This is a genomic window from Nocardia sp. NPDC050175, assembly GCF_044459885.1.
Taxonomy (GTDB): domain Bacteria; phylum Actinomycetota; class Actinomycetes; order Mycobacteriales; family Mycobacteriaceae; genus Nocardia.
This window is the reverse complement of sequence record NZ_JBITJI010000025.1, coordinates 1-56,718: the sequence shown is the minus strand read 5'-3', so window position 1 is coordinate 56,718 and position 56,718 is coordinate 1. Positions and strand designations below refer to the sequence as shown.

Here is a 56,718-nt window from a genome sequence, read left to right as displayed (position 1 = left end):
CGGTTCAACGCGCCGGAGACGGCGGCCACCGTGTGCGCGGCGATGCGCTGTTCGATCTCGCGCACCACCTTCTGCACCACCATCCGCGCGGTGGCCTTGGTGGTTTCGGGCATCACCCGGTTCAGGCTCAGCAGGGTGCCGACCAGGTGCACGTCGGGCTCGACCGCCTCGAGCAGTTCCGGCTCCAGCAGCAGCTGGGTGAGGTTCAGCCGCTGCACCGCGTCGCGCTGCATCACCTCGACGACGGTCGAGGGAAAGTAATTGCGGATGTCGCCGAGCCAGCGCGCCACTCGAGGCGCGGACCCTTGCAGCCCGCCCGCACGCTTGCTGGAGGTTTTCTCGTCGTCGTTGTACAGCGCCGACAGCGCCCGGTCCATCGCGACGTCGTCGGCCTCGCCGAGTCCGCCGAGCCCTTCCTCGGCGGCGGTGCCGAGCACCAAACGCCAACGCCGCGCCTGTGTTTCGTCGACAGCGTTCATCGCATCCCCTGAGTGTCGGTCGAGCCATGGGTCGACCCGGATCGGAATCGTCGCGCCGTGGCGGCGGTGTCGGAGTACGTGGCAAGCGGCATGGTCATACCGACACCCCCAAGATTTCCGCAGCCGCGCGCAGGGCGATGGTGCCGCGCGCGACGTCGAAACTTCCGTCGTCCTCGCCGTTTCGGATAGCGGTGGCACCGCCGTCGCGCACCGCCTGGCCGATGGCGCGGCGCTCGCCCGACTCGAAGGCGCCGAATGTTCGGCGCAGCAGGGGGAGTGTCTCGACGAACTGGTCTTCGCGCAGCGCGCGCAGCCAATCGTCGATGAGGCGCAACAACTCTCGGTCGTGCACCAGCAGCAGCCCGCGGCCGCCGAGGAAACCGTCGACCCAGGCCGCCTTCGCTGCGGCGGTATTGCCGACCGACAGTGCGGCGGAAAGCCGACGGGCGGAATCGATCTCGTCGATGATGCCCGCGTCGCAGAGCAGCCGGACGGCGCGGCCGACGAGCGCGCCGTGCACGTCGTCGCGATCGGCGAGCTTGCCGAGCGCGCCGAGCCATTCGCCGGTGGCCCAGCCGTCGTCGCGGGTGTGGATGGCGGTGTGCGCCGCGTCGAGCATGCCGCGCAGCTCGGTGGCCGCGCCGGTGTCCAGGCCGGTGACGGCGCCGGGCAGGCCCGCACAGACGCGCACCAGCAGGCCGTCGGCGACGTGCGCGAGTGCCTTGGTGTCGGTGCCGCGGACGTCGCCGTAGCGCAGCGTCCTGATCAGGCCGGGCAGCGCGGCGAGCAGGTGGGTGATGTCGTGGTCCAGCGCGGCGGCCGATTCCAGCCGGGTGATCAATCCGTCGGTGGCGCCGCCGAGATCGGCCAGCAGCGCGACCTCCAGTGCGGCGGAGAGATCGCCGACGGTGCTGTCCTCGCGGCTCGCCGTGTCCAGGATCTTCGCCTCGGCGGCGGTGCGGATGGTGGTGCCCCAGCGGGAGGCCTCGATGATCGAAATGGCGTACTCCGGTCGCCATTCCAGCGTCCAGGTCTCCCGGAAGGTGCCGGTGCCGCGCACCTCGCTGGTGGTGAGCGTGCCCCAGGGAATGTCGAGCACACGTAACCGGTGCAGCAGCCGGGAGCGCTCGACCTCCCGTTCCTTGCGCAGGTCGAGGTCGAGGACCCGGGACAGCGCCTCCTGTTTCATCCGCAGCGTGCGGATCCGGGCGCGCAGGTCGGCGTCGAGCGGAACGGTCGGGGTGCCCTCGGGCACGGTGCCCAGCGCCTCGCCGATGACGAGTTCGTTGACGACCAGCCGCAGCATGGTCTCGTCGCCCGCGCACATCACCGCGCGAGTGGCCTCGGTGACCTCGGACAACCCGGCCAGCGGGCGATCGCGCATGGCGGCGAGGGCATCGGCGAGGCGGACGGCCTCGATGATGTGCGCGCTCGACACCGGCAGATCGTGTGCCCGCAGCACCCCGGCCACCTTGGTGAGCCAGCGGACGATCGGCCGCTCGGTCTCGGTGAACAGGTGGTGGTACCAGCCGGGGGAGGTGATCCCCGCGCCGTATCCGGAGATCGTGGACAGCCGCGAGTGCGTCCACGGCACCCAGGTCAGCGTGGCCTTCGTCTTCGGAAGTCCTTTCAGCAGCCGGGTATCCGCGGCCGCGGGCCCGAGCTTGCCCGCGAGCGCGGGCGCGTGCCAGGCGCCGCACACCACCGCGAGACGGACCGCCCCATCCTTCAGCGCCTTGCGCATGGTCTGTCGCATGTACGCCTCGCGCCGCAGCGTGTGCGCGTCGATGCGGACGGGCTCGAGCCGGATCGGTTCCAGCGCGATGACGTCGGAGGTTGCCTCGGCGACCGAATTGGTGCCCGTTACCCCCGCATCGTCGTCCGGTCGCAGATCGATCGTCGCCTCGTGCGCGGGCGAATCGTGTTCGTCGGCCTCGTGTTCGACCACCGCGCCCTGCTCGTCCAGCATGGCGTCGATCGGCTCGAGCTCGATCGCATCCTGCTCGGCGGATTCGCGCAGCGCACCCATCGCCTCGGTGATCGCGTCGAAAGCCGTTGCATCGGGCGCGGATTCGACGACCGCGTCCCACCATCGCTCGGCATCGTCGTACCCGCCCGCGGCGGCGAGCTCGGTCAACGGGTCGAACCGATCCCCGGGCTCCTCCTCGGCGGCGAGCACCATGGTGGCGGGCAGGTCGCAGAACCGAACGGGCACACCGTATTCGGCGGCATAGTCCAGCGCCTGCCACTCCGGCGAGAACACCGCGTACGGCCAGAACGCGGCCTTCGCCGGCGCGTCGGGCACATAGGCCAGCAGCGCGACCGGCGGCGTCATGCCCTCGGCCGCCACATACCCGACCAGCGGATCGGCGTCCGCGGGTCCCTCGATCAGAATGGTGTCGGGCTGAAAGGCCTCCAGTGCCAACCGAAGTGATCGCGCCGAACCCGGACCGTGATGGCGGATGCCGAACACGCGGGTCTGCGGGCCGCCGGACTCCGAGTCGCGGTCGGCCGCGCCGTGCTGCGCCTGCGTCATGGTGTCACCCCCTGCTCGTCTGCCTGCCGCCGCTGCCACTCACCCGGAGACCTCGCGGCACGCCCGGTAGAAGTCCGACCACTCCGGGCGTTCGCGCACAACGGCTTCCAGGTACTCGGTCCACACCACCGCATCGGCGACCGGGTCCTTGATCACCGAACCGAGCACGGCGCCCGCGATATCGGCGGCCCGCAGGACGCCGTCGCCGAAGTGGACGGACAGGGCGATCCCGTTGGTGATCACCGAGATGGCCTCGGCGGTGGACAGGGTGCCGGAGGGCGATTTGAGCTTGGTGCGGCCGTCGGCGGTGATGCCGGAACGCAATTCGCGGAAGACGCGTACCACCCGGCGCACCTCCTCGGCCGCGGCGGGCACCTTCGGCAGTTCCAGCGAGGCGCCGAGCTGTTCGACGCGGCGGCTGACGATGGCGACCTCCTCGTCCTCGCTGGCGGGCAGCGGCAGCACCACGGTGTTGAAGCGGCGGCGCAGCGCGGAGGACAGCTCGTTCACGCCGCGGTCGCGGTCGTTGGCGGTGGCGATGACGTTGAAGCCCTTGGCCGCCTGCACCTCGGTGCCGAGTTCGGGCACCGGCAGCGTCTTCTCGGACAGCACGGTGATCAGCGCGTCCTGCACATCGGACGGGATGCGGGTGAGCTCCTCGATCCTGGCGATCGAGCCCGCGCGCATCGCGGTCATCACCGGCGACGGCACCAGCGCGCCCTCGCTCGGGCCCTCGGCGAGCAGCCGCGCGTAGTTCCAGCCGTACCGGATCGCCTCCTCCGCCGTCCCCGACGTGCCTTGCACCAGCAGTGTCGATTCCCCGCAGATGGCGGCCGAAAGATGTTCCGAGACCCAGGTTTTGGCCGTGCCCGGCACGCCCAGCAGCAGCAGTGCCCGGTCGGTGGCGAGCGTCGCGACGGCCACCTCCATCAGCCTGCGCGGACCGACGTACTTCGGGCTGATCACGGTGCCGTCGTCGAGCGTGCCGCCGAGCAGGTAGGTGACCACCGCCCACGGGGAGAGCCGCCAGGACGGCGGGCGCGGGCGTTCGTCGGCGGCCACCAGGGCGCGCAGTTCGTCGGCGTAGGCCTGTTCGGCGTGCGGACGCAGCAGGTCGGGCGTCACGTCGGTAGTGGTCACTGCAACTCCTCGAGCATCATCGAGCGGTGGTTGAGGTCGTGGGCGAGCTGATCGAAGGCTCGTTCCCAGGTGGGATCGCCGCAGCGGCGGGCCACCACGGCGGCGGCGCTCGCGGCGGTCACGGGTAGGTGCACCGACGCCGCGGCCAGCAGCGACCGGTGCGCGTTGGGGGTGTTGCCGTGCGCCTCCGGGCGGCGGGCCGCCGCCCTGGCCCGTTCGAACAGCAGCAGAATGAGGTGCTGCGCCAGCGGTTCCGGCCACGGATGTCCCATCGCGGGCAGCAGCGCCTCGATCTCGGAGAGCCAGGAGCCGTCCAGCTCGAGCAGGTGGCGGGTGCGGTCGGCCATCGGCAGCAGCGCGAACAGCTCGCGCCTGCGCAGCATGGCGACGTCGGTCGGCACACCGGCGTCGAACAATGCCCGCGCCCACACCGAATCGTGCTGTGCCAGTGCGGCATCCACCCAGCCGTCGAAGATCGGCTGCCGGAAGCGATCGTCGATGCCTGCCTTGACGGCCTTGTCCGGCGTGCCGAGCACGCTCGCCCAGTGACCGAGCGGTGTCGCCGCGACCAGCTGACGCAGCCTGCCCGCGGTGACGTCGGGTGCGCCGCCCCATCGATAGGTGAACTCGACGCTGCGATCGGTGATGCCGTCGCGATGCGCGGGCGGATCCAGCGTATCGGGCAGGGCGACAACGAGTTCGGTGTGCCGCAGCCGATGCTCGACGCGGACCCACTCGCCGGCCCGCCGCGTCATGCGGTGCGCGAACGCCGAATCGGGCAGCAGTGTCAGCAGACCGGCGGCGGTCCGCCGGACATCGGAGCGCCGATCGTCCAGCCCGGCTTCCAGCAGCGGCTCGTCGGCCCGCGAAATCCCGTCGGCGAGTATCGCGAGCAGCTCGGCCTTCAACGGACCGGATTCCTTCGGCCAAGCGGTGGCGAGCGTTTCGCGGGCCGCGTCGGCATCCCGGCGGCGCAGCTCGGCCAGCCACCCTCGGCGCTCAGGTGGCTGCCCGAACTGCCAAACGTCCTCGGTAGGAGCCGTTGCGGGCTGCTGGCGCACCAGGTTTCGCCATTCCGGATGCTGACCAGCGAGCCAGCGTCCTCGGGTGCCTGCCAGGCGCAGCAGCGGCTCGCGCAGCTCGGCGTTGCTCTTCGCCTGGTCGAGTAGTTGCCCGCACAGCGCGTCGGGCGCGCGATAGTCGTACGGCGTTGCCGCGGTGAACCATTCGGGCAGAAACGGGGACCGCTCCTGCAGCATCCGCGCGAGGCGACCGGCCGCGATGTGCGGCAGCAGTCGTCGGGTGTCGTCCTCGGCGGGTTCGGGCGCCTTCGCGGTGGCCGCGCGCACCCCGCCGCGCGCGTAAACGTCCTGGAGCGCGGCGGATTCGAGCAGGCGCAGCGCCGGGTCGGCGGGTAGTCGGTCGGCGGCGTCGGCCACCGGCCCGGCGAGCCGGGTGAGGTCGGGCGCCCGGCGTGCGGTGCCGAGCAGCGCGACGGAGGTGAGGTCGGCCGCGTTCGACGAGGCTGTCGTTCGGGTATTCGGTGCGCTGCGGCCGACCGGATCGAGTCTGGCCAGATCGATCACCTCACCGGCGGTGAACACCGAGACCGGCACCAAGCCCTCGATGGTCCAGTCGGCGGTGATCGTCACCGGATGACCGCCGGACACACCGAGCAGCCGCCACGGCTGTTCGGTGGGCGCCACCGGCAGCGCGGTGCCGTCGGATTCGGCGATGTACCAACCGCTTTCGGTGTGCACCGGCACCACATCGACGAGCAGCACCGGCCACCCGCGCAGCCACGGATCGTCGCCGATCGCCGCCGCATGGTCGGCGAGCGCGGCGGCCACCGTGCCCGGCCGGTCCGGATCCGTCGGCAGCGTCGTGAAAGGTTCTGCGGCACCGTGCCGTTCACCCCACAGCGCCCGCAGCGGCGCGGCGCCGGGGTAGTAGTGCAGGTCCGCGTCGGCCAGCAGGCCGAGGGTCGGTACGTCGGCGGGGAAGCCCGGCGTCCCGAACGAGTGGTCGACCACCAGCGCCCAGCGCCGAGACTCGCGCCCGTACAACCACGTTCGCCGAGTGTAGAGCCGCTCTTCCTCGGTGATCCGGACGCCGAGCACCATCCACCGGTCCCGCACCGCGGGCTCGGTGCGCACCGCCTCGGCGGGATTCGGATAGCCGACATGGGTTCGGATGCTGGCGCGTAACTCGGGCGTCAGCTCGTCCAGCCTGCGATGCGCCGTGATGAGCAGGTGCAGCCGCGCGTATTCGCGCAGCACCACCTCGGGCCAGTCGGCCCTGGTCACCACGGCGGTCGGCAGCTGACGCAGGGTCGAGGCGACGCCGGGCGCCTGCGCGTCGACCATCCGTGCGGCGATCGTCTCGAACGCCCGGAACGATCGGTCGGTCTGCGCCAGACCCGTGCGCACCTGATCGCCGAGCCAGACATCGAGTTCGGCCAATCCGGCGGTAACCCGCACCCGCCGCTGCTCCGCGGTCGCCGGATTCGCGGTGCGGGCGGCGGCTTCCGCCGCGGGCTTGGCGGCCTTGGCGATCCGGCCGTCGATCCAGCTGCCCGCGAAGTCGGCGATCCCGGGCGCCACCTCGACCCGGCCCGCCGCCCACTCGAGCAACAGCGACAGCGCGTGCTTGCACGGGAACTTGCGGCTCGGACAGGAGCACTTGTACGCGGGACCGGACAGGTCGACGATCGTCTGATACGGCTTGGCGCCGCTGCCCTGACACAGTCCCCACAGCGCGGTGTCGTGCTGCCCGGTATCGCGCCAGCGGCTCGCGAGTTTCCGCGCGGCCGACAGCGAGCTCGCGTCCGGCGCGAGCGCCGTGACCTGGTCCTCGCTCCAGCGCGTCATGTCTTCCCCCGTTCGTCGGTTGACCGGATTTCTACCCCAGGCCACCGACAAGTGCGGACTCGGCCGGTGTGTTCGGCACGGAAATTGCTGTGGCGTCCCGGGTTTCGATGCCGAAAACCTCTTGCGTACATGGGTATTCTCTGGCATTCTGTCCTGTTCGGCTCGACCGAACCATCCAATTCGGGTGATACACCGACGAGCTGCCCGCCGGGGCTGGCGAGGGGTGGACATCGAGGCGCGGCCCCAGCCGTTTCGATGGCCATATCCATCCCCGCGCGGGCAGATTCGCATCGGGGCCGGAGGATTTCCTCCGGTGGGCGAATTCGACGCGATCGGGTAGCGTTTCGCACAGCTTCGACAGTGGCGCCGCGCACGGGGTCGGAGGACGTGTAGCGGCTCGGTGGTGGAGGGGGTCCAACCAAATTGCGTCCCGACGCCGATCCGGTGCCGCGGTTGACCGAGGTGGTAACCCGCAGGCTCGCTGCGGATCCCGCGGTGACACCGTCGGTCGCACGCACCGTCCTGCGCGCCCTCGGCGGCACCGAGAACGATGATCGGGCAACCGAATTCGACGACGGCGGGATCTTCCTGCGCGCCATCCGGGTCCGCGGCTTCCGCGGCATCGGTCCGCAAGCCGAGCTGCAACTGCCGCCCGGCCCCGGCCTCACCCTGGTCGTCGGCCGCAACGGCAGCGGCAAATCCAGCTTCGCCGAGGCCGCCGAGCTGGTGTTCACCGGCGGAAATCGCCGCTGGGACGGGCGATCCGCGGCCTGGCGGGAGGGCTGGCGCAACCTGCACGACGGCGGCACCGCCCGCATCGAGGTGGAGCTGCTCACCACCGGCACCAAGCCGCAGCTGACCATTGCCAAGGAATGGGCCGCCGACGCGGACCTGCCCGACGCGACCTGGACCGAACAGCACCCGCCCACCGCGCCAACCGAATTCGACATGGATCGCTGGGCGGGCAGGCTGGAGCTCTACCGCCCGTTCCTGTCCTACAGCGAGCTCGGCGCGCTGGTCGACGGCAAACCGAGCGACCTGTTCGACGCGCTGCACCAGCTGCTCGGCCTCGACGAACTGACCTTGGCGCAGGAGCGAATTCGGATGCGCCGCCTGGAACTGGAACGCGCCGTGCGTGATTCACGCCAGGAAAGGCTCGAGCTGCTGGAGGCGCTCGAGACGGTGGCCGACGATCGTGCCGTGCGGGTGAACGGCCTGCTCCGCCCCGCCCAGCCCGACCTCGCCGCGGTCGGACGCGAGGTGATCGGCACCTTCGACGATCCGGACGGCCCGGCGGGTCTGCGCGCGATCGTGCGGCTCACCCTGCCGACTGCCGCGGAGGTGGCCCAGGTGGCCACCAGGCTGGCGGAATGCGGCACGGCGCTGACCCTCGGCACCACCGCAGACGCCGAGGCCGACCTGCGCGTGCTGGAGCTGCTGCGCCGGGCTCGCGATCACCACATGGCGAGCGGCACCTGCCCGTGCCCGGTGTGCGGTCGCGGCGACCTGGACGATACGTGGGCCCGCGAGGCCGACGCCTCGATCGCCACCCTGGCCGCCAGGGTCGACGCGCTCACCACCGCACGCACCGAACTCGGCGATGCCCTGCGCGCGGCGCGGTCGTTGCCGGATCTCATTCCGCCGGAACTGGATTTCGACCCGCGTAACCCGCCCTCGGTGGACACCGCCGCGGTCCGCCGGGCCTGGGCTGACTGGGCCGCGCTCACCGCCGCCGACTACAGCACCGACCTGCCGGACCGGCTGCGCGGCGCACACGCGCGGCTGGTCGACGAGCTCGATCTGGTGCAGCAGGGCACCCGCAAGGAACTCGACCGGCTCGACGAGGTGTGGACCCCGCTGGTGCCGCGCATCGTGAGCTGGCTGGAGGGCGCGCGCGAGGTCGCCGCGCACGCGGCCGAACTGCGCACCGTCAAGAAGGCCGAGGACTGGCTCAAGTCCGCCACCGCTGGCCTGCGCGGCGAACGGATGACGCCGCTGGAGACCACGGCGCGCTGGGTCTGGCAGACGCTGCGCCAGCAGAGCAACGTGGAGCTCGGCTCGATCACCTTGCAGGGCAACGCCGGAACGGCCCGCCGGGTGCTGCTCGACGTCACCGTCGACGACGTGGACGGCGCCGCGCTCGGCGTGATGAGCCAGGGCGAGCTGCACGCGCTCGGGCTGTCGCTGTTCCTGCCGAGAGCCACGGTCGAGGAGAGCCCGTTCCGCTTCGTCATGATCGACGATCCGGTGCAGGCGATGGACCCGGCGAAGGTGGACGGGCTGGCCAGGGTGCTGGCCGCGGTCGCGTGGACCAGGCAGGTGGTCGTGTTCACCCACGACGAGCGCCTCGCCGAGGCGGTGCGCCGAATGCAGTTGGACGCCACCGTATTGGAGGTGCAGCGCCGCGACCGTTCGGTGGTCGAGGTGCGGGTGTCCAGCGACCCGGTCCGCCGCTACCTCGACGACGCCCGCGCGCTGGTGCGCACCCCGCAGCTGCCGCAGGCCATCGCCGACGAGCTCGTCGCCACCTGCTGCCGTTCCGCGGTGGAGGCCGCGAGCCTCGGCCGGGCCAGGCGCACCCTGCTCGCCGACGGCATGAACCATCGCGAGGTGGAGCGCCACATCGATGCCGCGCAATCCACCAGGGCGAAGGTCGCGCTCGCGGTGATGGGCGTCGGCGGCAAGGTCGACGATCTCAACAAGCATCTCGTTGCGCGCGAAGGGAAATGGGTGGTCGAGGCGCTGCGCGACGCGACGGCGGGCGCGCACGTGCCGATCGGGCGCAGCATGCGCGAATTGATCACCGAGACCGAACGATTCGTCGCGTGGCTCGGGAAATGACGGCGCGATGGCGATGACGCAGCGCGGGCCGCGCCGCGGTGCGAACGGCGGGCGCGGTAACAAGCGTGGACCGGCGAAAGGCCCGCGGCGACCGCGGCCGTCGGTGGCCGAGCGGCTGGACACGGTGGATCGGCTGCTGGCCGGATCGGTGACCGATGCGGGCGGGCTGTGGTCGCGCGCCACCGCGTGGATTCTGCGAATCGCGTTGGAGCAGTGCGTGGATGAGCTGTGGGCGCGGCTGGCGCCCGCCTTGATGCGCTGCCCGATGCGGGCGCAGCTGATCGCGCTGCGCACCTTCGCCGGACCCGAGGTGGCGGCGCAGGTCGCCGCGCTGTGGGCCGCGTTGTCCAGGGCCGCGCACCACCACGACTACGAGCTCGCGCCGAGCGTCACCGATCTGCGCCGCTGGCGCGAACAGACGGTCGCGATCGCCAAGGCGCTGGCCGCCGTCGAGGCGCGCTGACCCCCCGGCCTGATCTTTGTTGCGGGCGGCGCGCAACAATCGAGGCATGAGTGGGACGCGGATGTGTCCGTGTGGCCGGGGCGAGGCCTTCGACGACTGCTGCGGGCCGGTGCTGAGCGGGAAGCGGGCGGCGGCGACCGCCGAAGCGTTGATGCGTTCGCGCTACACGGCTTTCGCGGTCGGCAACACCGACTATCTACGCCGATCGTGGCATCCGCGGACCAGGCCGGCGGAGTTGACGCTCGATCCGGACCAGCGGTGGTTGTTCCTGGAAATACTGCGCACCGCCGACGGCGGGCTGTTCGATGAGACCGGGTTGGTCGAGTTCGTCGCGCACTACCGGGCGGACGGCACGCGCGGATCGCTGCACGAGGTCAGCAGGTTCCGGCGCGCCGAGGGTGCCTGGGTCTACCTCGACGGTGAGATCGAAGCCTGAGTAACGTGACCCACTATGTCCCGTGTCGCGATCGAGTACTGCACCCAGTGCCGCTGGCTGCTGCGCGCGAGCTGGATGGCGCAGGAGCTGTTGACCACCTTCGCCACCGAACTCGGTGAGGTGGCACTGATTCCGGGGACGGGCGGCGTTTTCCGGATCACCGTTGACGCCGAGCAGATCTGGGAACGCAAGGCCGACGGCGGTTTTCCCGATATCACGGTGTTGAAACAACGGGTGCGCGACCGGGTCGCACCGGACCGTGATCTCGGCCACGCCGATCGTCGCGACTGAACGCCGCCCCGGTTATCCACGATCGCGGCAGGGCGCCGCTCAGCTGCAGCAGCCTCCGCCACAGCAGCCGCCACCGGCGGGACGCGCGGGCTGGCTCGGCGCTGGCGCCGCGTTACCCCGGCTGACCGTGGCAAACGTGGTCAGCAGCTTGACTGTGTCGGCATGGCCGCTCGGGCAGGACGCCGGATCCGACGACTCCGCCATCGGGCGGTTCATCTCGAAAGTGTCCCCGCAGCTGCGGCACCGATAGCTGTAACTCGGCATCGGTCAAGCGTACCGCCGGGATCGCATAATGGTGCGTCGCGTTCCCAGGTCGTCAGCATGGACGTACTCTCGAAGAAGAGATCACGAGGTGCGGGGCCCGCTGGAGCAAACCGGCAGCACACCGATGGGTCCCTGGCAGGAGGTGCGAGCATGACCACTGAATTCGACACGGAAGTGGGCGGCGCCGAGCCGATCGCCAGCACGACCTCGGGCGAGGTACGCGGCCGCTGGGACGGTCCGGTCGCAGTGTGGCGCAGCATTCCTTATGCGGCTGCGCCGAGCGGGGGCAATCGATTCATGCCGCCGCTGCCCGCGCCCGAATGGGACGGAACCAGGGATTGCGCCACCTTCGGCGACATCGCACCGCAGACCATGGGCAACATGGTCCCCGTCGACTCCGACCTGCGGATGGGCGAGGATTGCCTCTGGCTGAACGTCTGGTCGCCGCGACGCGATGTCGGCGAAGTGGTGCACACCTTCGAGACGGGCGAACCGCGGCCGGTGCTGGTCTGGCTGCACGGCGGCGCCTACTGCCTCGGCACCGCGGCGCAGGGCATCTACGACGGACGCAAGCTGGCCGAGACCGGTGACGTCGTGGTGGTCACCGTGAACTACCGGCTCGGCGCGCTCGGTTTCCTCGATCTGTCCTCGCTGCCGGGGCCGTTCACGCCGAATCTCGGGCTGCACGACCAGATCGCCGCGCTGGAATGGGTGCGCGACAATATCGCCGCGTTCGGCGGCGACCCGGGCAATGTCACGTTGTTCGGCGAATCCTCCGGCGCCGGTTGTGTCACCGCGCTGCTGACCTCGCCGCGCGCGGCCGGGCTGTTCCACAAGGCCATCGCGGAGAGCCCGCCCGCGACCACTGTCTTCGGTCAGGAGCGGGCGGCCGGGGTGGCGCGGCGATTCCTCGAGCTGCTAGAACTGCCCGCGCACCGGGCCATCGAACTGCTCGACTGGCCGATCGAGAAGATCGTCGAGGTCGCCGGCATCCTGCTCGACGAGATCCCGTTGAAGGAGCCTGGCCGGTTGGCGGCCGCGCCGGTGGTGGACGGCGATCTGCTGCCGACCTATCCGATCGATCGATTCCAGCACGGGCGCTCGCACCGGGTGCCGTTGATGATCGGCACCAACAAGGACGAGGCGTCGCTGTTCCGGGTGTTCCGCTCGCCGATCATGCCGGTGACCCCGGACGCGGTGAACGCGATGCTCAGCGATGTGGCGGCCAGCCATCCGGAGCTGTCGCACGAGCGGATCGCCGAAATCACCTCCGCCTACCCGGATCTGGACAAGACGCGCGGCGCGCTGGCCATGTCCGGTGACGCCGCGTTCCGGATGCCCGCGCACTGGGTGGCCGACGCGCACGCCCAGCACTCACCGACCTGGATGTACCGCTTCGATCATGCGACGCCGATGCTGCGGGCGGCCCGGGTCGGCGCGGGCCACGCCACCGAATTGCCGTACGTGTTCGGCAATTTCGGCTCGTTCAACCATGATCCGACGTTCTGGCTCGGCGGCCGCAAGGTGGCCATGGAGGTATCCGGCCGAATGATGCGGCGCTGGTTGGCCTTTGCCACGCACGGCGTGCCCGCCGCGCTCGACGGCTCGAAACACTGGCCGCCGTACCGCCCGTCGACCCGCACCACCCTGGTGATCGACACCGTCGACCGCGTGGTCGACGATCCGGACGCGGACCTGCACACCGCTTGGGGTGAGCAAGCAGTCGGCTTCAGCTGATCGGTTCCCTTGGCCCGCAACGAGATCGGCGGGTACGCGGGAACCGATCAGCGGTGTGGTCAGACGGCGGTGGGTTCGGGGGTGCGCGCCCGGCGGCCGAGATGGACCGGCATCTGCTCATACCCGTGCAGCGTGAACAACTTTCGCCGCCGCGGTGGCCCATCGAGTTGCAGGTCGGGGAACCGGTCGAACAGGGCTTGCAGGGCGTAGACGCCCTCCATCCTGGCCAGACTGGCGCCGAGGCAGACGTGCACGCCGGTGCTGAACGACAAGTGCTCCTTGGCATTGGCGCGGCCGACGTCGAAACGGTTCGGCTCGGCGAACACCGCGGGATCGCGGTTCGCGCCGGCCAGCGACAGCACGACGGTATCGCCCGTGCGCAGCTGGATGCCGTCGATCTCCACGTCGCACAACGCCGTTCGCGCCGTCGTCTGGACCGGCGAGTCGAAGCGAAGCACCTCTTCGATGGCATTGGGCCACAGCTCGGGTTCGGCGCGCAGCCGCTCCAGTTGCTCCGGGTGTTCCAGCAGTTGGACCACACCGTTGCCGATCAGGTTCACCGTGGTCTCGAAGCCCGCGCCCATCAGCAGGCTCGCGGAGGCCTTGAGCGCGACCATATCCAGCTCGCCCGCGCTGACCAGGGTGCTGAGGATGTCGTCGCCCGGGGTGCGGCGCAGTCGCGCGATGTGCGCGTCGAAGTACTCGTTCATCACCTCCATGGCCCGCAGCGCGCGCCGGTGCGCGCGCCAGGAGATGCCGACGTCGAGCAGCGGGGTCAGCTGGTCGCCCCAGTGCAGGAACCGCTCCTTGTCCGAGTCGGGGAAGCCGAGCATTTCCGAGATGATCGCGATCGGGACCTGCGCGGCGAAGGCGGTGACCAGATCGGCGGATCCGCCGGACGGCAGCGCGTCGAGCAGTTCCGCGGTGACCGTCTCGACGCGGTCGCGCAGCCTGCCGATGGCGCGCGGGGTGAACGCGGAGGCGACCGGCTTGCGCATCTTGGTGTGCTCCGGCGGGTCGATCACCAGCATCGACGGCGGCTCCACCGGGTTCGGCGGCAGCGGGAAGTACTTGGCCAGCTTCTGTATCGGGGCCGGGGTATTGAAACTTTCGGTGCTGCGCACGCCGAATCGGTTGTCGCGCAGGATGGATCGGCACAGCTCGTGGTCGAAGCTCGCCCAGGCGATGGGCGTACGGATCAGCCTGCCCTCGCCGCGCAGTCGCTCGATGAGGGGATACGGATCGGCGAACCCGGTGGGCCCGCCCATCAGTTCGGCGAACGGCTCACCGCGCCGGGCCTGCAGGCGCAGCACGAGCCGGGGCGCGCCTTGGACGGATAACCAGCGGAACCAATACTGCGGCTTCATCATTCACCAACTCCGTCGTTGTGAGATATCTCCACCGTACGGACCCCGGCCAGAATGTGGAACGTCCTCTAGTCGGACTTCCGCCTATACCGTAGTAGGAGCAAACCGCCGACGTTCCCGACCAACTCACCCCTACTGCCCCCAAGCTACTGCGCCGAGCCCATCGCGCGCGCCGATTCGATCCACACCGGCCCGACCGAATGCGACCTTCACCCCGTCCCACCCGCTGAAGGTGCCCTTCGGTCGAAATCGCCCGGTCGGTACAGCCGACCGAAGGCGACCTTCGGTAGGTCTCGGGTACTGAAGGGCGCGTTCGGTCGGGTCAGGCGCGCTGGGCGGTGACCCGCTCGGATTCGATACGCCGCTCGCGCAGCGCCGGGTCGGGGTTGACGACCTGGACCAGGGACGCGCCCGCGGCGAGTACGGCGATGAAGCCGTCGATCAGTTCGGTGGGGGTGTCCCAGGGGGTGCTCGACAGCACCCGGTCGCCCTCCGAAAACCCTTGGCGCATGGCCGATTTCTTCGCCTCGGCGAACACCTCCGCCACCGGCATGCCGTCCAGTGCGGCACCGGCACCGCCGGGCAGGAACTGATCGCCGTGCACCCGCACGGAGGTGGCGAAGTCGGTGACGCCGATCGGGAGGTCGCGCACCGGTGAGCCCATCGCGTCCAGGGACAGCGCGGCGACTTCGGCGATGCCGTCGGCGTCGTCGATCCGGTCGGGGGTCACCAGGGCCAGTTCGGCGTCCTGGTCGGGGCGCAGCACCACCTCGGTGCCCGCCCACCAGCAGCCGAGCAGCACGGCGGCGGTCTGCCAGTGCGCGGGCAGCAGCACCGCGATCCTGGCGCCGGGGCTGAGGCCGAACTCGTCGCGGATCAGGTTGGCCGTCTTGGCCGCCCAGTTCGCCACGGTCAGCCCGGACAGCTCGATCCGGGCGCCGGTGGCGTCGTCGTAGTAGGTGACGCGCGGATTCGCTGGTTCGCGCGCGAGAATCGGATCGAGCACCTTCTCGGTGAGGGTGAGCGCCTGGTCGAATTCACGCATGGTCTAGTTCACGCATTTCGGTCCGTTCTGGCCTGCGTCGATCGGTGGGGCGGGCGGGACTGGCGTCGCGGTGGCGCTCGACGTTCCGGAGAAGTCGAACAGGCCCCCGGCCGCCGAGCCCGGACCAGAATAGTCGCTCGCCAGCACCACGCTCACCGAATCCGGCGACAGCGTCGTATCCGCGAGCACCGGCAGCCCGCCGAGCGCCTTGGCCACCGCCTTGGCCTTGGCGTCGGAGGTGTTCGCGGCGAGCACCCGGCTGCCGGTGACGCTGGGGCCGGTGTAGTTGCCGACCAAGCCCTCGTGGAAACCCTTACCGCTCAACGCCTGCGCGACCTGACCGGCCAGACCACCGACACCGCTGGCGTTGTACACGCTGACAGTCACCGTGCCCGGATCCGCAGTGGGCTCATCGGATTCGGCGGACTTCCCGTCGACCAGCGAGCCGACATAGGACTTCACCGCCTTGGGATCGACCCGCACCACCGATTCGCCACGATCGGTCATGTAGTTCAGATCGGTGACCGGTATGGTCTCGAATTTCACCTGCCCGCCCGAAAGGTCTTGCAGCTGTTGCAGAAACGCGAGCACGTCCCAGTTGTCGTCGAGCACCACCGTGCGCCCGACCGCGTCGCTGAGCTGCTTCATCTTTCCGGGGTTGCTGAGCGTCTTCGCGTTGAGCACCTGTCCGACCAGTTGCGCCATGAACACCTGCTGGCGCACGATGCGGTCGAGGTCACCGCGCGGCAGATTGTGCCGCTGCCGCACGAAGCTCAGCGCCGACGGGCCGTCGAGGCGCTGGCGGCCCGCCGGGAAGTCGGCGCCGGACATCCATTCGTCGACCGGGTTGTTCAGGCACACCTCGACCCCGCCGACCGCGTCGGTGAGCAGCACGAAGCCGAGCAGGCTCACCTCGGCGTAGTGGTCGACGCTGATGCCGGTGAGGTTGCCGACGGATTTGATCAACGCCTGGCGGCCGGCCTGGGTGGACTGCTTGTCCGCGTCGGCCTCCGAGACGCCCTGGTTCATCAGCTTCAGTCGCTGGGTTTCCTTGGTCGCGCCGTACGCCGAGTTGATCTTGCCCTTGCCGAGATCGGGAATGTCGACGTAGGAGTCGCGGGGGATGGAGATGGCGGTCGCGGACCGGCCGTCGTTCGGTATCCGGATCAGCACGATGGTGTCGGTGTTGGTGCCGACCTCGTCACCCGCGTGCAGCAGCGCGCGTTCCCGATCCGACAGCGGGTTGCCGTGCGCGTCGGTGCGGCTGTCGACACCGACCAACAGAATGTCCACGGCGCCGTCGCGCCCGCCGCCGAGGCCGAGGTTGCCGATCCGTTCGATATTGGAGATCAGGCTGTCGACGCTGTGCCAGGCGAAGCCGGTGATGACGAGCACCAGTACGGCGAGCACCGCGGCGAAGCCACGCAGCGGGCCACCCGCCGGTAAGAACGATTCAGCGCGGCGCGGCCGGGTCACCCGGGACCTCCTGCGCCGCAGCTACTTTGTGTCCTCTCGACAACTCGACATCCTTTCGACAAGCTCGGGGCCTCTTTCGACAGCACGGTCTGAGTGACCACCCCACCTTTCTGTATCCCCCGGCACCCATACGGCAAACCCGTGTTCGCGGTGGGCACCCGCCGCGGGCAACTGACTGAAGGCTAACGAATGGCGGCCCGGGCACCCGCAATCCGCAGGTGTGGCGGCGTGCCAGACTCGACCCGTGACAGCTTCGACTTCGTCCGATGCCGCTCGGCCCGCGCGCCTCGTCGTGACGGGAGCGGGCGGGCAGCTCGGGCAGGAACTGATCCGGCTCGCGCCCGCTGCCCGGGCCTTCGGACGCCGCGACCTCGATATCACCGATGCGGCCGCGGTCGCCGCTGTGCTCGAACCGGGTGATGTGGTGATCAATTGCGCCGCCTTCACCGCGGTCGATCGGGCCGAGTCCGAGGTAGCGGCTGCTTTCGCGGGCAACGAGACCGGGCCCGCGGTGTTGGCTGCGGCTTGTGCGCGGGTCGAGGCCAGGCTTATTCAACTGTCCACCGACTATGTGTTCTCGGGTGTGCACGACCGTCCGTACGAGACCACCGATCCGACCGGGCCGGTCAGTGTCTATGGGGAGTCCAAACTCGCTGGTGAGCAGGCTGTGCTGAAGCTCGCCCCGAATGCGCATGTGGTGCGTACCGCGTGGGTATATGCCGGGCGCGGAAGCGATTTCGTCGCCACCATGCTGCGGCTGGAACGGGAACGCGACACCGTGAACGTGGTCGATGATCAGCTCGGCGCACCCACCTACGTGGCGGACCTCGCGGCCGCGTTGCTGGAACTCGCGGTTCGTCCGGCCGCCCCCCGGCTGCTGCATGCCACCAATGCCGGGCAGGCCACCTGGTTCGATCTTGCGCGTGCGGTATTCGAAAGGGTCGGCGCGGATCCGGAGCGGGTCCGGCCGTGTGATTCGTCCGCTTTTCCGAGACCTGCACGGCGCCCGGCATATTCGGTGTTGTCGCACCGTGCCTGGGATGAAGCGGGGTTGACTCCGTTGCGCCAGTGGCGGGTGGCACTGGAGGACGCGCTCGTGCGGTTGTCCGACTAGGCTGTGCGGCCGTGAGCGCTTCCGATTCCGTTCGTAACGGGCTGGCCGTCGTCACGGTGACCTATTCACCGGGCGAGCACCTCGAGCACTTCATCACCACGCTGGCTGACGCCACCTCGGAGAAACCGCAGGTGATTCTCGCCGACAACGGGTCGACCGACGGTGTGCCCGAGCTGATCGCCGAGGCCAATTCGCATGTGCGGCTGCTGCGCACCGGCGGCAATATCGGCTACGGCGGCGCGATCAACCGGGCCGTCGCCGAGATCGATCCGGACATCGAGTTCGTGGTGATCGCCAATCCGGACATCCGCTGGGGCACCGACTCCATCGACAAGCTGCTCGAGGCGGCGAAGCGCTGGCCGCGGGCGGGCGCGCTCGGCCCGCTGGTGCTGGAACCGGACGGCAGCGTCTACCCCTCCGCCCGCCAGGTGCCGGGTCTGCTGGACGGCGCGGGCCACGCGATCCTCGGCACGGTGTGGAAGACGAACCCGTGGACCCGCCGCTACCGCCAGGAGAACGAGCAGATCTCCGAGCGCGTCGTCGGCTGGCTGTCCGGGTCCTGCCTGCTGGTGCGGCGCGCGGCCTTCGACTCGATCGACGGCTTCGACTCGCGCTACTTCATGTACATGGAGGACGTCGACTTCGGCGACCGGATGGGCAAGGCGGGCTGGCACAACGTGTTCGTGCCGTCCGCCGAGGTCACCCACGCCAAGGGGCACGCCGCGGGACGGCACCCCGAGGTGATGCTGCCCGCGCATCACGCGAGCGCGTACCGATTCCAGGCCGACCGGCATCCGCACTGGTGGCAGCTGCCGTTGCGGCTCGCGTTGCGGGCCGGACTTGCGGTGCGCTCCCGGATTGCGGTTCGATCTGCGCTGCGTCAACAGGCGCGAGAAGCGGGTCACTGAGCGCGCGGCTGAGCGACAATGGGCGACGGGCCCGCACGTCTTCGGTGCGGCCCGGCGTGAACTGGCGTAGGCCGCGGGCCGATCGGCGCGCGCAACAATCGATCCACTGTGAACAGGGGACCTTGAATGGCAGGAAATGCAGGCACCGACGCCGTGATCCTGGTGGGCGGGCAGGGCACACGACTGCGCCCGCTCACCCTTTCGGCACCCAAGCCGATGCTGCCGACGGCCGGGTTACCGTTCCTCACGCATCTGCTGGCCCGCATCGCCGACGCCGGGATCACGCACGTCGTGCTCGGCACCTCGTTCAAGGCGGAGGTGTTCGAGGAGCACTTCGGTGACGGTTCCGAGCTCGGCCTCGACCTCGAGTACGTCACCGAGACCGAGCCGCTCGGCACCGGCGGCGGCATCCGCAATGTGCTGCCCAAGCTCCGCGCCGACACCGTGATGGTGTTCAACGGTGACGTACTCGGCGGTACCGACCTCGGCGCGGTGCTCGATACGCACGAGTCGACGAACGCCGATGTCACGCTGCATCTGGTCCGGGTGAGCGATCCGCGGGCCTTCGGCTGCGTGCCGACCGACGAGAACGGCCGGGTCACCGCGTTCCTGGAGAAGACGCAGGATCCGCCGACCGATCAGATCAACGCGGGCTGCTACGTCTTCCGCCGCGAGTACATCGAGAAGATCCCGTCGGGCCGTCCGGTCTCGGTGGAACGCGAGGTGTTCCCGACGCTGCTGGCCGAGGGCGCGCGCGTGCAGGGGCACGTCGACTCGTCGTACTGGCGGGACATGGGCACCCCCGAGGACTTCGTCCGCGGCTCCGCCGACCTGGTCCGCGGCATCGCGCCCTCGCCCGCCCTGCCTGGCCAGCGCGGCGAATCGCTCGTCCATCCCGGCGCCGGTGTCGCGCCGGGCGCGCTGCTCATCGGCGGCACGGTGGTCGGTCGCGGGGCCGAGGTCGGCGCGGGCGCCCGGCTCGACGGCGCGGTCATCTTCGACGGCGCCATCATCGAGGCCGGTGCCACCGTCGAACGCTCGATCATCGGCTTCGGCGCCCGCATCGGGCCGCGGGCCCTGGTGCGCGACGGCGTCATCGGCGACGGCGCGCAGGTCGGCGCACGCTGCGAACTTCTACGCGGCGCGCGAGTCTGGCCCGGCGTGGAAATCCCCGACGGCGGCATCCGCTTCTCCACCGACGTATAGCGGCCGGTATTCCCGGCGAGTTACCCATGGTGCCAACTGATTTCGTCGGTACATGGGTAACTCGCCGGGGACCGGCCAACTCTTCCGCGCTTTACCGCCGGCCGCCGACGGCCCAGTCGACGCACCTGAGTCTGGCCTGAACACGCGGAGAGGCGGGCTAGCCCGCTTTGGTTTTCCAGACGTAGCGGGTCTTCGGACGGCCCGCGCGGCCGTAATCCGAACGGCGGGTTACCAATCCGTCGTCGGCCAGTTTCTCCAGGTAGCGCCATGCGGTGATGCGGGAGACGCCGATCGAGCTCGCGGTGTCCGCGGCGGTGATGCCCTCGGGGGCGGCGCGGACGGTGCGCGAGATTTCGTCGAGGGTTTGCGGCGCAACACCTTTGGGGGTGGTGGCGCGCTGGTCCGGGGTGCGTAGCGCGCTGAGGGCGCGGTCGATGTCGTGCTGGGAGACGGCGGTTTCGCCCGCGGGCAGGGCGGTGCGGAATTCGCGGTAGCGGTCGAGTTTGTCGCGAAAAGCGGCGAAGGTGAACGGCTTCAAGAGATAGAGGACAACGCCGTGCGAGACGGCGGTGCGCACCATGGCGAGATCGCGGGCCGAGGTGATGGCGATGACATCGGGCCGGGGCGCGAGGCCGGTCAGCGCCGCGGCGACATCGAGGCCGCTGGCATCGGGTAACCCGATGTCCATCAGCACCAGGTCGATCGGCGTGCCCTCGGCCGCGGCGTCGGCGGCGGCCCGCATCGCCTCGCGACCGGTGTGCGCCACCCCGACGGGCGTGAAGCCCTCGATGCGGTCCACATAGGCGCGGTGTGCCTCGGCGATGAGTGGTTCGTCCTCGACGATCAGCACTCGGATCACTGTGCGTCCTTTCGCGGAATCGTCACGGTTACCGCGCTTTCCGGATCTAGGTCGGTACGGATAGTCCCCCCATGTCTGGCCACCAGCCGGTGGACCAGGGCGAGGCCGAGCCCGTGATGGTCGGCCTTGGTCGAATAACCCCGCTGCGACGCCCGCGCGAATGTCTGCTCCGACATCCCGGGCCCGCTGTCGGCGACGCGAACATACAACGCCGAATATTGTTCCGCCGAAACAGCTTCGGCGTTTTCTCCGACCGGCTCACCCTGGTGCCGCACGGTGACCTCCACCCAGCCGGACGGGCTGTCGGCGGCGGCGTCGATGGCGTTGTCGATCAGGTTGCCCACCAGCGTGACCGTCTCCTGCGGGGTGAGCGGCTCGATCGAGTCGAGCGCGGTCTCCTCGGTGATGGTCAACTCGATGCTGCGCTCGGCCGCCTGGTTCACCTTGCCGAGCAGCAGCGCGGCCAGCGCGGGCGAGCCGACCGCGCCGAGCAGCCGATCGATGAGCGCTTGGGACAGTTGCAGTTCCGAGGTGGCGAAGTCGACCGCCTCCGCGTAGCGGCCCAGCTCGACCATGGTGATCACGGTGTGCAGCCGGTTGGCCGATTCGTGCGCCTGCGCGTGCAGCGATTCGGCGAAACTGCGCACCGAGTCGAGTTCGCCCAGCACCGCCCGCAATTCGGTGTGGTCGCGGATGGTCATCACGGTGCCGATCGGCCGCCCCTCCCAGGTGACGATGTCCTGGTTGATGAGCAGGATCCGGTCACCGGTCACGTGCATCTCGTCGCGGACCACGCCCCAGCTCATCTGCCGCATCGAGGTCGGCAGGTCGCTGCGGCGCACCTCGCCGTCGGGCAGTTCGAGCAGCCTGCGTGCCTCGTCGTTGACCACCTCGGCGCGCTCGCCCGCCATGCCGAAGACCACGAGTCCCTCGTGGATCGAGTGCAGCACCGCGTCGTGCTGTTCGTACATGGCCCGCAATTCGTCGGGCGCGAGCCCGTGCGTCTGTCTGCGCAGCCGGCGGCTCAGCAGGAACGACCCGCTGCCCGAGACCATCAGGCCCGCCGCGGCGACGCCGAGGATCAACGGCAGCTGGGTGGCGACCTGATCGCCGATCTTGGCCCTGGTCACCCCAGCGGACACCAGCGCGACCACCCGCCCACCGTCGTAGACCGGCGTCACCGCGCGAATGGACGGGCCGAGGGTGCCGGTGAAGGTTTCGGTGAACGTCTCCCCGGCCAGCGCGCGGTCGATGTTCCCGCTGAACGGCTGACCGATCATCGCCGTGTTGGTGTGCGTGTAGCGGGTGCGGTCCGGCGCCATGACGACGATGAAGTCCATGCCGGTCGCGAGGCGGATGCGCTCGGTCACCGGTTGCAGCTGCGCCGTCGGGTCGGTGGTGTAGACGGCGCTCAGGGTGGACCGCGCCTCAGCCACGCTCACCGCGACATCCCGTACCTCGCGGGTGGTCGTCACGTCGCTGTGATGCCGTGCGTCGAGCACCGCCAGCACCGCGCCGACGGAGACCATCAGCGTCAACACGATCAGCTGTAGCGCGAAGGCCTGACCGGCCAGGGATAGCCGACCGCGTCTCACTGGCTGCCTTCCTCCGCTGAACGTAATGCACCAAACCGTGACCGGCGTCACCCGGACCGTCATCATTCTGCCTGGAAGGCGTGGGGCACCTCACGTCGGCACCACTTCGGAGGACATCACCACTTATGAGCGAAGCAACACCGGAAGCACCACCGCGCAAGCGTGACCGCACCCATTGGCTGTATCTGGCCGTCATCGTCGCGGTCATCGCGGGCATTCTCGTGGGGTGGCTCGCGCCCGGGTTCGGGCAATCCGTTGCTCCGCTCGGCACCATCTTCGTCAACCTGATCAAGATGATGATCGCGCCGGTCATCTTCTGCACCATCGTGCTCGGCATCGGTTCGATCCGGTCGGCGGCCACCGTCGGCAAGGTCGGCGGGTTGACCATTGCGTACTTCATGGTCATGTCGACCGTCGCGCTCGTTATCGGGCTTGTTGTCGGCAATCTGCTTTCGCCCGGCACCGGGTTGAACCTCGGCAAGACGGTCAATGCGGGTAAGGATCTCGCGAAGACCGCGCACGGCGCCGGCGGCACCTGGGACTTCCTCACCAGCATCGTGCCGACGACCATGCTGTCGTCGCTGACCTCGGGCAGCACGCTGCAGGCGCTGTTCATCGCGCTGCTGGTCGGTTTCGCGGTGCAGGCCATGGGCAAGACCGGCGAGCCGATCGTGCGTGGCGTCGCGGTGATCCAGAAGCTCGTGTTCCGGGTGCTGGTGATGATTCTGTGGCTGGCGCCGATCGGTGCGTTCGGCGCGATCGCCAATCTGGTCGGTAAGAGTGGTCTGGATGCCGTGCTGAAGTTGGCAACGTTGATGATCGCGTTCTACCTGACTTGCTTGATATTCGTGTTCGGCGTGCTCGGCGTGATGATGTGGGCCATTGCCCGGGTGTCGGTGTTCAAGCTGGTCCGCTATCTGGCCCGCGAGTACCTGTTGATCCTCGCGACCTCCTCGTCCGAGTCGGCACTGCCTCGGTTGATCGCGAAGATGGAACACATGGGCGTCGAGCGGACGACCGTCGGTGTGGTTGTGCCGACCGGATATTCGTTCAATCTGGATGGCACAGCAATTTACCTGACAATGGCGTCGTTGTTCATCGCCGATGCGATGGGTAAGCCGCTCAACATCGGCGAGCAGATCGGCCTGCTGCTGTTCATGATCGTGGCATCCAAGGGCGCGGCCGGTGTCACCGGCGCCGGCCTGGCCACGCTGGCGGGCGGGCTGGAGAGTCACCGCCCCGAATTGCTGGACGGTGTCGGCTTGATCGTCGGCATCGACCGCTTCATGTCCGAGGCCCGCGCCCTCACCAACTTCTCCGGCAACGCCGTCGCCACCGTGCTCATCGGCACCTGGACCAAAACCATCGACGTCGACCGCACCCGCGAAGTGCTCGACCGCAAACTCCCCTTCGACGAACAAACCATGGTCGACAACGACCACGCCGCGCAGCCGCAGCAGGGGCCCGACACCAAGGACCTGGTCTCGGCCTAGCTGCTCTGTGAAACACGAAGGGCCCGCAGGATCTGCGGGCCCTTCGCGCTGTCCGGGGTCAGGTCTGTCCGGCACCGGGCGAATGCCGGTACCGGACAGTGGATTCGGGGGTCAGGCGTTGACGGCCACGGGCTGCGGGGTGGTGGCTTTGGTGGCCTGGTGGTGTTCGCGCAGGAGCACGCCGCCGGTGAGGAAGACGAGGGCGGCGGTGAGGCCGTGGATGCCGAAGGCGGCGGCGGGGGAGCCGTGCCAGCTGAGCACGGTGAGCATGTCGCCGACCGGGACCAGCGCGATGACCAGGGTGACGATGCCGAGGGCGTAGCGCTGCTTGGCGGCGAGCAGGACCAGGATGAGTACGCCGAGGACGACGTCGCGCACGCCCTTCAGGTTCAGGAAGGCGACGGCGTCGCCGGTCGGCCAGGCGGGCAGGCCGAAGCTGGGTGCGGTGGTGTCGGGGGTGAGCAGGTAGCTGAGGCCGATGTAGAGGATGAAGGCCGCGCCGATGAGGGAGAGGGCGGTGGCGATGCGCGAGGTGGTCATGGTGGCTGCTCCTTGGTGCGGTGTCGCTGTGATATCTAGCGTTGCTAGGTTCACGAGCAACCATAACGGAGCCTCGATAGTTTGTCTAGCGATGCTAGTATTTTGGTTATGAGTCCCCAGACCCGCAAGGAACGCGAGCGCGCCGAACGCCATCAGCAGATCATCGATACCGCGCGTGAGCTGGCGGAAACCCAGGGCTGGGAGGCGGTGACCGTGCGCAAGCTGGCCGAGCGGATCGAGTACAGCCAGCCGGTGCTGTACAGCCACTTCGCGGGCAAGTCGGCGATCGTGACGGCGGTGGCCCTGCAGGGCATCGCCGACCTGGCGGCCGTGCTGCATCAGGGGCACGAGGAGGCGAAGAGCCCGGCCGACGCGCTGTACCGCGTCACCCGGGCCTATCTGGATTTCGCGGCCGCCAACCCGGCCCGCTACGAGGCGATGTTCATGATGAACGTCGACCTCGTCTGGGGCCTGGACGCGCCGCAGCCGCTGGTCGACTGCTTCGCGGAACTGGAGGCCCTGTTTCGTCCGTTCGTCGACGCGGCGGACCTCGGCGCCCGGACCGAGGTCGCCTGGAGCGCGATGCACGGCCTCGCGACCCTCGACAGCCACGGCCGGCTCCGGCCGGAATTGCGTGAGCAGCGCCTCGAGATCCTGGTCGCCGAATGGCTGGCCGCGGTCGGTGCCGATTCCGCCTGACCGCGCACCGCGGGCGAATCCCGTTCGCGCGGACCGAATCGGCCGCGGGTGCCGGGCCGGTGTGATCGGACACGCATTTCCCGAGCTGCGCAGTGCCGATCGGTAGCGTGGGGATATGCCTGATGTTGTGGTCGTCGGTTCCGGGCCGAATGGTCTCGCCGCCGCGGTGATCCTGGCGAAGGCCGGGCTCTCGGTGGAGGTGTACGAGGCCGAGTTCACGGCGGGCGGCGGGTCGCGCACGGCCGAACTGACCTTGCCGGGATTTCAGCACGACGTGTGTGCCGGTGCGCATCCGATGGCGTTGGCGTCGCCGTTCTTCCGCGCGTTCGATCTCGCGGCGCACGGCGTCGAATTGCGCACGCCGGAGGCGTCTTACGGCCATCCGATGGACGGCGGCACGGCCGGGGTGGCCTGGCGTGACCTGGACCGGACCGTCGAGGGCCTCGGCCGCGACGGTGCCACGTGGCGATCCCTGTTCGAACCGCTGGTGCAGCACTGGGAGTCGGTGGTCGACCTCGCGATGTCGGACCTGCGCCGCCCGCCCAAGGACCTGCTGACCGCCGTCAGGTTCGGGCTGCGGACGCTCGAACAGGGATCGCCGTTGTGGAACACCAGGTTTCGCGACGACGCCGCGGCCGCATTGCTCACCGGCGTGGCCACCCACGCGATCACCCCGCCGCGCCGGGTGCCCGCCGCGGGCGCCGGACTGCTGCTCGGCACGCTGGCGCACGCGGGCGGCTGGGCGATCCCACGGGGCGGCAGCCAGGCGATCCCGAACGCGCTGATCGCCGAGCTGGAACGGCTCGGCGGCCGGGTGCGCACCGGCCACCGCATCGATTCACTCGGGCAGTTCGACGACGCCCGCGCGGTCGTGCTCGATCTCGCGCCCGCCGAATTGCTTCGCATCGCCGGTCATCGGCTCCCAGATCGGTATGCCAAGCGGCTCAGGGCTTTCCGCTATGGCGGTGCCGCGTGCAAGGTCGACTTCGCGCTCTCCGGCCCGGTGCCCTGGCAGGCCGATGGCCTCGACCGCGCCGGAACCCTGCATCTGATCGGCACGCGTGCCGAGGCGATGGCCGCCGAACGTGCCGTCGCCGCAGGTCAACACGCGGAGCGGCCCTATGTGCTGGCCATCCAGCCCGGCGTGGTCGACCCGACCCGTGCCCCGGCGGGAAAGCACACCTTCTACACCTACGCACACGTGCCGAACGGTTCCACCCGCGACATCAGCGAGACGATCATCGCCCAGGTCGAGCGCTTCGCTCCCGGCTTCCGCGACCTGATCCTCGCCAAGCACGTCTACACCGCCGCCGAAATGCCCGCGCACAATGCCAATTACATCGGCGGCGACATCTCGGCGGGCGCGATGACCCTGCGCCAGTTCGCCTTCCGCCCCACCGCGCGCTGGAACCCTTACGCCACACCGCTTCCCGGCGTGTACCTTTGCTCCTCATCGACCCCGCCCGGCCCCGGCGTGCACGGCATGTCCGGCCTGCACGCCGCCCGCCACGTGCTGCGCCAACGGTTCGGCGTCACCGCCGACCCACTGGAATTGCTGCGCAAGTCTTAGACGGACTCGGTGCGGTAGAGATCGGGTTCGAGGTACATGACTCGCGCCGCAGGCACTGCGGCACGAACACGAGCTTCCGCGTCATCGATGGCCTTGGCCAGCTGAGCAACATCGAGGCCGGGCACCGCGCCGATCTTGGCGGCCACCAAAAGCTCTTCGGGACCGAGGTATTGGGTCTTGAGGTGGATCACCCGATCGATGCGATCACCGTCGACCAGGTTCTCCCGAATGAGCCGGTCCTCGTCGGGCGTAGCGCCTTCACCGATCAGCAGGCTCTGCATCTCCACGATCAGCACGATGGCGATAACGCCGAGCAGCAGGCCGATGGCGATGGTGCCGATGCCGTCCCACACCGCGTTGCCGGTGAGCATGGTCAGCCCGACGCCCGCGAAGGCGAACACCAGGCCGATCAGCGCGCCGGTGTCCTCCAGCAGCACCACCGGCAGCTCCGGACTGCGCGAGTTACGGATGAACCGCCACCAGCTCGCGTCACCCTTGAGCGGCGCGGATTCCCGCATCGCGGTCCGGAAGCTGTAGGACTCCAGCGCGATCGCGATGAACAGGATGACGATCGCCACGATCGGCGAGCTCAGTTCCTCCGGATGCTGGACCTTGTGCACGCCCTCATAGAGCGCGTACCCGGAGCCCAGGGTGAACAACACCAGCGCGACGATGAACGAGTAGAAGTAGCGATTGCGCGCGTACCCGAACGGGTGCAGCGCGTCGGCCTCCTGCGACGCGCGCTGCTGGCCGAGCAGCAGCAGGGCCTGGTTGCCGGTGTCGGCGACCGAGTGCACCGCCTCGGCGAGCATCGACCCGGAACCGGTGATCAGCGCACCGACGAACTTCGCCACGGCGATCCCCGCGTTCGCCGACAACGCGGCGAGAATCGCCTTTTTGCCACCACCAGCCGACATGCCCTGGACGTCCTCTCTCCGAATTGCCCGATCCTGGCTAACTTAGCGTGTGCCGGCACCCGGAGGCTCGATGCCCGACCGATCACCGCGGTCGCGCGAATGCGCGCCGAATCAGACCTTGCCGACGCAGGCGCAGAACAGCTGGGCCGCGCCGTCGAGCGCGCGGGCGCGAATGTCGGTGTCGGCGGCCGAGATCCACGCGGCGGCACCGCGCTCCAGCGTCAATTCGGACTCGTCCTGCAGCAGCCGCACCGACCCGGCCGTGCACAGCACGATGCCGGGACCCGCCGCGGTGAGCGGGACCTGGGCCGAGCCCGCGGTGAGGTCGAAGCGGCGCAGCTGGAATTCCGGGGCGGGCGTGCGGTAGCGCACCGAGCCGTCGCCCGCCGGTTCCGGCAGCACGACGGGCAGGTTGATCGGCTCGAAGTCGAGCACCCGCAACAGTTCCGGCACGTCGACGTGCTTGGGGGTGAGGCCGCCGCGCAGCACGTTGTCGGAGTTGGCCATGATCTCCACGCCGAGTCCGCGCAGATAGGCGTGCAGGTTGCCGGCCGCGAGGAACAGGCCCTGGCCGGGTTCCAGCGTCAGCCGGTTCAGCAGCAGCGCTGCCAGCACACCGGCGTCGCCGGGGTAGGCCTCGGCGAGTTCGAGGGTGGTGCGCGCCTCAGGAGTGAACTCGCGCTTGCCTTTTCCGGACAGGTAGCGCACGCAGCCGTCGAGCACCTCGGGCAGCAGCGTGGCGAGCACGTGCTGCGGCAGCGTGATCCAGGTGGTGAACAGGGTGCGCAGCCCGTCGGAATCCGGTTGCGCGGCAAGCAGGTTGGCGAACGACTCGAGACCGTCGACCTGCAGTGCGCGCAGCAGTTCGACGGTGCGGTGCGGATCGCGGAATCCGGCGAGCGCCTCGAAGCGGTCCAGCGCGACAACGAGTTCCGGCTTGTGGTTGTCGTCGCGGTAGTTGCGCATCGGCGAGTCCAACGGCACCTTGGTGCGGTTCTCCCGCTCGAAGCCGGCCCGCGCCTGCGCCGTGCTCGGGTGCGCCTGCAGCGAGAGCGGCTCCTCGGCGGCCAGGATCTTCAGCAGGAACGGCAGCTTGCCGCCGAATTCCCGCGCGGCGGGGCCCAATTCGCGCTGCGGATCCTCGGCGACGAAATCGAGCAGCGATCGGGAGTCGCCGTCGATCAGGACGTGCGCGGGATCGGCCGGATGCGCGCCGAACCACAGTTCGGCCTCCGGATGGGCGGACGGAACGGGTCGGCCGCACAGCTGAGCGAGCGCGGTGCGCGAGCCCCAGGCATACGAGCGCAGCGCACCAACGAGTTCGTGCACTAGTAGCTTCCCCCGAACTGCCCTTGGCTGTCGGTCGCGGTGCCGCGGGTTCCGATCAGCCGTAGGTAGGCGGCGGCCATTTCCAGCCGTACCGCGAGCACGGCGAGCTGTTCGAGTTCACCGCCGGTGCCGGGAGCGGGCTCCTCGGGACGCGGCGGGGCGGGCACGGACGGATCGATGAGCCCGGTGTGCAGCAGGTCGAGCTCGGCGTTCACCAGATCGGCGTCGACCAGGCTGGACCCGGTGCCGCCGAACACGGCGATCCGGCGCCGCGCGGCCGCCTGGTCGGCGTCGGCACTGAGCACGAACACTCGGATGCGCTCCACCTGTACCGGTCCGTCGAGTTCCTCGTCGTGGAACAGCGGATCGAAGCCCGGCGCGGATTCGCCTGCGGCCTCGACCATTCGAGACTTGGCGGCCACCGCCTCGGCCAGGTCCACCGCGGTGGCGACCCGGCCCGCCGACTGCAGCAGCACCTCGGCGCCGTGCTCGGCCAGCTCGGCCGCCGCGGGTGAGTCGCCGGCCAGCACGACCCCGCGCTGATGCATGCGCGAGGCGAGTGTCTTGGCCGGATTGCGGAAGACCTCGTTCGTCGGCCCGGCCCGCAAGGCCTCGGCGTCGAGCACATCGGCCAGCTCGGTGAGGTCGGGCACGAACGCGCCGCTGCGTTGCGGGTCGACCGCGCGCAGGACGGCGATGCCGGCGGCCAGGAAGCGCAGCAGGCGATTGTGATCGAGCACTTGGACCCGAGGGGCCAGCACGGCGGCCCGGCCCGCCGCGACGGCGCGCATCGGTCCTTCGATGGGGGCGGCGACGACCACCTCGGCGCCGCGGCGCAGCGCCCGGTCCACCGCGTCGGTCAGGCGTGGGTCGCCCGCGTCGTCACCCGCGACGAGGACGACATCGAGCGGGCCGACCCAGGGCGGTAATGCGGTGACGGGCACGACGGGCAGACCGGCACGATCGCCGAGCGCGGCGACGAGCAGGCTCGCGGCGCGCGCGGCCCGGCCGGAGCCGGAGACGAGCACCAAGCTCCGCGGTCGCAGTCCGTCCAGGCGCGCGAGCGCGTCCTCGCCGACGGCCGCCGCGGTGGCACGGACCTGAGCGCCGCCGGAAGCGGCCGAGCGCAGGGCGCCGCCGGTATCGGCCGCCGCCAGCGAAGCAGCGTCATCGAGGTCGAGTACAGGTGTTCCAGCGATCATCGGGCGTCCCACCTCCCCTCATCGCGCTGAGTCGTTTCCGCCCTCGCTCGCTCCCGGGTCAGCTGCCACGCCGGGCCCGAGTCGGGCGAATCCAAGGCCTGTGATTCCACTATTCCAGTCAGGAGCGGACGATGCTCAGAATCTCGGCATCGGGCTGAGCCGTCTACTTCCCAGCCCTTCGTCGAATCCTGAGCATGTGATTCCATCCGCCGTAATTCCACTATCCCAGTCAGGATCGGACGATGCTCAGAATCTCGGCATCGGGCTGAGCCGTCTACTTCCCAGCCCTTCGTCGAATCCTGAGCATGTGATTCCATCCGCCGTAATTCCACTATCCCAGTCAGGATCGGACGATGCTCAGAATCTCGGTTACGAGTGCGTCTACTTCCTCCGGCGATCGGGCTTCGACGTTGAGCCTGAGCAGCGGTTCGGTATTCGACGCGCGGAGATTGAACCAGGCGTTGTCGGCCAGCTGGATGGTCACGCCGTCCAGCCTATCCACCGAGACCGTCCGATCCCCGAATGCCTCCACCACAGCCATCGTCCGCTCCTTTGCGTCCGGCACTGTGGAATTGATCTCTCCGGAGGCCGCATACGTTTCATAGGCCGCCATCAGCTCCGACACCGGGCGGTCCTTCTCGCCGAGCGCGGCGAGCACGTGCAGCGCCGCGAGCATGCCGGAGTCGGCGCCCCAGAAGTCGCGGAAGTAGTAGTGCGCGGAGTGCTCGCCGCCGAATACCGCGCCGGTCGAGGCCATCTGCTGCTTGATGAACGAGTGGCCGACCCTGGTGCGCACTGGCGTGCCGCCGAGCGCGGTGACCAGCTCGGGCACCGCGTGCGAGGTGATCAGGTTGTGGATGATGACCGCGCCCGGTTCCTTGACCAGCTCGCGCTCGGCGACCAGCGCGGTGATGGTGGACGGCGACACCGGGTCGCCCTTCTCGTCCACCACGAAGCAGCGGTCGGCATCGCCGTCGAAGGCGAGTCCGATATCGGCGCCCGACTTCACCACCAGGTCCTGCAGATCGACCAGGTTCTTCGGATCGAGCGGGTTGGCCTCGTGATTGGGGAACGAGCCGTCCAGCTCGAAGTACAGCGGGACGATGGTCACCTGCGGCAGCGCGTCGAACACGGCGGGCACGGTGTGGCCGCCCATGCCGTTGCCCGCGTCCACCGCGATGGTGAGCGGGCGGACCGCGGACAGGTCGACCAGGTTGCGCAGGAAGGTCGCGTAATCGGCGAGCAGGTCGACGATGGTCGCGCTGCCCGCCGGTCCGTCGTAGCCGGGCACGCCCTCGGCGACCTCGGTCTTGATGGTGGCCAGGCCCGTGTCTTGGCCCACCGGAATGGCTTTGGCGCGGCACATCTTGATGCCGTTGTAGCGGGCCGGGTTGTGGCTCGCGGTGAACATGGCGCCGGGGCAGTTCAGGCTGCCGGAGGCGAAGTACAGCTGATCGGTGGACGCGAGCCCGATGTGCACCACGTCGAGGCCCTGGGCGAGCACGCCGTCGGCGAAGGCGTTGGACAGCTCGGGGGAGGAGTCGCGCATGTCGTGTCCGATGACGGCGCGCGTCGCGCCCTCGGCGCGCATCAGCCGCGCGAACGATGCGCCGATGTCCCTGACGAATTCGGCGTCGATCTGTTCACCGACCACACCGCGAACGTCGTAAGCCTTGATCACCGCGTTTACGAATTCGGCAGAGCGGGCGACTGTCATGCCCACCACCCTAATGGGTACACGGCGCGGGTTTGACCCGGTCCTTGCTTTGTTCAGGAAGGCGGGTCGGGGAGTACCCGCAGATGGCCACGGCGGCCGGTGCGGGTGGTGCGCTGCGGCGGCGGCGCGTAGTCGCGATAGCCGCGCTGGTCTTGCTCCGGCGGTCGGCGGCGCAGGCCTGCCTCGCGGACCGCTTCGGCGAGCGCGGTCAGGTCGTCGTCATCCGGTGTGCTGGAGGAGAATCCGCCTTCGTGGCGAACCATTTCCCAGCCCTTCGGGGCGGTGATGCGGGAGCCGTGTGTTTCGCAGAGATCCCAGGAGTGTGGTTCGGCGACGGTCGCGAGCGGTCCGACAACGGCGGTCGAGTCCGAGTACACATAGGTGAGCGTCGCGACGGCCGGATTCTTGCAACCGGGACGGCAGCAACGACGCATGGGGATCACGCCGATGAGAGTAACCCTCCCGGCGTGCCGATGTGGATAGACACGCTCAGGATTCGGGCAAAAACTCCCGTCACGCGGCGGCTGCCGCATGCCGGGCGAAGGGCTTCGGGCCGGGTGCTGGCACCCGAGGCCGGGTCGGTGCGCGGTCTGCGGGCCGCGCACGCGGTGTCGGTAATCAGTTATCGCTGCTCGCAACAACATTCGTTACCGAGGTGCGCGCGGCTTGGTGGATTTTTACTCCGGTTCGGGATCGATGATGTCCGGATCGACGCCGAGGTAGGTGGCGATCTGCTGGACCAGGACCTCGCGCAGCAGGTCGACCAGATCGTCGGGATCGCTGGCGCGCAACTCGAGTGGCTTGCGGAACAGCACCACCCGGGCGCGGGTCGCCGTGCCGTGCCGGTCGACGCCCGCCGGGATGAGCCGGGACAGCGGCACCGGTCCGTCGGCGACCACCTCGTCCGGCCAGGTGACCGAATCAGGGTGCAGCGGACGGATTTTCGGTACATCGTCGACCGCGATATCGAGTTTGGTGAGCCGGTCGTGCCAGCGGGTGTCCAGCGGGGCGAACGCCTCCAGCACCAGCCGATCGAACTTCTGCCCGCGGGTGCGCCAGGCGGGCACGGTGGGCGGCAACATCGGCCCACGTACCCCGCGACCACGGCGGATCACCGACCGTGCGGTCGGCGGACGACGATTCCGGGAACGTGCCATGAGTAAAACCTAGTCAGCCCGCCCGGCGCCTGCGCACCCAGTGCTGCCCCAGTCGGTCGCGGTGCCTGCCGACGGACTGCGGGCGGGGGCTCGGGCGTACCCCCGGAGCTACCCGTGTCTCGCGAGAATCGTTGTCGCCGTGGCGACTTGTCGCGCTTGCGGATAACTCGGGGGTCAACCCAAGTCTTTTCTAGCCGATGCCACGCTTCAGGCGGCGGCGCTCGCGTTCGGAGAGGCCACCCCAGATGCCGAAGCGCTCATCGTGGGCGAGTGCGTATTCCAGGCACTCGTCGCGCACCTCGCAGCCCATGCAGATCCGTTTCGCCTCGCGAGTCGAGCCGCCCTTCTCTGGGAAGAACGCCTCCGGATCGGTCTGCGCGCACAGGGCACGCTCTTGCCACTGCTCTTCGATGGATTCGAACATCTCGTCGAAGCCCGTGACGACCAGGCTGAGCCGGGGCGTCGACGTTTCGTCGCCCGTGCTGTGCCCGGGCGTCAAGACTTCGTCACCCCCCTCACGTTCAATCCAGCCGTTGTCTGCGCAGACGCCACGTGCTGCGCCTGCTGTGGAATCGGTCGGCGAGACCATCTCGTTGGCCATCGCTCCGCCTCCTCACTGTGTGTTAGCGCAGAATGATTCGATCCGTCGGACCAACACGCTTACCGACGGCCATACCCCGCGACGTTGTCCCGCGGACGTCCCCGAGCTCGTCATCTCGATGCGAACATCTGTTCGAAAAGCCGTTCGCGCCTTGCACTCTCGCGCGAACCCGAAATGACATGACTGTGATTAGACACGCCGGACGTGTCGATGGTCAAGCGGCCGTCGCTATTCCGTTACTATCCGCGAACGCTTTCGAAGATGATCTTGAGTCGGAGTAGGGCAAATGACCAGCAACTATGGCCCGAACATCGCCCGGTCCGGCAGCGCATAGGCTGTGCGGATGTGACTTCCCTTCAAGCGGACACCGAACCCGTCGGCGGGCCACGGATTGCCGTCCTGGTCGGGGGTGTCGGCGGCGCCCGCTTCCTCCAGGGCGTCCGGGAACTGCTGCCCGATGCCGATGTCTCCGCGATCGTGAACGTCGGCGACGACGTCTGGATGCATGGCCTCCGGATCTGTCCTGACCTTGATACCTGCATGTACACCCTTGGTGGCGGCATCGATACCGAGCGCGGCTGGGGCAGGCCCGCCGAGACCTGGCACGCCAAGGAAGAGCTGGCGAAGTACAACGCGCAGCCGGACTGGTTCGGCCTCGGCGATCGCGACCTCGCCACGCACCTGGTTCGAAGTGAAATGTTGCGTGCCGGGTACCCGCTGTCCGCGGTGACCGAGGCGCTCTGCAACCGGTGGCAGCCGGGCGTGAAACTGATCCCGGCAACCGACGATCGGTGTGAAACGCATGTGGTTGTGAGCGACCCGGACAACCCTGGCGAACGTAAGGCGATCCATTTCCAAGAGTGGTGGGTTCGCTATCGGGCGAACATCGAGACCCATGGATTCGCCACAATTGGGGCAGAGGACGCCAAACCGGGCCCAAATGTGATCGAGATCATAGAGTCCGCGGATGTGGTCTTGCTCGCTCCCTCGAACCCCGTGGTGAGCATCGGCGCGATCCTGGCGGTGCCCGGTATTCGCGGCGCGTTGCGTACCACCGACGCCAAGGTGATCGGGATTTCGGGCGTGATCGACGGAAAGCCGCTGCGCGGGATGGCCGACGAGTGCCTGTCGGTGATCGGCGTCGAGACGACCGCCGAGGCGATCGGCCGCTACTACGGGGCCCGTTCGGCCACCGGCATTTTGGATGGTTGGCTCATCCACACCACCGATACCGCGGATGTGCCCGGTGTCGAAGTACGCAGCGTGCCGCTGCTGATGACCGATCCGCCGACCACCGCCGAGATGGTGCGGGAGGCCTTGGACCTCGCGGGAGTGAAACCGTAATGACCATCGATCACGGGGCAGGCGAGCTGCGCATCCTGCCGATCACCGGACTGCCCGAGTTCCGGCCCGGCGACGATCTCGCCAAGCACATCGCCGACCGAGCGCCCTGGCTGGTCGATGGCGACGTGCTCGTGGTGACGAGCAAGATCGTCGCCAAGGTCGAGGGGCGCATCGTCGAGGCGCCGCTGGATCCGGAGGAGCGCGACACGATGCGTCGCGCGCTGGTCGAGCAGGAGGCGGTGCGGGTGCTCGCGCGCAAGGGCCGCACCCTGATCACCGAGAACAAGCTCGGCATCGTGCAGGCCGCGTCCGGCATCGACGGCTCCAATGTCGAACAGGGCGAACTGGTTCTGCTGCCCGCCGACCCCGACGCCAGCGCGAAGGCCTTGCGGTCGGCGCTGGCCGAGCGGCTCGGCATCCAGGTCGCCGTGGTCATCACCGACACCATGGGCCGGGCCTGGCGAAATGGCCAGACCGACACCGCGATCGGCTCCTCGGGCCTGCGCGTGCTGCACGACTACGCGGGCGCGGTCGACGGGCAGGGCAACGAGCTGCACGTCACCCAGGTGGCGATCGCGGACGAGCTGGCCGCCGCGGCGGATCTGGTGAAGGGCAAGCTCGGCGGCGTGCCGGTCGCGGTGGTGCGCGGGCTGCCGATCACCGACGACGGGTCGAGCGCCGCGGATCTGTTGCGCGGCGGCGTCGACGACCTGTTCTGGCTCGGCACCGCCGAGGCGATCGAGCAGGGGCGCCGTGAGGCGATTCTGCTGCGTCGCTCGATCCGCCAGTTCGCCGACACCCCGGTCGATCCCGAGCGCGTGCGTGCCGCGGTCGCGGTGGCACTGACCGCGCCCGCGCCGCACCACACCCGGCCGGTGCGTTTCGTGTGGCTGCGCAAGACGGGTCTGCGTACTCGGCTGCTCGAGGCGATGGCGGAGAAGTGGCGCGTCGACCTCGCCGCCGACGGGCTCGAGCCCGAGCGGGTGGAGCGCCGAATCGCCCGTGGCCGAATCCTTTTCGACGCACCCGAGGTGATCATTCCGTTCTGCGTGCCGGACGGCGCGCACGACTATCCGGACGAGCGGCGGCGCGCGAACGAGCGCACCATGTTCAACGTCGCGGTCGGCGCGGCGGTGCAGGGTCTGCTCGTCGCGCTGGCCACCGAGGGGCTCGGCAGCTGCTGGATCGGCTCGACCATCTTCGCGCCGGAGATCACCCGCGACGTGCTCGGCGTCGATGACGACTGGAATCCGTTGGGTGCCATTGCCATCGGTCATCCGCTGGAAGAGCTCACGCCTCGTCCGGTGCCAGGCTCGGGCTTCGGCCTGGTCGAATTGTGACCGCGGATTCGCTGCACGCTTCGGCCACGGGATTGCTCGAAACCTGGTCTCCCACCGAGGGTTCCGACCAATCGCTGCGGCAGGCGATGCTCGCGTTCCTCGGGTCGGCGCCGCGCGGCTGCCTGCGCGAGCACGTGCCTGGGCACATCACCGCCTCGGCGGTGGTCTTCTCGCACGACGAACGCGAGGTGCTGCTGACCCTGCATCCTCGGGTCGGCAGCTGGATCCAGCTCGGCGGCCACTGCGAGGAGGGTGACGACACGGTGGCCGGCGCCGCGCTGCGCGAGGCGACCGAGGAGTCGGGCATCGACGGGCTCCGGCTGGAGCCGGAACTGTATGGGGCGCAGGCGCATCCGATCACCTGCTCGCTCGGCGTGCCGACCAGGCATCTCGATCTGCTGTTCCGGATCACCGCGCCCTCGGGCGCCGTCCCGGTGCGCAGCGCGGAGTCCACCGACCTGCGCTGGTGGCCGGTCGACACGCTGCCCGCGAACGCCGACGTGCTGCTGCGGTAACACCCCTCGACAACCAACACCCCGGTCGGGCACTGCGCCGACCGGGGTGTTTGCGTCTTCGTCGCCCACATCGCTTTACAAATCGGCAGATTTGTCTAGACAAACGACAAATCGATCTCTATCGTCCATTTCAGAGGTAACGCACGTCATACGCGACGTGCGGCTTTTGGATTGGAGACAACGATGTCGACAGCGGCCGACACGTCCGCGCAGCCGGTGTCCACCCCGGACTGGCGCGATCGCAAGCGTTATATGTGGCTGTGGGGATTGTTCGCCCCGACCGGCCTTTTCACGATCGGCATCCCACTCATACTGGCGCTCAATGCTATTGGCTGGCACCGGCTGGCTCAGGTGCCGTTCTGGCTCGGGCCGATTCTGGTGTACATCCTGATTCCGTTGGCGGACATCTTCTTTGGTCCCGACGGGGACAATCCGCCGGACGAGGTGATGGAGTACCTGGAGCACGACAAGTACTACCGCTATCTCACCTATCTGTATTTGCCGTTCCAGTACGCCTCGCTGATCATGGCCTGCTATTTGATCACCGCCGACCAGGTGAGCTGGCTCGGCTTCGACGGCGGCCTGCACCTGGTCGACAAGATCGGCCTGGCGATCACCGTCGGCATGCTCGGCGGCATCGGCATCAATACCGCACATGAATTGGGGCACAAGAAGGTTCAGCTGGAGCGCTGGCTTTCCCGGATCGCGCTGGCCCAGTCGTGCTACGGGCATTTCTATATCGAGCACAATCGCGGCCATCACGTACGTGTCGCGACGCCGGAGGATCCGGCGAGTTCCCGTGTCGGCGAAAGCTTCTGGGCCTTCTGGCCGCGCACCGTGTGGGGCAGCCTGACGTCGTCGTTGCGGTTGGAGAAGGCGCGCCTGGCGCGGCTGGACAAGAAATGGTGGAGCCCGAAGAACGAGGTGCTGAGCGCGTGGCTGATGTCGGCGGTGCTGTACGCGGTCTTGGTCGCGGTATTCGGGATCGCCTTGCTGCCGTACCTGGTGCTGCAGGCGGTGATCGGCTTCAGCCTGCTCGAGGCGGTCAACTACCTGGAGCACTACGGCCTTGTCCGGCAACGCACTTCGTCGGGCCGGTACGAGCGGCCCGCGCCGGTGCACAGCTGGAACAGTGACCACATCGTTACCAACATCTTCCTGTACCACCTGCAGCGGCACAGCGACCATCACGCCTACCCGACCCGGCGCTACCAGACGCTGCGCAGCTGGGACGGTGCGCCGAACCTGCCCAGCGGCTACGCCAGCATGATCCTGCTCGCCTACTTCCCGCCGCTGTGGCGCCGGGTGATGGACAAGCGGGTGCTCGCGCACTATCACGGGGACATCACGCGCGCGAACATCCACCCGGCCAAGCGGGACAAGGTCATCGCCCGCTACCGAGGCGGTGTCGCGACCGGCGAGGTGCAGGCATGAATAAATTTCGCTGCCCCGTCTGTGATTACGTCTACGACGAGGCCAAAGGTGCGCCGCACGAAGGATTTCCCGCCGGAACACCGTGGGCGGAAATTCCGGAGGACTGGGCCTGTCCGGACTGTGGTGTCCGGGAAAAGATCGACTTCGAACAGGTGGGAGCTGTCAAATGAAGAACGACTTCAAACTTTTTCAGTGCATTCAATGTGGCTTCGAATACGACGAAGCGCTCGGCTGGCCGGAGGACGGGATCGTGGCGGGTACCCGCTGGGACGATATCCCCGACGACTGGACCTGTCCGGACTGCGGCGCGGCCAAGGCCGACTTCTACATGGTCGAAATAGAACGGTCGTGAGGTTTTGACTGCGGGAACCGCCCGTGACAGTGTCGCCGGTATGCCGCGCTCCGGAACCCGCATCCCCTATCAGGAGGCGGCGCGTGAACTCTTGCGCGCCTCGGTCCTCGGGGCGATGCGCGACCTACTCACCGAACGGGACTGGTCCAAGATCACCCTCGGTGATGTGGCGGCCAAGGCCGGGGTCAGCAGGCAGACGCTCTACAACGAGTTCGGTTCCCGCAGTGGCCTCGCGCAGTCCTACGCGCTGCGCCTGGCCGACGATCTGGTCGATCACGTGGACGCGGCCATCACCGGCAATGTCGGTGATGTGCGTGCGGCGTTCCGTGAGGGAATGACCAATTTCTTTGTTGACGCCGCCGCCGATCCGCTGGTGCAATCACTGCTCGCCGGCGAGGTGAAATTGGATCTGTTGCGGCTCATCACCCTCGATGCTGGGCCGTTGCTCGACCAAGCGACCGGTCGACTGTCGCTGGCTTTTCAGCACAGCTGGGTGTCGGCGACCGCGGCCGAATCGGACATCATCGCGCACGCGCTCGTTCGCATCGCGATGAGCTACATCCCCACGCCGCCGGATCCGGGACGCGACGCACCGGGTGAGTTGAGTGCGTTGCTGAGTCCGTACGTCGAGGCGATTCTGGCGGCCCGGATCGATCACTGATCGAACCCTGAAGAAGGCCAGTCTGTTTGCACTAAGTAAGCCAGTACTTCAAGCACATGTGAGCCCGCTTAAAAACCAACTGCCATGGATGTAACCCTCATCACGTTTCGGCCTCCAAGTTCTGCGAATCGCCCGTACAGTCTGGAACTATTCTCGTACATCGGAGTTAGGGTTCCTATTTAGCGGGGCAAACGTGCAAACGGTTGGCAAACCGGCGGTATCTACAGATCCCAAACGTCACTTATGGGTTTTCGGCTTGATCGCTCCACTGAGCGCTCTCTTGCCCTCGCAACTCGTGTTGCAAACGGGCGCAAAGGTGTTCTGGTGGATCGGTCCGATCATCGTGTTGATCGTCATCCCGGTCCTGGACTGGGTTGTCGGCGAGGACGGCACCAATCCGCGCGATGAGGATTACGAGTTGCTGAGCAACGACCGGTACTACCGGTGGTGCACTTATCTTTTCCTTCCTGTTCAACTGCTCGGCCTGCTCATCGCCTGCGCCATGTGGGCCGGGCACGAGCTGAGCATCGTCGACAAGTTAGGCCTGGCGGCCACTCTCGGCTTCGTCAGCGGCATCGGCATCAACGCCGCGCACGAGCTCGGCCATCGCGTCGAGCATGCGGAGCGCTGGCTGGCCAAGGTCGCGCTGGCGCAGTCGTTCTATGGACATTTCTTCGTAGAGCACAACCGCGGACATCACGTGCGGGTGGCGACTCCGGAGGACCCGGCCAGCGGCCGGCTCGGCGAGACGCTGTGGGAGTTCCTGCCGCGCAGTGTGTTCGGTAGCTTCCGCTCGGCCATCGAGCTGGAGCGGGTGCGGCTGGAGCGAAAAGGCCTGCGCTGGTTCAGCGTGCACAACCACATCCTGCAGGCGTGGTCGATGAGCATCGTGCTGTTCGGCACGATGATGGCGATCTTCGGTATCAGCATCCTGCCCTGGCTGATACTGCAGGCCGTGATCGGCGCGTCGCTGCTGGAGACGGTGAACTTCATCGAGCACTACGGCCTGCTGCGGGCCAAGCGCCCGAACGGGAATTACGCGCGCTGCTCGCCGCGCGACAGCTGGAACAGCGATCGGTTGGTCACCAACATCTTCCTGTTCCATCTGCAGCGGCACAGCGACCATCACGCCAATCCCGGCCGCAGGTACCAGACGCTGCGCAGTTCGATGCAGGCGCCGCAGTTGCCCGCCGGGTACGCGACGATGATCCTGTTCGCGATCGTGCCGCCGGTGTGGCGGGCGATCATGGACCATCGGGTGCTCGAGCACTACGACGGCGACATCACCAAGGCGAATATCCATCCGCGCAAGCGCCGTCGCCTGCTGGAGCAGTACGGCACGGTCGCGACGCTGACCGCTGCGGCCCAGGCGAACGCGGCCCAGGCGAATGCGGCGCAGGCGGGTTCGGCCACTGCGCAGCAGGATTCGGCGGAGTCCGACGTGCCGGAGTCCGGCGCCGCGTAGTCGTCCGGCTGCCCCGGCTCAGCGGTGGTAGGCAGGAGGCAGGGGCAAACCCTTCTCCTGCAATACCTCCCGCATGCGGTCGGGGTAGTCGGTGATCACGCCGTCCACGCCGGTGTCGAGTTGCGCGGCGATGGTGGCCTTGTCGTTCACCGTCCACGGGATCACCCGCAGGTCCAGCTCGTGCGCGCGCTCGACGTAAGCCTTGTCCGCCACCAGGCCGAAGCCGGGTTCGCCCGCCTTCTTGCCGTACGGGGCCGAGTAACCGGGCGAGGCGGCATTGGCGCCGAGCGCCTTCACCGCGCCGAGCGGATCGCTCGCGAAGTCCTCGTAGCGGATCGGGCCGAGCCACTTCGAGCCAGCGACGAACGTGGTGTCGTCATAGAGCGCCACCGTCGGGATCGCCGGATTCGCCTTGCGCACCAGCGGAAGTGACCGCCAGTCGAAGCTCTGGATGTCGACATTGCCGGTCTCGCCCGCCGCGGCGACCGTGCTCAGAATGACGTCGACGAACTCCTGCGGCGTCGCCGACTGCTCGGGATGGTCGGCCTCCACCTTGGTTTCGATGTTGTAGCGCAGGTGCGCGCCACGGTAGGTCTTCACCAGATCGAACAGCGCGGGCAGCGTGGCTATCCGGTTGCCTGGCACCGCCTGCTGGCCGGGGAAATCGGTGAGGGTCTTGCCGCAGTCCAGCGTCTGGGTCTGCGCGTAGGTCAGGTCGTGCACCAGCTTGCCCACGTAGGGGAACTGCGGATCGTCCGGCAGCGCTGGCGCGGTGTCCGCGCACTTGGTCGCGAGCACGGTCGGGTCGTGCCAGATCATCGGCATTTTGTCCTTGGTGAGCACGATGTCCAATTCCAGCGTGCTCACGCCGAGCTCGATCGCCTTGGTGAAGCCGGCCAGCGACTCCTCGACGGTGAGCCCGCGGCCACCGCGGTGCGCCTGCAGCTCCACCGTTCGCGGCGCGGTAGCCGATGACGAGTCGGATCGGCTGTCGCAGGCGGCGCTCACACCGAGGACGAGGGACCCGGCGACAGCGGCTGTGACTATGGCGCGGAGGTTCGGCATCGCGCCAAGCTAGCAAGGGTGAGTACGGTGTACCCATCCGCCGCGCCAGCGATTAACCTTGCGTGTTGGTACCGACATTCCAGGAGAGGCAGACAGAGGCTATGACGACCTCAGAACTTGGCGCCCGAACTGAACTCACCGCCGATGTCCGTAATGGCATCGACTTCAAGGTGGCAGATCTGGCGTTGGCCGAATTCGGCCGCAAGGAGATCCGGCTCGCCGAGCACGAGATGCCCGGCCTGATGGCGCTGCGCCGCGAATACGCCGAGGTGCTGCCGCTACGCGGGGCCCGCATCTCCGGCTCGCTGCACATGACCGTGCAGACCGCCGTGCTGATCGAGACCCTGGTCGCGCTCGGCGCCGAGGTCCGCTGGGCCTCGTGCAACATCTTCTCCACCCAGGATCACGCCGCGGCCGCCATCGTGATCGGCCCGCACGGCACCATCGACGAGCCAAAGGGCACCCCGGTCTTCGCCTGGAAGGGCGAGACCCTGGAGGAGTACTGGTGGGCCGCCGAGCAGATGCTCACCTGGCCGAACGAGCCCGCCAACATGATCCTCGACGACGGCGGTGACGCCACCATGCTGGTGCTGCGCGGCGCGCAGTTCGAGAAGGCGGGCGTCGTGCCGCCGGCGGACGAGAGCCACTCGGCCGAGTACACGGTGTTCCTGAACCTGCTGCGCGAGCGCTTCGAGACCGACAAGGGCAAGTGGAGCGCCATCGCCGATTCGGTGCAGGGCGTCACCGAGGAGACCACCACCGGCGTGCTGCGGCTGTACCAGTTCGCCGCCGCGGGCGAGCTGGTGTTCCCGGCGATCAACGTCAACGACTCGGTCACCAAGTCCAAGTTCGACAACAAGTACGGCACCCGCCACTCGCTGATCGACGGCATCAACCGCGGCACCGATGTGCTCATCGGCGGCAAGAAGGTGCTGATCTGTGGCTACGGCGACGTCGGCAAGGGCTGTGCGGAATCGCTTGGCGGACAGGGCGCCCGGGTGCAGGTCACCGAGATCGACCCGATCAACGCGCTGCAGGCGCTGATGGACGGCTACGACGTGGTCACCGTGGACGGCGCGATCGCCGACGCCGACATCGTCATCACCTCCACCGGCAACAAAGACATCATCACCCTCGACCACATGAAGGCGATGAAGGATCACGCGATCCTCGGCAATATCGGTCACTTCGACAACGAGATCGACATGGCAGGCCTGGAGCGCTCCGGCGCGACCCGGATCAACATCAAGCCGCAGGTCGACGAGTGGACCTTCAAGGAGTCCGGCAAGGCGATCATCGTGCTGTCCGAGGGCCGCCTGCTGAACCTGGGCAACGCCACCGGCCACCCGTCGTTCGTGATGTCCAACAGCTTCTCCAACCAGGTGATCGCGCAGATCGAACTGTGGACCAAGCCGGACGAATACGACAACGAGGTCTACCGCCTGCCCAAGCACCTCGATGAGAAGGTCGCCAAGATCCACGTCGAGGCGCTCGGCGGCGAGCTGACCAAGCTCACCAAGGATCAGGCCGAGTACATCGGTGTGGACGTCGACGGCCCGTACAAGCCGGAGCACTACCGCTACTGACCACCCGACCGAAGGCGCCCTTCACCCCGCCAGACCACCAGAAGGCGCCCTTCGGTCAATCGCTCTAAGTGACCGAAGACGCCCTTCATCCTGGTAGACGGGGTGGAGGGCGCCTTCGGTCGGGGGTGGGGCGCAGGTAGCCTGCTCGGCATGGGTGTGCTGGTTGTTATCGAGGGGCTGGACGGGGCGGGTAAGCGGACGTTGACCGAGGAGGTCAGTACCCAATTGCGTGCTGCCGGACTGCTGATCGACTCGTTGGCCTTTCCGCGGTACGGGCGTTCGGTGCATGCCGATCTCGCGGCGGAGGCGCTGCACGGCGAGCACGGTGATCTCGCCGCATCGGTCAACGCGATGGCGCTGCTATTCGCGCTGGATCGAGCCGACGCCCGCGACGAGTTGACGAAGTTGTTGGCGGACAACGACATCGTGCTGCTCGACCGGTACGTCGCCTCCAACGCCGCCTACAACGCGGCCCGGCTCGAGCAGCCCGCCGACGGCAAAATCGTCAGCTGGATAGGCGAATTGGAGTACGAGCGGTTCGAGCTGCCGACACCAGCGCTGCAGGTGTTGCTCGATGTCTCGCCGGAGCTCGCCGCCGAACGAGCGCGCAGGCGCGGCGAACTCGACGACAGCCGGGCGCTCGACGCGTACGAACGCGATGGCGGACTGCAGCACCGCACCGGCGCGGTGTACCGTGGGCTCGCTCAACGGAACTGGTATGGGCCGTGGTGGATATTCCGATCAGGTGACGATCCAGCCACGCTGGCTGCGCGATTGGCCGATTTGATTACCCGCTAGGGTTAGATGTGCGGCGGGTTCACACCAGTGTTGGCGTGGCAGCCCGATCCTGGCCTGGGAGATGACAACATAGTAATTATGAAGCCGAAGATTCTGGTCGTCGACGACGATATGGCACTCGCAGAGATGCTCACGATCGTCTTGCGCGGGGAAGGGTTCGACCCGCATGTGGTCGGCGACGGCACACAGGCCCTGGCGGCGGTTCGCGAGATCCGCCCCGATCTGGTGTTGCTGGACCTGATGCTGCCCGGCATGAACGGCATCGATGTATGCCGCGTGCTGCGGGCCGATTCCGGGGTACCGATCGTGATGCTCACCGCGAAGACCGACACGGTCGACGTGGTGCTCGGACTCGAGTCAGGTGCCGACGATTACATCGTCAAACCGTTCAAGCCGAAGGAACTCGTCGCCAGGGTGCGCGCTCGATTGCGCCGCACCGAGGACGAGCCCGCCGAGCTGTTATCCATCGCCGACATCGTGATCGATGTGCCCGCGCACAAGGTGACTCGTGGCGGCGCGCAGATCTCGCTGACGCCGCTCGAGTTCGATCTGCTTGTCGCGCTTGCGCGTAAGCCGCGTCAGGTGTTCACCCGCGAGGTGCTGCTCGAACAGGTCTGGGGCTACCGGCATGCCGCCGATACCCGACTGGTGAACGTGCATGTGCAGCGGCTGCGCGCCAAGGTCGAGAAGGATCCCGAGAATCCGGAGATCGTGTTGACCGTGCGTGGCGTCGGTTACAAGGCCGGACCGCCGTGATCGGTCGCGGTGCGCGATCCGTGGCAGCGTTCGTGCGGACGGAGGCATCGAGCGCCGACGAGGCGTGGCAGTGACCGATCGCTCCAGAAACCAACTGGAGCGGCGACTGGCCGCGGTGGGGGCCCGGTTCACCGAACTGGGCACGCTGCTCGGCCACCTGTGGCAGCGGTCGCTGCAACTGCGGGTCGCGGTCTCGACCATCACGCTGTCGTTGATCGTGATCACGATTCTCGGTGTGGTGCTGACCGATCAGATCACCAACCGGATGTTGGACACCAAGATCAACGCGGCGGTCGAGGAGATGGGTCGCGCCCGCAACGCGATTCACAGTCAGCTGGTCGGCACGCACGACACCGGCGCCCAGCTGAAAGAGGCGCGCAACGCGTTGTCCAGCGACGGCAGCCCGCAGACCGGCGTCGCGGGCAGCTACGACGTGGCGCTGGTGATGGTGAGCAGCAGCCAGCAGGAGGTCAACGCCGGGCCGATCCAGGACGTGCCGAACGAGCTGCGCAACTTCGTGCGGCGCGGACAGGTCAGCCGCCAGTTCACCACCGTCTCGGACTCGAGCGGGTATCACGGGCCCGCCTTGATCATCGGCAGCCCGAGCACCGAAGTGCCGACGCTCGAGATCTATCTCATCTTCCCGCTGGCCAGCGAGGCGCGCAGCCTGTCGCTGATGCGCGGCACCATGCTGATCGGCGGCATCGTGCTGCTCGTTCTGCTTGCCGCGATCACCGCGCTGGTGACCAGGCAGGTGGTGCTGCCGATTCGGTCGGCGGCGCGGATCGCCGGTCGTTTCGCCGACGGCAGGCTCAAGGAACGCATGCTGGTGCGCGGCGAGGACGACATGGCGCGGCTGGCGCAGGCGTTCAACGAGATGGCCGAGAGCCTGTCCAACCAGATCACCCAGCTGGAGGAATTCGGAAACCTGCAGCGCCGGTTCACCTCTGACGTCAGCCATGAGCTGCGCACCCCGTTGACCACCGTGCGGATGGCTGCGGACCTGATCCACGGCAGCAGCGACGATCTGGATCCGGCGCTGGCCCGCAGTGCGGAGCTGCTGGTCAACGAGCTGGACCGGTTCGAGGGCCTGCTCAACGATCTGCTCGAGATCAGCCGCCACGACGCGGGCGTCGCCGAACTGCAGGTCGAATCGCTGGACGTGCGGATGTGTGCGCGGGCGGCCATTTCGACGGTGCGGCACCTGGCCAAGGACGCCGGTGTCGAGGTCGTCATCGATCTGCCGGAGGACCCGCTGGTGGCCGAGGTGGATCCGCGCCGGGTCGAGCGGGTGCTGCGGAATCTGCTCGCCAACGCCATCGATCACAGCGAGGGCAAGCCGGTGCTGATCCGGATGCGCGGCGACGGCGACGCCAACGCGGTGTCCGTGGTGGTGCGCGACCAGGGCGTCGGCCTGCGGCCCGGCGAGGAGAAGCTGGTCTTCAACCGGTTCTGGCGCTCGGATCCGTCCCGGATGCGCCGTTCCGGCGGCACCGGCCTCGGCCTGTCGATCAGCGTCGAGGACGCGAACCTGCACGAAGGCAGGCTGGAAGCCTGGGGCGAGGTCGGCGTCGGTGCGAGCTTCCGGCTGACGCTGCCGCTGGTGCGCGGCAAGAAGCTCGGCGCGAGCCCGCTCTCGCTGGAACCCATTCGCAAGCAGACCGTCGTACGGCAGGTCGAACTGGAGGTCGTGCCGAATTCGGCTGAGCCGGAACCGGATACGACACCGGGCGACGGCGCGGCGGCACCGGCGAGCGGGAACGGGTCGTCGGCGGGCAGGCCGTCGCAGGCGGGGGTCGACGCGGTGCCGAAATCGGGAGACGTACCGTCATGAGTCGGCGTCACCCGCCCGGCCAGAGTCATCCGATGCGCAGCTCCGACGGGGGCGCCGCGTCCCGGGGAAGGGGTTTCATGAGCAGGCGTGCCGGTTCGGCGAAGAGGCAGCGGCTGTTCGCGTTCGGCGCGGCGGCCCTCGCCGCGCTGGTCGTGCTCTCCGGGTGCGCGAGCCTGCCGGAATCCTCGGCGCCGCAGGCGCTCGGCACCATCAACCGCGAGCCGACCTCGGAGGGACCGCCCGCCCCCATCCAGGGCCGCGATCCCGATCTGCTGCTGCGCGACTTCCTGCTGGCCACCGCCGACCCGACCAACCGGCACCTGGCGGCCCGCCAGTACATGACCCCGTCGGCCGCCGCGCAGTGGGACGATTCCGCGGGGACCACGATCGTGGAGAAGCCGGATACCTTGCGCGAGTCGCGCACCGGCGACAAGGCGACCTATCGGATCCGGGCGCGCAAGGTCGCCGACCTGGACAGCAACGGCGCGTACCGGGCCTCGGCCGACCCGCCACTGGAAAACAAGATCGAGATGACCAAGGTCAACGACGAGTGGCGCATCGACGAGCTGCCCGACGGTGTGGTGATGGACGCGATCGCGTTCGGCAAGTCGTACCGGCGCTACGTGCTCTACTTCGTCGATCCGACCAGCAGCGTCGTGGTCCCCGACCTGCGCTGGGCCGCCGTGCCCAAGGCACAGCTGACCCAGCGACTGCTCGGCATGCTCGGCGAGGGCACCCAGCCCGCGCTCGCCCCGGTGCTGCGCAACGAGCTGGCCGCGCCGATCACCTTGCGCGGCCCGATCACCAAGGCCAACGGCGATCCGGATGAGGTTGGCGTCGGGCTCGGCGGGGTGAAGATCGACTTCGCCGGCGCCTCGGCGCTCAACCCGCACGATCGCGAGTTACTCGCCGCGCAGGTGGTGCTCACCCTCGCGGGCGCGGACGTGCCCGGCCCCTATGTGCTGCTCGCCGACGGCAAACCGTTCGACGATCGGTTCACCGGCAGCGGCTGGTCGGTCGCCGATGTTCAGCAGTACAGCCAGCCGACGCTGGGCAACAGTCAGATCGGCCTGCACGCGCTGCGCGGTGGCGCGCTGGTGCAGGTGCCGGAGAACAACGCGCCCATCGCGCCCGCGCCTGGTTACTTCGGCACCGTGAACAACCTGCTGTCCGCGGCGCTTTCGCCGGATAGTCAGCTGGTCGCCGGCGTCGCCGATACCGGGCGGCCCGACGAACCGCCGCGCACCCTGATGATCGGCACCTACGGCGGCAACGCGATTCCGGTCCAGGCGGGCAACAGCATCACCCGGCCGTCCTGGAACATCGACGGTACTGCCGCGTGGGCGGTCATCGACGGCGAGCGGGTGATCCGTGCGGTCAACGACCGGACCACCAACACCGTCTCGGTCCAGGACGTGGACACCTCGGCGCTCACCGCCCCGGGATCGGGCTCGACCTTCCGCGCGCCCATCACCGAGCTGCGGATCTCCCGTACCGGCGTGCGGGCCGCGTTGATCGCCGACGGCAAAGTCTATGTCGCGGTGGTCATTCCGAAGCCGGGTGGCGGTTTCGCGCTGGCCTCGCCGCTGCCGGTCGGCGTTAATTCGAGTGCGGCCGCCGTGTCGTTGTCGTGGTTCGGCAGCGACCGGTTGATCATCTCCAGGGAGGGCAATGTCGACCCGGTCGGCACCGTGTCGATCGACGGTTCGCAGCCGATCCCGCAGACCAGCCGGAACCTGACCGCGCCGGTGCGGCAGGTCAGTGCCACCCCGGAACACCAGTACGCCGCCGATTCTCGTGCGGTGCTGGAGCTGACCAGTAATCCGGATGGCGGCGAGCCGTACTGGCGTGAGGTGCCGGGGCTCGGCGCGAACGCCGTCCCGGTGCTGCCGGGCTGAGTCCGTTCGGACAGTGTAAACCGTTCTGCTGCAACGGAATCAGCGGTTTGCCGGGCTTGGCGTGCTGACCTTGTCGGTGGGTGCGCGCACACTCGGGCGATGCGGACCCTGCTGGATCTGATCCTGCCCGCCGCGTGTGCGGGCTGCCGCGGCGCCGGTACCGGCTGGTGCGCCGAATGCGCGGCAGCACTCGCGGGTCCGCCGACGCGGGTGTGGCCTCGAACCGATCCCGGGGTGCCGTGCTGGGCGCTCGGGCCGTACGCAGGGCCGGGGCGGCGGGCGGTGCTCGCGGCCAAAGAGGATGGGCGCCGGGATCTGGCCGAGCCGCTCGGGCTGGCGCTCGCCGGTGCGCTCGCGCGGTTACGGGCCGGGGATCGGCCACTGCTGCTGGTGCCCGCGCCGAGCCGGAAGGTCGCGGCGCGCAGGCGCGGCGGCGATCCGGTGCTCCGGATGGCGGGGGTAGCCGCGAGTTGGCTGCCTGATAGCCAGGTGGTATCTCTGTTGCGGGTGTGGTGGGGTGTGCGTGATTCGGTGGGCTTGACACCCGGTGAGCGGGCTCACAATCTCGGTGGTCGTGTCACCACAATACCCGGCCGCGGGGCCGGGCTGCGGATTCCGGAAAACGCCGAGGTCGTGCTGGTCGACGACGTGCTGACAACCGGTGCGACGGCCCGTGAGTCGGTGCGCGCGCTGGCTCGGATCGGCCTGCGGCCACACGCCGTACTGGTTACCTGTGCTGCTTGACTCCGGGAAATTTGCGTGAACACTGGCGCACTCCCCGATGTCGTACTAGCGTCGCGATCACACACCCGAACCGGGAGTTTGGAGGTGGCGCCTCGGACATCATGTGCCGAGAGATCGTCGATCGGCACGGCTCATTCCCGCCGCACGCACGTTGTCTGTGCGGCCATATTCGGGAGGTACGCGTGACGACTTCTTCACGACCTTCAGTGCAAGACGCCGCTCCTTCGGTGTTGGATGACAGCACCTTGGACGTGACCGAACAATCCCTTGCGGACCAAACCAAGACGCCCCGCGCGGACGTCGTGGTCAAGGGTCGCAATGTCGAAGTTCCGGATCATTTTCGAATCTATGTCGCGGAGAAACTCTCCCGGCTCGAACGTTTCGATCCGTCCATTTTCATTTTCGACGTAGAGCTGTTCCACGAGCGAAATCGTCGGCAGCGCAAGAGTTGTCAGCGGGTGGAGATCACCGCGCGCGGCAAGGGCCCGATCGTGCGGGCCGAGGCCTGCGCCGACAGTTTCTACGCCGCGCTCGAGTCGGTGACGGCGAAGCTGGAGAGCCGCCTGCGCCGCACCAAGGATCGCCGCAAGGTGCACTACGGAGACAAGACCCCCGTCTCCGTGGCCCAGGCGACCGCCGATCTGGTGGACGACTCGCTCTTCGTCGAGCCGAACGGAAACGGCGCGAGCACCGCGCACGACCACCCGGACGGCGACGCGCGCCGTCGCCCCGACGAACTGCTGGAAAACTCCGAATACGCGGCCGGACCCGGCCATATCGTTCGCACCAAGGTGCACACCGCCACCCCGATGTCCGTCGACGACGCCCTCTACCAGATGGAACTCGTCGGCCATGACTTCTTCCTCTTCCAAGACCGAGAGACCGACCGACCGTCGGTTGTCTATCGTCGGCACGCCTTCGACTACGGCCTCATCCGGCTCGCATAGTCCAGGGTTCCCACCCCATCCGCCGCTCCGGGCAGTCAACGCTCGAGTTGGGTGCCCGGAGACCTGCTTCGGTCGAAGTGATCATTCACCGCCTAGGCTCGGCTTCGCTACGGATTACGTCAGACCCGTTGTCGCCGTGGGCGTTTCGCGTTGTTCCAAGCCCGTGCGAGGTCGAGCAGGCGACGTATATCCGAGTCGATATCGCTCGACGGTGCGCCGAAGCGACCGGCGACATGCGGGGCCGTGCTCGGTGCGCCGCCGTTGCGTTTGGCCGCGATCGCCTGCCGCAGCTGCCGGGCGTAGCGCGCACTGCTGGGTGGGCCGACTTCCGTCGCGTGATCGACGGGTAGGTACCGCTGCAGCTGCATCAGTGCGTCGCGGATCTCGACGGTCATGCGGAACAGGCGTGCGTCCGGCGGGACCGAACCCGTTGCGGGAAGCACGATTTCGGGCACCGCCGCGGTGAGATCGCGCCACAGCGGCCGCAGTCGACGGCAGTGCCGACCGGTTCGGTCCCAGCCGGTGCGCGCCGACAACAGCTCGGCCAGCGGGACGGCCAGCATCGCGGCCAGCACGAATACCGTGCCGAAATTGGGTGCGGCCCAACGGGTCAGGTGTGGATCGTCGGCCTGCCAATGCCCGGTGTGCCGGGCGATCGAGCTGAGCAGGCCTGCGCCCGCGATGAACGGCGTGGCCAGCAGGGCGGAGAAGACGATGCGTTCATACCGCGTCACGTCGCCGCCGCGTAGTTCGCGCAGGCCGACCCGCCAGACCAGCGTGCCCACCGCGATTAGCGGAATCCACATCACCGCCGACACCACGAACTCCTGCCAGCTGCTGTCCTGACCGAGCAGCGTCCCGGCCCGCCGATAGGGCGTGCCGATGATCAGGATCAGCAGCACGGACCCGGCGGCGGCCAGGTCGAAGTAGTGCTGGCGGCGCGTGGCAAGGCGCGGGTCGGCGCCGGCCCACCGCATCGCGGCGCCGTAGAGGCTCGCGATGGCGAGCATGGTGGCGCCCATCGACAGCTGGTGCAGCAGGCTGCCGAACCGCGGCGCGAAGCCCCGCTCGAGCAGCACCAGCGACAGCGCGGTCCAGGCCAGCGTGCGATTGAGCAGGCGGTCGATCGCGGTGCTGCTGAGCAGCGCGAAACGCCCGAGGGCCACCGCGACGGCGAAGACGATCACCGGCACCGCGAGCAGCGCGGGGACGGGGGAGTTCACCGACGGCGGTCGCGGAAGAAGGTCCGGTGTAGCAACGAGTCTCGGCGCGGTGGCCGCATGGCGTGCAGCATGACCATGTCGGCGAAGGTCTCGGCGTCGCGTTCGCGGGTGGTGCCGTAATCGGTGCGGCCGAGGACGTGCGCGATGGATTCCGGCGAGATCGACGGCAGCAGTTCGGCGACCGCGGCCACCGTCGGCGTGGTCGGCGCGGGTTCGCCGTCGGCCGGTTGCTCCGGGCCGTGACCGAGCAGCATGTGGCCGAGCTCGTGCACGATGATGTGCTCGGCGTGCCACTCGGTGGTGTCCGCGCCGTAGACGATGACATCGCTGTCCTGCTTGGCGATCCAGAGTCCGCTGCCGGTGCCGCATCCGGTGCCCGCGAGCAGCGCGGTATCGATCGGCAGCAGGGTGATGCTCCGGCCACGATACCGCGCGACATCGTCGAGATAGCCCGACAGATCCCATGGGTGCGGTATCGGTACATCCCGGGTCAGGTTCCGGAATCGGGCCTGCATGGCCATGCGATCGATCTCCTACAGCAAGCTCGTTGCCCCCGTGTAGGTAGCGATATTACCGACTCGGCGGTACGGGGCGATCGGTGCTCTCGATGATCCTGGCCAGAATCGACTGATCGATGTTGGAACCGCGCAGCGCGATGCTGGAGACATTGGCATCGCGCATGGTCGCGAGCAGCTCGAGCTCGCGGTCGATGGCCGCGGCGGCCGGACCGGTGGTGGTGAGGTAGTCGGCGGCAACACCGAAGGTCTGCGCGATGGCCGCGAGCAGCTCCGGTTCGACTGTGCCTGCGGCGTTCTCGCCGTCGAATTCGCCGCTGCGTAGTCGCTCGAGCTGGCTGGCCGGGACGACCCGGCGCAGGTAGTCGCCTGCCAGCTCGGCCACCGTCGCATTGCTGCGCTCCGGCGCGGAGCGTGGATGCACCACCGCGAAGAGCCGGTTGATCTTGTGGCTCAGCGTGAGTTTCCCGTTGGCCCGCGCGTCATCTGCCATCTCGGTCACCTCAGTGCCCACCGTTTCGGCTCGCGGTCGTGGCCAGGTTGGCAGCCAGCCAGCGTGCCTGGAATTGACCTTCTGTCGCAGCATCCACGTCCTCCGAGCGTCCCGCCAGCCAGCGCCGGTAGCGCCGTTCCTGTAGTTCGGTCGCGTCGCTGGCTTCGGCGGGCACCTCGAGCAGGTGCGCGAACGCCATTTCGACGAGGGGGTGGAGCACTCGGCCAGGGCCGCCGTTGCGTTCCAGCATGGTGGTCGCGTAGCGCGCGGACAGAGTGGAGACCACCCGGTTGAGTTCGCCGATCGCGGCGACCAGCTGCGGGTCGGTCGCGCTGCCCTTTTCGACGGCGTCGTTGAGCCGGCCCGCGGTCGCGAGAAGGCCGGTGAGGTCGGCGATTTCGAAGCGGATCGAGTCCGGGCCCGCCACGACGGACTCGCCGGGGTGACGGGCGGGCGGCGCGGGGTCGGCGACGGCGGGGGTGCCGCCGGCATAGGTTCGCGCGGCACTGCCCGGCAGCCAGCGCAGCGGCGCGTCGAGTTTGTTCAGCGTGGTCGTGCTGATCGCTGCGTCGCCGTCCTCGATCTTGCGAATCGTCGGTGCCGATGGCCCGCCGAGGTCGCCGATCTGTAACTGCGTGAGTCCGAGCTCGTCCCGGCGCTCCTTGATGATTCGGCCGAATCTCTTCTGGCGCCGCGACAGCTCCGAAGGGCTATGCATAGTGCACTCAAGGGTAGGCGCGAGCAGGGGCAAAGGCAAATCAATAGAAAGTGTTTGAAAAATTGGTGGCAATATTGCTACTGTTCTGATGCGCCGAGTCGCATCCCGACTTCGGTTTCTGGAGAGCGTTCCGAGACGAGCAGGGGCGTTCGTCGGGACGGGCGCCTCCGGTCTGTTGCGCAACGGCGCGTGACAGGCCGGAACCAGCGACGATGGAGGGGATCGCCGCTGCGCACGGGATCACCGTCGGCGAAGGGGGTCGACGGTGAACTTACTATGGAGTAAGTTTGGTGGTCATAGATCTCTCGAAAGGAAATCGCATGGCCACCAAGGCTGCTCGCCGTGCCGTTATCGTGTCCGGTGCGCGTACGCCGTTCGTGCGTGCGTTCACCGGATACACGCGCATGGATTCCATCGCGCTCGCCGATGCCGCGGTCCGTGGCCTGCTGGAGCGGACCGGGCTGCCCGGCGCGCAGGTGCAGGCGATCGTGTGGGGCGGGGTCATCCTGCCGAGCGCGGCGCCGAACATCGCCAGGGAGATCGCCCTCGACCTGCGGCTCGATCCGGGCTGTGAGGGATATACGGTGACCAGGGCCTGCGCCTCCGGCCTGCAGGCGGTGACTTCCGCCGCGGCCGCGATCGAGCGCGGCGAATACGACATCATGATCGCGGGCGGCAGCGATTCCACCTCCAACGCCGAGGTGAAACTGCCGCAGAAGGTGGTGCATGCCGCGGCGCCGCTGGCCCTCGGCAAGCCGAAGCCGAAGGACTACCTGTCCGCGGTCGCGCAGCTCGCGCCGTTCACCGATCTGCTGCCGAGCAGGCCGAAGATCGCCGAGCGCACCACCGGCGAGGTGATGGGGGAGTCGGCCGAGAAGATGGCCCGCATCCACGGCATCAGCCGCGCCGATCAGGACGAGTTCGCCGCCCGCTCGCATCACCGTGCCGCCGCGGCCATCGATTCGGGCCGATTCGACGACGAGGTGCTGCGGGTGCGCACCCCCGAGGGCACCGAGATCGACCGCGACGGATTGGTACGCGGCAACACCAGCATCGAAAAACTATCGAAACTCAAGCCAGTGTTCGCCGAAAACGGCACGGTTACCGCTGGCAACGCCAGTCCACTCACCGACGGCGCTTCCGCAGTGCTGTTGATGAGTGAGGAGAAGGCGCTGGAGCTCGGCTATCGGCCGCTCGCCGCGTTCCGCTCCTGGAGCTACGTCAGCGTCGATCCGACCGATCAGGTGCTCATCGGGCCGGCGATCTCCATGCCGCGTGCGCTGGACAAGGCCGGAATGTCGTTGAGCGACATCGATTTCGTCGATATCCACGAGGCCTTCGCCGCGCAAACGTTGTCCGTACTCGCCGCGCTGGGCAGTACCGAGTGGGCCAAGTCCCGCCTCGACCGTGACACCGCCGTCGGCGAGATCGACATCGACACCCTCAACGTGCACGGCGGCTCGGTCTCGCTCGGCCATCCGTTCGGCGCCACCGGCGCCCGAATGGTCACCACCATGGCGAACGAACTCGCCAGGACCGGCAAAAACGCTGCGCTGCTTGGCATCTGCGCCGCAGGCGGCATCGGAGCCTCGGCAGTGCTCGAACGCGTCTGACCCCTCCGGCTTGCGCTACCGCGGGCGTTGCGGTCGGTCCGGAGGGATCACCGGGATCGTGCCGTCCGCGGTGGGGCGGATGCCGTAGCCGGTGTATGTGCGCCGGGCGGTCTGGGGTTTGCGGCCTTCGCTGGCGATGATGCGCAGGCAGGTGTCGTGATTGGTTTCGCCGGGGAGGGCTTCCCGGCGCAGGCGGAGCATGGCGGACGCGAGATCGATGCCGAGCTCATTCGACAGCCGTACGGCGTCGACGTTGGCCATGGCAAACCTCCTGAGCCTGAAAAACGTTGCGTCCGAGAAAGAATCCATTGTCCGAGATGGATCCGTCTTTGGCGTACCCAAACGCTCAGGCGGCGAATCCTCGCGCTTTCGGTCGAGCGCACATTCATCCCGTGATCTGCCACACACCACCGCGCGGACGGAAAGGTATGCGGGACATGGGGAAGTGTGCGTCAGCCGCGGTAGGTCTCGTGGTGGACGGCATCGTGCAGGGGGCGGCCGGTGCGCCAGCCGAATCGTTCCAGGTCGGGGGTCTGCTGGAATTCGTGGACGGGGCCGACGCAGAGCCACGCCACGGGGTGGATGCCCTCGGGCAGGCCGACTAGGTCGGTGAGGAATTCGGGGTCGTAGAAGGAGACCCAGCCGACGCCGATGCCCTCCGCGGTGGCGGCCAGCCAGAGGTTCTGGATCGCGAGTACGGCGGAGTAGACGCCGGTTTCGGGAACGGTGGCGCGGCCGAGCACCTGCGGCCCGCCGCGACCATGGTCGTAGCTGACCACGATGCCGGTGCCGCTCTCGATGATGCCTTCGATCTTGATCGGCTCGAAGGTGGCCGCGCGCTCCGGCGGCAGGCCGGCACGAAACTCGATCCGCTTGTCCGCCACGTGATCCGCGAACTTGCGCAGCGTGCTCGGATCCCGCACCACCACGAAATCCCACGGCTGCGAATTCCCGACGCTCGGCGCCCGATGCGCGGCCTCGAGGATCCGCCACAGCGTCACGTCGTCCACCGGCTCCCCGGTGAACTCCGCCCGCACATCGCGCCGCACCCGAATGGCCTCGTAAACACTCAACCCGTCAGCACCCACCCGCTAACTCAACCACCCACCCCTGGCCCGGCATTCGAGGGGAGTCAAATGGTCGCTAAAAGATCTTCAACAGCAACCATTTGACTCGCCTCGATGCCACCCAACAACCCTTTGACTCGCCTCGATTTCCCCAGCATCTTTCAACCGGACCACAGCCAGTCCTCACGCTGGAACCCACACGCTGCCCATCACAAGTTGCGGAAGAGAAGGCCGGGTACCCCACCTGACGTGCCCAGCACTACTCAGGTCATCCGATGAACCAGTCGAAAACCTCTGGGACAGAACACCACCGGAGATCTCTCAGTAGACCAACCCGAATCAGTACACCCAGAGATCCTCGAAAAGGTGCACCTATCCGGGCAAGTGCTTCTCAGGACTCCAGAGGTGGACAGCCCATAGAAGCTGAAGACCTATCCACATTTTCCCGTGAGTAGTGCTGGGCGCGTCGTGTGCCGTACCCGGCTTTAGGTGCACGTC

Annotated in this window: 52 protein-coding genes (1 of these 52 only partly in view); 27 read left to right on the top strand and 25 right to left on the bottom strand. The window is 68.3% G+C overall.

From position 1 onward, the window contains the following. From ACIBK2_RS45565 to ACIBK2_RS45550, 4 genes are all read right to left on the bottom strand, one after another. Positions 1-479: the 5' portion of a VWA domain-containing protein gene (locus ACIBK2_RS45565; RefSeq protein WP_396977478.1), read on the bottom strand. Its footprint begins 682 nt before the window's first position; the window shows 479 of its 1,161 coding nt (coding positions 1-479); its start codon is at positions 477-479; its stop codon lies beyond the left edge, outside the window. A 94-nt stretch (positions 480-573) separates the two neighbouring features. Next, positions 574-3,015, bottom strand: coding sequence for a DUF5682 family protein (locus ACIBK2_RS45560; protein WP_396977476.1), 2,442 nt, complete (start codon positions 3,013-3,015; stop codon positions 574-576). A 39-nt stretch (positions 3,016-3,054) separates the two neighbouring features. Beyond that, positions 3,055-4,155, bottom strand: coding sequence for an AAA family ATPase (locus ACIBK2_RS45555; RefSeq protein WP_379285662.1), 1,101 nt, complete (start codon positions 4,153-4,155; stop codon positions 3,055-3,057). Continuing rightward, positions 4,152-7,025 (bottom strand): SWIM zinc finger family protein, encoded by a 2,874-nt coding sequence (locus tag ACIBK2_RS45550; RefSeq protein WP_396977474.1) that lies wholly within the window; start codon positions 7,023-7,025, stop codon positions 4,152-4,154. The genes ACIBK2_RS45555 and ACIBK2_RS45550 overlap by 4 nt, the downstream gene beginning before the upstream one ends. Before the next feature lie 444 nt (positions 7,026-7,469). Here ACIBK2_RS45550 and ACIBK2_RS45545 point away from each other — a divergent pair, with 444 nt between their 5' ends. From ACIBK2_RS45545 to ACIBK2_RS45530, 4 genes are read left to right on the top strand one after another with little or no spacing between them, the layout of a single operon-like run. After that, positions 7,470-9,866 carry an AAA family ATPase gene (locus tag ACIBK2_RS45545; protein WP_396977511.1) on the top strand — a complete coding sequence of 799 codons (2,397 nt, stop codon included), beginning with the start codon at positions 7,470-7,472 and terminating at the stop codon, positions 9,864-9,866. Between the two features lie 7 nt (positions 9,867-9,873). Further along, a complete protein-coding gene (locus ACIBK2_RS45540) occupies positions 9,874-10,329 on the top strand; it encodes a hypothetical protein (protein WP_396977472.1) in 456 nt (151 codons plus the stop codon). A 46-nt stretch (positions 10,330-10,375) separates the two neighbouring features. After that, positions 10,376-10,765 (top strand): YchJ family protein, encoded by a 390-nt coding sequence (locus ACIBK2_RS45535; protein WP_396977470.1) that lies wholly within the window; start codon positions 10,376-10,378, stop codon positions 10,763-10,765. A gap of 15 nt (positions 10,766-10,780) precedes the next feature. Then, on the top strand, positions 10,781-11,056 hold the full coding sequence (locus ACIBK2_RS45530; protein ID WP_357380867.1) for a SelT/SelW/SelH family protein: 276 nt from the start codon (positions 10,781-10,783) through the stop codon (positions 11,054-11,056). A 39-nt stretch (positions 11,057-11,095) separates the two neighbouring features. Here the strand turns inward: ACIBK2_RS45530 and ACIBK2_RS45525 are convergent, their stop codons facing one another. After that, on the bottom strand, positions 11,096-11,320 hold the full coding sequence (locus tag ACIBK2_RS45525; protein ID WP_396977468.1) for a zinc ribbon domain-containing protein: 225 nt from the start codon (positions 11,318-11,320) through the stop codon (positions 11,096-11,098). A 150-nt stretch (positions 11,321-11,470) separates the two neighbouring features. Here ACIBK2_RS45525 and ACIBK2_RS45520 point away from each other — a divergent pair, with 150 nt between their 5' ends. Beyond that, positions 11,471-13,057, top strand: a complete 1,587-nt coding sequence (locus ACIBK2_RS45520; protein ID WP_396977466.1) for a carboxylesterase/lipase family protein — start codon at positions 11,471-11,473, stop codon at positions 13,055-13,057. Positions 13,058-13,116: 59 nt separating this feature from the next. On the opposite strand, the gene ACIBK2_RS45515 is transcribed toward ACIBK2_RS45520, so the two are convergent. The 3 genes from ACIBK2_RS45515 to ACIBK2_RS45505 form a co-directional block, all read right to left on the bottom strand. After that, on the bottom strand, positions 13,117-14,424 hold the full coding sequence (locus tag ACIBK2_RS45515) for a cytochrome P450 (protein ID WP_396977509.1): 1,308 nt from the start codon (positions 14,422-14,424) through the stop codon (positions 13,117-13,119). A 322-nt stretch (positions 14,425-14,746) separates the two neighbouring features. Then, the gene (locus tag ACIBK2_RS45510; RefSeq protein ID WP_396977464.1) at positions 14,747-15,469 is read right to left on the bottom strand and encodes a TIGR03089 family protein; all 723 of its coding nucleotides are present in this window, start codon (positions 15,467-15,469) and stop codon (positions 14,747-14,749) included. 3 nt (positions 15,470-15,472) lie between these two features. Next, positions 15,473-16,897 carry an LCP family protein gene (locus ACIBK2_RS45505; RefSeq protein WP_396977507.1) on the bottom strand — a complete coding sequence of 475 codons (1,425 nt, stop codon included), beginning with the start codon at positions 16,895-16,897 and terminating at the stop codon, positions 15,473-15,475. A 292-nt stretch (positions 16,898-17,189) separates the two neighbouring features. Here ACIBK2_RS45505 and rfbD point away from each other — a divergent pair, with 292 nt between their 5' ends. The 3 genes from rfbD (at position 17,190) to ACIBK2_RS45490 (ending at position 20,173) form a co-directional block, all read left to right on the top strand. After that, positions 17,190-18,059 carry a dTDP-4-dehydrorhamnose reductase gene (gene rfbD / locus ACIBK2_RS45500; protein WP_396977462.1) on the top strand — a complete coding sequence of 290 codons (870 nt, stop codon included), beginning with the start codon at positions 17,190-17,192 and terminating at the stop codon, positions 18,057-18,059. Between the two features lie 11 nt (positions 18,060-18,070). Beyond that, complete coding sequence (locus ACIBK2_RS45495; protein WP_396977460.1) at positions 18,071-18,967, top strand: glycosyltransferase family 2 protein; 897 nt, start codon at positions 18,071-18,073, stop codon at positions 18,965-18,967. Between the two features lie 126 nt (positions 18,968-19,093). Further along, positions 19,094-20,173: an NDP-sugar synthase gene (locus tag ACIBK2_RS45490; RefSeq protein WP_357380856.1), complete on the top strand. Its 1,080-nt coding sequence runs from the start codon at positions 19,094-19,096 to the stop codon at positions 20,171-20,173. A gap of 157 nt (positions 20,174-20,330) precedes the next feature. Here ACIBK2_RS45490 and ACIBK2_RS45485 read toward each other — a convergent pair whose 3' ends face one another. Then, the gene (locus ACIBK2_RS45485) at positions 20,331-21,032 is read right to left on the bottom strand and encodes a response regulator (RefSeq protein ID WP_396977458.1); all 702 of its coding nucleotides are present in this window, start codon (positions 21,030-21,032) and stop codon (positions 20,331-20,333) included. Continuing rightward, positions 21,029-22,627 carry an ATP-binding protein gene (locus ACIBK2_RS45480; protein ID WP_396977456.1) on the bottom strand — a complete coding sequence of 533 codons (1,599 nt, stop codon included), beginning with the start codon at positions 22,625-22,627 and terminating at the stop codon, positions 21,029-21,031. The genes ACIBK2_RS45485 and ACIBK2_RS45480 overlap by 4 nt, the downstream gene beginning before the upstream one ends. Before the next feature lie 125 nt (positions 22,628-22,752). On the opposite strand from ACIBK2_RS45480, the gene ACIBK2_RS45475 reads away from it, so the two are divergent. Further along, complete coding sequence (locus ACIBK2_RS45475; RefSeq protein ID WP_396977454.1) at positions 22,753-24,120, top strand: cation:dicarboxylate symporter family transporter; 1,368 nt, start codon at positions 22,753-22,755, stop codon at positions 24,118-24,120. 111 nt (positions 24,121-24,231) lie between these two features. Here the strand turns inward: ACIBK2_RS45475 and ACIBK2_RS45470 are convergent, their stop codons facing one another. Further along, entirely contained in the window at positions 24,232-24,660 is a 429-nt protein-coding gene (locus ACIBK2_RS45470; protein ID WP_396977452.1) for a DUF4267 domain-containing protein, read from the bottom strand. A 108-nt stretch (positions 24,661-24,768) separates the two neighbouring features. Between ACIBK2_RS45470 and ACIBK2_RS45465 the strand changes: the two genes are divergently transcribed. Together ACIBK2_RS45465 and ACIBK2_RS45460 are read left to right on the top strand one after the other, a co-directional pair. After that, on the top strand, positions 24,769-25,359 hold the full coding sequence (locus ACIBK2_RS45465) for a TetR/AcrR family transcriptional regulator (protein ID WP_396977450.1): 591 nt from the start codon (positions 24,769-24,771) through the stop codon (positions 25,357-25,359). A 115-nt stretch (positions 25,360-25,474) separates the two neighbouring features. Then, positions 25,475-26,929, top strand: coding sequence for a phytoene desaturase family protein (locus tag ACIBK2_RS45460; RefSeq protein WP_396977448.1), 1,455 nt, complete (start codon positions 25,475-25,477; stop codon positions 26,927-26,929). On the opposite strand, the gene ACIBK2_RS45455 is transcribed toward ACIBK2_RS45460, so the two are convergent. The 7 genes from ACIBK2_RS45455 to ACIBK2_RS45425 all read right to left on the bottom strand — a co-directional run bounded on the left by ACIBK2_RS45455 (position 26,926) and on the right by ACIBK2_RS45425 (position 33,675). Beyond that, entirely contained in the window at positions 26,926-27,846 is a 921-nt protein-coding gene (locus ACIBK2_RS45455; protein ID WP_396977446.1) for a cation diffusion facilitator family transporter, read from the bottom strand. The genes ACIBK2_RS45460 and ACIBK2_RS45455 overlap by 4 nt on opposite strands. A gap of 111 nt (positions 27,847-27,957) precedes the next feature. Continuing rightward, complete coding sequence (gene manA, locus ACIBK2_RS45450; RefSeq protein WP_396977445.1) at positions 27,958-29,175, bottom strand: mannose-6-phosphate isomerase, class I; 1,218 nt, start codon at positions 29,173-29,175, stop codon at positions 27,958-27,960. Next, a complete protein-coding gene (locus ACIBK2_RS45445; protein WP_396977444.1) occupies positions 29,175-30,377 on the bottom strand; it encodes a tobH protein in 1,203 nt (400 codons plus the stop codon). Before ACIBK2_RS45445 ends, manA begins: the two co-directional genes overlap by 1 nt. A 340-nt stretch (positions 30,378-30,717) precedes the next feature. Further along, a complete protein-coding gene (locus ACIBK2_RS45440; RefSeq protein ID WP_396977443.1) occupies positions 30,718-32,094 on the bottom strand; it encodes a phosphomannomutase/phosphoglucomutase in 1,377 nt (458 codons plus the stop codon). Positions 32,095-32,147: 53 nt separating this feature from the next. Continuing rightward, on the bottom strand, positions 32,148-32,528 hold the full coding sequence (locus ACIBK2_RS45435; protein ID WP_150402868.1) for a DUF3499 domain-containing protein: 381 nt from the start codon (positions 32,526-32,528) through the stop codon (positions 32,148-32,150). 243 nt (positions 32,529-32,771) lie between these two features. Next, positions 32,772-33,251 carry a metallopeptidase family protein gene (locus ACIBK2_RS45430; RefSeq protein WP_167768837.1) on the bottom strand — a complete coding sequence of 160 codons (480 nt, stop codon included), beginning with the start codon at positions 33,249-33,251 and terminating at the stop codon, positions 32,772-32,774. Positions 33,252-33,441: 190 nt separating this feature from the next. Beyond that, the gene (locus tag ACIBK2_RS45425) at positions 33,442-33,675 is read right to left on the bottom strand and encodes a WhiB family transcriptional regulator (protein WP_029901515.1); all 234 of its coding nucleotides are present in this window, start codon (positions 33,673-33,675) and stop codon (positions 33,442-33,444) included. 522 nt (positions 33,676-34,197) lie between these two features. Here ACIBK2_RS45425 and cofD point away from each other — a divergent pair. From cofD to ACIBK2_RS45385, 8 genes are all read left to right on the top strand, one after another. Further along, on the top strand, positions 34,198-35,196 hold the full coding sequence (gene cofD / locus ACIBK2_RS45420) for a 2-phospho-L-lactate transferase (protein WP_396977442.1): 999 nt from the start codon (positions 34,198-34,200) through the stop codon (positions 35,194-35,196). Then, on the top strand, positions 35,196-36,536 hold the full coding sequence (locus ACIBK2_RS45415; RefSeq protein WP_396977441.1) for a coenzyme F420-0:L-glutamate ligase: 1,341 nt from the start codon (positions 35,196-35,198) through the stop codon (positions 36,534-36,536). Before cofD ends, ACIBK2_RS45415 begins: the two co-directional genes overlap by 1 nt. After that, a complete protein-coding gene (locus ACIBK2_RS45410; protein ID WP_396977440.1) occupies positions 36,533-37,051 on the top strand; it encodes an NUDIX hydrolase in 519 nt (172 codons plus the stop codon). The genes ACIBK2_RS45415 and ACIBK2_RS45410 overlap by 4 nt, the downstream gene beginning before the upstream one ends. A gap of 183 nt (positions 37,052-37,234) precedes the next feature. Then, a complete protein-coding gene (locus ACIBK2_RS45405) occupies positions 37,235-38,485 on the top strand; it encodes an alkane 1-monooxygenase (RefSeq protein ID WP_396977438.1) in 1,251 nt (416 codons plus the stop codon). Further along, complete coding sequence (locus ACIBK2_RS45400; protein WP_396977436.1) at positions 38,482-38,655, top strand: rubredoxin; 174 nt, start codon at positions 38,482-38,484, stop codon at positions 38,653-38,655. The genes ACIBK2_RS45405 and ACIBK2_RS45400 overlap by 4 nt, the downstream gene beginning before the upstream one ends. Next, positions 38,652-38,837 carry a rubredoxin gene (locus tag ACIBK2_RS45395; protein WP_396977434.1) on the top strand — a complete coding sequence of 62 codons (186 nt, stop codon included), beginning with the start codon at positions 38,652-38,654 and terminating at the stop codon, positions 38,835-38,837. Before ACIBK2_RS45400 ends, ACIBK2_RS45395 begins: the two co-directional genes overlap by 4 nt. Before the next feature lie 40 nt (positions 38,838-38,877). Beyond that, positions 38,878-39,498, top strand: coding sequence for a TetR/AcrR family transcriptional regulator (locus ACIBK2_RS45390; protein WP_396977432.1), 621 nt, complete (start codon positions 38,878-38,880; stop codon positions 39,496-39,498). 295 nt (positions 39,499-39,793) lie between these two features. After that, a complete protein-coding gene (locus tag ACIBK2_RS45385) occupies positions 39,794-40,963 on the top strand; it encodes an alkane 1-monooxygenase (protein WP_396977430.1) in 1,170 nt (389 codons plus the stop codon). A gap of 18 nt (positions 40,964-40,981) precedes the next feature. Here ACIBK2_RS45385 and ACIBK2_RS45380 read toward each other — a convergent pair whose 3' ends face one another. Beyond that, on the bottom strand, positions 40,982-42,028 hold the full coding sequence (locus tag ACIBK2_RS45380) for a glycerophosphodiester phosphodiesterase (RefSeq protein ID WP_396977428.1): 1,047 nt from the start codon (positions 42,026-42,028) through the stop codon (positions 40,982-40,984). A 101-nt stretch (positions 42,029-42,129) separates the two neighbouring features. Here ACIBK2_RS45380 and ahcY point away from each other — a divergent pair, with 101 nt between their 5' ends. From ahcY to hpf, 7 genes are all read left to right on the top strand, one after another. Continuing rightward, positions 42,130-43,614: an adenosylhomocysteinase gene (ahcY, locus tag ACIBK2_RS45375; protein WP_396977426.1), complete on the top strand. Its 1,485-nt coding sequence runs from the start codon at positions 42,130-42,132 to the stop codon at positions 43,612-43,614. A gap of 150 nt (positions 43,615-43,764) precedes the next feature. Then, the gene (locus ACIBK2_RS45370) at positions 43,765-44,412 is read left to right on the top strand and encodes a dTMP kinase (RefSeq protein ID WP_396977424.1); all 648 of its coding nucleotides are present in this window, start codon (positions 43,765-43,767) and stop codon (positions 44,410-44,412) included. A gap of 78 nt (positions 44,413-44,490) precedes the next feature. After that, positions 44,491-45,168 carry an MtrAB system response regulator MtrA gene (gene mtrA, locus ACIBK2_RS45365; RefSeq protein WP_069163595.1) on the top strand — a complete coding sequence of 226 codons (678 nt, stop codon included), beginning with the start codon at positions 44,491-44,493 and terminating at the stop codon, positions 45,166-45,168. A gap of 64 nt (positions 45,169-45,232) precedes the next feature. After that, positions 45,233-47,002 carry an MtrAB system histidine kinase MtrB gene (gene mtrB / locus ACIBK2_RS45360; RefSeq protein WP_396977421.1) on the top strand — a complete coding sequence of 590 codons (1,770 nt, stop codon included), beginning with the start codon at positions 45,233-45,235 and terminating at the stop codon, positions 47,000-47,002. 77 nt (positions 47,003-47,079) lie between these two features. Further along, on the top strand, positions 47,080-48,900 hold the full coding sequence (lpqB, locus tag ACIBK2_RS45355) for an MtrAB system accessory lipoprotein LpqB (RefSeq protein ID WP_396977419.1): 1,821 nt from the start codon (positions 47,080-47,082) through the stop codon (positions 48,898-48,900). Positions 48,901-48,999: 99 nt separating this feature from the next. Beyond that, on the top strand, positions 49,000-49,644 hold the full coding sequence (locus ACIBK2_RS45350) for a ComF family protein (RefSeq protein WP_396977417.1): 645 nt from the start codon (positions 49,000-49,002) through the stop codon (positions 49,642-49,644). Between the two features lie 182 nt (positions 49,645-49,826). Further along, positions 49,827-50,591, top strand: coding sequence for a ribosome hibernation-promoting factor, HPF/YfiA family (hpf, locus tag ACIBK2_RS45345; protein WP_396977415.1), 765 nt, complete (start codon positions 49,827-49,829; stop codon positions 50,589-50,591). A 119-nt stretch (positions 50,592-50,710) separates the two neighbouring features. Here hpf and ACIBK2_RS45340 read toward each other — a convergent pair whose 3' ends face one another. Genes ACIBK2_RS45340 through ACIBK2_RS45325 form a run of 4 tightly spaced genes read right to left on the bottom strand, consistent with a single transcriptional unit; the run spans position 50,711 to position 53,540 of the window. Next, a complete protein-coding gene (locus ACIBK2_RS45340) occupies positions 50,711-51,814 on the bottom strand; it encodes an MAB_1171c family putative transporter (RefSeq protein WP_396977413.1) in 1,104 nt (367 codons plus the stop codon). Then, the gene (locus ACIBK2_RS45335; RefSeq protein WP_396977411.1) at positions 51,811-52,335 is read right to left on the bottom strand and encodes a hypothetical protein; all 525 of its coding nucleotides are present in this window, start codon (positions 52,333-52,335) and stop codon (positions 51,811-51,813) included. Before ACIBK2_RS45335 ends, ACIBK2_RS45340 begins: the two co-directional genes overlap by 4 nt. Before the next feature lie 49 nt (positions 52,336-52,384). Beyond that, positions 52,385-52,822: a hypothetical protein gene (locus tag ACIBK2_RS45330; RefSeq protein WP_396977409.1), complete on the bottom strand. Its 438-nt coding sequence runs from the start codon at positions 52,820-52,822 to the stop codon at positions 52,385-52,387. A gap of 10 nt (positions 52,823-52,832) precedes the next feature. After that, positions 52,833-53,540, bottom strand: coding sequence for a helix-turn-helix domain-containing protein (locus ACIBK2_RS45325; protein ID WP_396977407.1), 708 nt, complete (start codon positions 53,538-53,540; stop codon positions 52,833-52,835). 320 nt (positions 53,541-53,860) lie between these two features. Here ACIBK2_RS45325 and ACIBK2_RS45320 point away from each other — a divergent pair, with 320 nt between their 5' ends. Continuing rightward, positions 53,861-55,153 carry an acetyl-CoA C-acyltransferase gene (locus ACIBK2_RS45320; protein ID WP_357380795.1) on the top strand — a complete coding sequence of 431 codons (1,293 nt, stop codon included), beginning with the start codon at positions 53,861-53,863 and terminating at the stop codon, positions 55,151-55,153. Positions 55,154-55,168: 15 nt separating this feature from the next. Here ACIBK2_RS45320 and ACIBK2_RS45315 read toward each other — a convergent pair whose 3' ends face one another. Then, complete coding sequence (locus ACIBK2_RS45315; RefSeq protein ID WP_396977405.1) at positions 55,169-55,414, bottom strand: hypothetical protein; 246 nt, start codon at positions 55,412-55,414, stop codon at positions 55,169-55,171. Between the two features lie 191 nt (positions 55,415-55,605). After that, on the bottom strand, positions 55,606-56,226 hold the full coding sequence (bluB, locus tag ACIBK2_RS45310; RefSeq protein ID WP_396977403.1) for a 5,6-dimethylbenzimidazole synthase: 621 nt from the start codon (positions 56,224-56,226) through the stop codon (positions 55,606-55,608). Positions 56,227-56,718: the final 492 nt, after the last annotated feature.

What these genes read in the sequence shown, in the direction of transcription:
- ACIBK2_RS45350 (WP_396977417.1), top strand. Translation starts at nt 49,000, where the DNA reads ATGCGGACCCTGCTGGATCTGATCCTGCCCGCCGCGTGTGCGGGCTGC.
- ACIBK2_RS45395 (WP_396977434.1), top strand. Translation starts at nt 38,652, where the DNA reads ATGAAGAACGACTTCAAACTTTTTCAGTGCATTCAATGTGGCTTCGAA.
- ACIBK2_RS45515 (WP_396977509.1), bottom strand. Translation starts at nt 14,424, where the DNA reads ATGAAGCCGCAGTATTGGTTCCGCTGGTTATCCGTCCAAGGCGCGCCC.
- ahcY (WP_396977426.1), top strand. Translation starts at nt 42,130, where the DNA reads ATGACGACCTCAGAACTTGGCGCCCGAACTGAACTCACCGCCGATGTC.
- ACIBK2_RS45330 (WP_396977409.1), bottom strand. Translation starts at nt 52,822, where the DNA reads ATGGCAGATGACGCGCGGGCCAACGGGAAACTCACGCTGAGCCACAAG.
- ACIBK2_RS45425 (WP_029901515.1), bottom strand. Translation starts at nt 33,675, where the DNA reads ATGTTCGAATCCATCGAAGAGCAGTGGCAAGAGCGTGCCCTGTGCGCG.
- lpqB (WP_396977419.1), top strand. Translation starts at nt 47,080, where the DNA reads ATGAGCAGGCGTGCCGGTTCGGCGAAGAGGCAGCGGCTGTTCGCGTTC.
- ACIBK2_RS45535 (WP_396977470.1), top strand. Translation starts at nt 10,376, where the DNA reads ATGAGTGGGACGCGGATGTGTCCGTGTGGCCGGGGCGAGGCCTTCGAC.
- ACIBK2_RS45455 (WP_396977446.1), bottom strand. Translation starts at nt 27,846, where the DNA reads ATGTCGGCTGGTGGTGGCAAAAAGGCGATTCTCGCCGCGTTGTCGGCG.
- ACIBK2_RS45465 (WP_396977450.1), top strand. Translation starts at nt 24,769, where the DNA reads ATGAGTCCCCAGACCCGCAAGGAACGCGAGCGCGCCGAACGCCATCAG.
- ACIBK2_RS45445 (WP_396977444.1), bottom strand. Translation starts at nt 30,377, where the DNA reads ATGATCGCTGGAACACCTGTACTCGACCTCGATGACGCTGCTTCGCTG.
- ACIBK2_RS45325 (WP_396977407.1), bottom strand. Translation starts at nt 53,540, where the DNA reads ATGCATAGCCCTTCGGAGCTGTCGCGGCGCCAGAAGAGATTCGGCCGA.
- ACIBK2_RS45335 (WP_396977411.1), bottom strand. Translation starts at nt 52,335, where the DNA reads ATGGCCATGCAGGCCCGATTCCGGAACCTGACCCGGGATGTACCGATA.
- mtrA (WP_069163595.1), top strand. Translation starts at nt 44,491, where the DNA reads ATGAAGCCGAAGATTCTGGTCGTCGACGACGATATGGCACTCGCAGAG.
- ACIBK2_RS45550 (WP_396977474.1), bottom strand. Translation starts at nt 7,025, where the DNA reads ATGACGCGCTGGAGCGAGGACCAGGTCACGGCGCTCGCGCCGGACGCG.
- ACIBK2_RS45520 (WP_396977466.1), top strand. Translation starts at nt 11,471, where the DNA reads ATGACCACTGAATTCGACACGGAAGTGGGCGGCGCCGAGCCGATCGCC.
- ACIBK2_RS45470 (WP_396977452.1), bottom strand. Translation starts at nt 24,660, where the DNA reads ATGACCACCTCGCGCATCGCCACCGCCCTCTCCCTCATCGGCGCGGCC.
- ACIBK2_RS45390 (WP_396977432.1), top strand. Translation starts at nt 38,878, where the DNA reads ATGCCGCGCTCCGGAACCCGCATCCCCTATCAGGAGGCGGCGCGTGAA.
- ACIBK2_RS45380 (WP_396977428.1), bottom strand. Translation starts at nt 42,028, where the DNA reads ATGCCGAACCTCCGCGCCATAGTCACAGCCGCTGTCGCCGGGTCCCTC.
- ACIBK2_RS45540 (WP_396977472.1), top strand. Translation starts at nt 9,874, where the DNA reads ATGGCGATGACGCAGCGCGGGCCGCGCCGCGGTGCGAACGGCGGGCGC.
- ACIBK2_RS45525 (WP_396977468.1), bottom strand. Translation starts at nt 11,320, where the DNA reads ATGCCGAGTTACAGCTATCGGTGCCGCAGCTGCGGGGACACTTTCGAG.
- ACIBK2_RS45475 (WP_396977454.1), top strand. Translation starts at nt 22,753, where the DNA reads ATGAGCGAAGCAACACCGGAAGCACCACCGCGCAAGCGTGACCGCACC.
- ACIBK2_RS45400 (WP_396977436.1), top strand. Translation starts at nt 38,482, where the DNA reads ATGAATAAATTTCGCTGCCCCGTCTGTGATTACGTCTACGACGAGGCC.
- ACIBK2_RS45490 (WP_357380856.1), top strand. Translation starts at nt 19,094, where the DNA reads ATGGCAGGAAATGCAGGCACCGACGCCGTGATCCTGGTGGGCGGGCAG.
- ACIBK2_RS45315 (WP_396977405.1), bottom strand. Translation starts at nt 55,414, where the DNA reads ATGGCCAACGTCGACGCCGTACGGCTGTCGAATGAGCTCGGCATCGAT.
- ACIBK2_RS45415 (WP_396977441.1), top strand. Translation starts at nt 35,196, where the DNA reads ATGACCATCGATCACGGGGCAGGCGAGCTGCGCATCCTGCCGATCACC.
- ACIBK2_RS45405 (WP_396977438.1), top strand. Translation starts at nt 37,235, where the DNA reads ATGTCGACAGCGGCCGACACGTCCGCGCAGCCGGTGTCCACCCCGGAC.
- ACIBK2_RS45320 (WP_357380795.1), top strand. Translation starts at nt 53,861, where the DNA reads ATGGCCACCAAGGCTGCTCGCCGTGCCGTTATCGTGTCCGGTGCGCGT.
- ACIBK2_RS45430 (WP_167768837.1), bottom strand. Translation starts at nt 33,251, where the DNA reads ATGGCACGTTCCCGGAATCGTCGTCCGCCGACCGCACGGTCGGTGATC.
- ACIBK2_RS45530 (WP_357380867.1), top strand. Translation starts at nt 10,781, where the DNA reads ATGTCCCGTGTCGCGATCGAGTACTGCACCCAGTGCCGCTGGCTGCTG.
- ACIBK2_RS45435 (WP_150402868.1), bottom strand. Translation starts at nt 32,528, where the DNA reads ATGCGTCGTTGCTGCCGTCCCGGTTGCAAGAATCCGGCCGTCGCGACG.
- ACIBK2_RS45510 (WP_396977464.1), bottom strand. Translation starts at nt 15,469, where the DNA reads ATGCGTGAATTCGACCAGGCGCTCACCCTCACCGAGAAGGTGCTCGAT.
- ACIBK2_RS45370 (WP_396977424.1), top strand. Translation starts at nt 43,765, where the DNA reads ATGGGTGTGCTGGTTGTTATCGAGGGGCTGGACGGGGCGGGTAAGCGG.
- ACIBK2_RS45560 (WP_396977476.1), bottom strand. Translation starts at nt 3,015, where the DNA reads ATGACGCAGGCGCAGCACGGCGCGGCCGACCGCGACTCGGAGTCCGGC.
- ACIBK2_RS45460 (WP_396977448.1), top strand. Translation starts at nt 25,475, where the DNA reads ATGCCTGATGTTGTGGTCGTCGGTTCCGGGCCGAATGGTCTCGCCGCC.
- ACIBK2_RS45440 (WP_396977443.1), bottom strand. Translation starts at nt 32,094, where the DNA reads ATGACAGTCGCCCGCTCTGCCGAATTCGTAAACGCGGTGATCAAGGCT.